49 protein-coding genes and 1 tRNA gene (2 of these 50 cut by a window edge) are annotated in these 57,671 nt (G+C 73.2%); 30 read left to right on the forward strand and 20 right to left on the reverse strand.

Annotation, left to right across the window (positions count from 1 at the left end):
• The 3 genes from B7R87_RS28455 to B7R87_RS28465 form a co-directional block, all read left to right on the forward strand.
• Positions 1-315: the 3' portion of a GNAT family N-acetyltransferase gene (locus tag B7R87_RS28455; protein ID WP_006345564.1), read on the forward strand. The gene continues 162 nt to the left of window position 1, outside the view; only the last 315 of its 477 coding nucleotides appear in the window; its start codon lies off the left edge, out of view; the stop codon is at positions 313-315.
• Positions 316-347: 32 nt separating this feature from the next.
• Positions 348-1,262 carry an arginase family protein gene (locus B7R87_RS28460; protein WP_006345563.1) on the forward strand — a complete coding sequence of 305 codons (915 nt, stop codon included), beginning with the start codon at positions 348-350 and terminating at the stop codon, positions 1,260-1,262.
• 1,058 nt (positions 1,263-2,320) lie between these two features.
• Positions 2,321-4,297 (forward strand): DUF5107 domain-containing protein, encoded by a 1,977-nt coding sequence (locus B7R87_RS28465; protein WP_006345562.1) that lies wholly within the window; start codon positions 2,321-2,323, stop codon positions 4,295-4,297.
• A gap of 165 nt (positions 4,298-4,462) precedes the next feature.
• On the opposite strand, the gene B7R87_RS28470 is transcribed toward B7R87_RS28465, so the two are convergent.
• The 3 genes from B7R87_RS28470 to B7R87_RS28480 all read right to left on the reverse strand — a co-directional run bounded on the left by B7R87_RS28470 (position 4,463) and on the right by B7R87_RS28480 (position 7,345).
• Positions 4,463-4,819: a VOC family protein gene (locus tag B7R87_RS28470; RefSeq protein ID WP_006345561.1), complete on the reverse strand. Its 357-nt coding sequence runs from the start codon at positions 4,817-4,819 to the stop codon at positions 4,463-4,465.
• A gap of 75 nt (positions 4,820-4,894) precedes the next feature.
• Positions 4,895-5,701 (reverse strand): methyltransferase domain-containing protein, encoded by an 807-nt coding sequence (locus tag B7R87_RS28475; protein WP_006345560.1) that lies wholly within the window; start codon positions 5,699-5,701, stop codon positions 4,895-4,897.
• 159 nt (positions 5,702-5,860) lie between these two features.
• On the reverse strand, positions 5,861-7,345 hold the full coding sequence (locus B7R87_RS28480; RefSeq protein WP_130584720.1) for a bifunctional phosphatase PAP2/diacylglycerol kinase family protein: 1,485 nt from the start codon (positions 7,343-7,345) through the stop codon (positions 5,861-5,863).
• Positions 7,346-7,543: 198 nt separating this feature from the next.
• Between B7R87_RS28480 and B7R87_RS28485 the strand changes: the two genes are divergently transcribed.
• Positions 7,544-8,758: an aminotransferase class I/II-fold pyridoxal phosphate-dependent enzyme gene (locus B7R87_RS28485; protein WP_130584721.1), complete on the forward strand. Its 1,215-nt coding sequence runs from the start codon at positions 7,544-7,546 to the stop codon at positions 8,756-8,758.
• 340 nt (positions 8,759-9,098) lie between these two features.
• Here the strand turns inward: B7R87_RS28485 and B7R87_RS28490 are convergent, their stop codons facing one another.
• Positions 9,099-9,767, reverse strand: coding sequence for a DedA family protein (locus tag B7R87_RS28490; RefSeq protein WP_006345557.1), 669 nt, complete (start codon positions 9,765-9,767; stop codon positions 9,099-9,101).
• Positions 9,764-10,534, reverse strand: a complete 771-nt coding sequence (locus tag B7R87_RS28495; RefSeq protein ID WP_006345556.1) for an MBL fold metallo-hydrolase — start codon at positions 10,532-10,534, stop codon at positions 9,764-9,766. The genes B7R87_RS28490 and B7R87_RS28495 overlap by 4 nt, the downstream gene beginning before the upstream one ends.
• A 360-nt stretch (positions 10,535-10,894) precedes the next feature.
• Between B7R87_RS28495 and B7R87_RS28500 the strand changes: the two genes are divergently transcribed.
• From B7R87_RS28500 to B7R87_RS28515, 4 genes are all read left to right on the forward strand, one after another.
• On the forward strand, positions 10,895-13,051 hold the full coding sequence (locus B7R87_RS28500; RefSeq protein ID WP_130584722.1) for a phage holin family protein: 2,157 nt from the start codon (positions 10,895-10,897) through the stop codon (positions 13,049-13,051).
• A gap of 590 nt (positions 13,052-13,641) precedes the next feature.
• Complete coding sequence (locus B7R87_RS28505; protein ID WP_157997811.1) at positions 13,642-14,001, forward strand: hypothetical protein; 360 nt, start codon at positions 13,642-13,644, stop codon at positions 13,999-14,001.
• A gap of 118 nt (positions 14,002-14,119) precedes the next feature.
• Positions 14,120-14,314 carry a hypothetical protein gene (locus tag B7R87_RS28510; protein WP_130584724.1) on the forward strand — a complete coding sequence of 65 codons (195 nt, stop codon included), beginning with the start codon at positions 14,120-14,122 and terminating at the stop codon, positions 14,312-14,314.
• A gap of 214 nt (positions 14,315-14,528) precedes the next feature.
• Positions 14,529-14,954, forward strand: coding sequence for a hypothetical protein (locus B7R87_RS28515; RefSeq protein ID WP_006345552.1), 426 nt, complete (start codon positions 14,529-14,531; stop codon positions 14,952-14,954).
• 81 nt (positions 14,955-15,035) lie between these two features.
• Here the strand turns inward: B7R87_RS28515 and B7R87_RS28520 are convergent, their stop codons facing one another.
• Positions 15,036-15,842, reverse strand: a complete 807-nt coding sequence (locus B7R87_RS28520; RefSeq protein WP_040913376.1) for a helix-turn-helix domain-containing protein — start codon at positions 15,840-15,842, stop codon at positions 15,036-15,038.
• A gap of 76 nt (positions 15,843-15,918) precedes the next feature.
• Entirely contained in the window at positions 15,919-16,527 is a 609-nt protein-coding gene (locus B7R87_RS28525; protein WP_040913379.1) for a hypothetical protein, read from the reverse strand.
• Between the two features lie 385 nt (positions 16,528-16,912).
• Between B7R87_RS28525 and B7R87_RS28530 the strand changes: the two genes are divergently transcribed.
• Positions 16,913-18,475: an ATP-dependent DNA ligase gene (locus B7R87_RS28530; protein ID WP_130584725.1), complete on the forward strand. Its 1,563-nt coding sequence runs from the start codon at positions 16,913-16,915 to the stop codon at positions 18,473-18,475.
• Between the two features lie 16 nt (positions 18,476-18,491).
• Here the strand turns inward: B7R87_RS28530 and B7R87_RS28535 are convergent, their stop codons facing one another.
• Entirely contained in the window at positions 18,492-19,406 is a 915-nt protein-coding gene (locus B7R87_RS28535; RefSeq protein ID WP_006345547.1) for a Rossmann-fold NAD(P)-binding domain-containing protein, read from the reverse strand.
• Positions 19,407-19,487: 81 nt separating this feature from the next.
• Between B7R87_RS28535 and B7R87_RS28540 the strand changes: the two genes are divergently transcribed.
• A complete protein-coding gene (locus tag B7R87_RS28540) occupies positions 19,488-20,516 on the forward strand; it encodes an AraC family transcriptional regulator (RefSeq protein WP_006345546.1) in 1,029 nt (342 codons plus the stop codon).
• 26 nt (positions 20,517-20,542) lie between these two features.
• The gene (locus B7R87_RS28545) at positions 20,543-21,451 is read left to right on the forward strand and encodes a class I SAM-dependent methyltransferase (RefSeq protein ID WP_040913368.1); all 909 of its coding nucleotides are present in this window, start codon (positions 20,543-20,545) and stop codon (positions 21,449-21,451) included.
• A gap of 48 nt (positions 21,452-21,499) precedes the next feature.
• On the opposite strand, the gene B7R87_RS28550 is transcribed toward B7R87_RS28545, so the two are convergent.
• From B7R87_RS28550 to fdhD, 5 genes are all read right to left on the reverse strand, one after another.
• A complete protein-coding gene (locus B7R87_RS28550) occupies positions 21,500-21,955 on the reverse strand; it encodes an RICIN domain-containing protein (protein WP_006345544.1) in 456 nt (151 codons plus the stop codon).
• Between the two features lie 156 nt (positions 21,956-22,111).
• Positions 22,112-22,939 carry an aldo/keto reductase gene (locus tag B7R87_RS28555; protein ID WP_006345543.1) on the reverse strand — a complete coding sequence of 276 codons (828 nt, stop codon included), beginning with the start codon at positions 22,937-22,939 and terminating at the stop codon, positions 22,112-22,114.
• A gap of 167 nt (positions 22,940-23,106) precedes the next feature.
• The gene (locus B7R87_RS28560; RefSeq protein WP_040913362.1) at positions 23,107-24,156 is read right to left on the reverse strand and encodes an LLM class flavin-dependent oxidoreductase; all 1,050 of its coding nucleotides are present in this window, start codon (positions 24,154-24,156) and stop codon (positions 23,107-23,109) included.
• Positions 24,157-24,246: 90 nt separating this feature from the next.
• Complete coding sequence (locus tag B7R87_RS28565; protein ID WP_006345541.1) at positions 24,247-26,070, reverse strand: AMP-dependent synthetase/ligase; 1,824 nt, start codon at positions 26,068-26,070, stop codon at positions 24,247-24,249.
• Between the two features lie 343 nt (positions 26,071-26,413).
• Positions 26,414-27,298 (reverse strand): formate dehydrogenase accessory sulfurtransferase FdhD, encoded by an 885-nt coding sequence (gene fdhD, locus B7R87_RS28570; protein WP_006345540.1) that lies wholly within the window; start codon positions 27,296-27,298, stop codon positions 26,414-26,416.
• A 339-nt stretch (positions 27,299-27,637) separates the two neighbouring features.
• Between fdhD and B7R87_RS28575 the strand changes: the two genes are divergently transcribed.
• From B7R87_RS28575 to B7R87_RS28665, 19 genes are all read left to right on the forward strand, one after another.
• Complete coding sequence (locus tag B7R87_RS28575) at positions 27,638-28,600, forward strand: beta-ketoacyl-ACP synthase III (protein WP_006345539.1); 963 nt, start codon at positions 27,638-27,640, stop codon at positions 28,598-28,600.
• 74 nt (positions 28,601-28,674) lie between these two features.
• Positions 28,675-29,157, forward strand: a complete 483-nt coding sequence (locus tag B7R87_RS28580) for an NUDIX domain-containing protein (RefSeq protein ID WP_006345538.1) — start codon at positions 28,675-28,677, stop codon at positions 29,155-29,157.
• Between the two features lie 205 nt (positions 29,158-29,362).
• Positions 29,363-30,544, forward strand: a complete 1,182-nt coding sequence (locus B7R87_RS28585; protein WP_006345537.1) for an ROK family transcriptional regulator — start codon at positions 29,363-29,365, stop codon at positions 30,542-30,544.
• A 534-nt stretch (positions 30,545-31,078) separates the two neighbouring features.
• Complete coding sequence (locus tag B7R87_RS28590) at positions 31,079-32,602, forward strand: sugar ABC transporter ATP-binding protein (RefSeq protein ID WP_040913358.1); 1,524 nt, start codon at positions 31,079-31,081, stop codon at positions 32,600-32,602.
• Entirely contained in the window at positions 32,599-33,639 is a 1,041-nt protein-coding gene (locus tag B7R87_RS28595) for an ABC transporter permease (RefSeq protein WP_006345535.1), read from the forward strand. The genes B7R87_RS28590 and B7R87_RS28595 overlap by 4 nt, the downstream gene beginning before the upstream one ends.
• Positions 33,640-33,716: 77 nt before the next feature.
• On the forward strand, positions 33,717-34,766 hold the full coding sequence (locus B7R87_RS28600) for a substrate-binding domain-containing protein (RefSeq protein WP_006345534.1): 1,050 nt from the start codon (positions 33,717-33,719) through the stop codon (positions 34,764-34,766).
• Positions 34,767-34,812: 46 nt separating this feature from the next.
• Positions 34,813-36,015 (forward strand): Gfo/Idh/MocA family protein, encoded by a 1,203-nt coding sequence (locus B7R87_RS28605; RefSeq protein ID WP_006345533.1) that lies wholly within the window; start codon positions 34,813-34,815, stop codon positions 36,013-36,015.
• 176 nt (positions 36,016-36,191) lie between these two features.
• Positions 36,192-37,196 (forward strand): sugar phosphate isomerase/epimerase family protein, encoded by a 1,005-nt coding sequence (locus tag B7R87_RS28610; RefSeq protein ID WP_006345532.1) that lies wholly within the window; start codon positions 36,192-36,194, stop codon positions 37,194-37,196.
• Between the two features lie 338 nt (positions 37,197-37,534).
• Entirely contained in the window at positions 37,535-41,257 is a 3,723-nt protein-coding gene (locus B7R87_RS28615; protein WP_006345531.1) for a ThuA domain-containing protein, read from the forward strand.
• Positions 41,258-41,577: 320 nt separating this feature from the next.
• Positions 41,578-42,780, forward strand: a complete 1,203-nt coding sequence (locus tag B7R87_RS28620) for an inositol-3-phosphate synthase (RefSeq protein WP_006345530.1) — start codon at positions 41,578-41,580, stop codon at positions 42,778-42,780.
• Positions 42,777-44,159 carry a UbiA family prenyltransferase gene (locus B7R87_RS28625; protein WP_408647324.1) on the forward strand — a complete coding sequence of 461 codons (1,383 nt, stop codon included), beginning with the start codon at positions 42,777-42,779 and terminating at the stop codon, positions 44,157-44,159. The genes B7R87_RS28620 and B7R87_RS28625 overlap by 4 nt, the downstream gene beginning before the upstream one ends.
• Before the next feature lie 234 nt (positions 44,160-44,393).
• Entirely contained in the window at positions 44,394-45,251 is an 858-nt protein-coding gene (locus B7R87_RS28630) for a sugar phosphate isomerase/epimerase family protein (RefSeq protein WP_006345529.1), read from the forward strand.
• A complete protein-coding gene (locus B7R87_RS28635) occupies positions 45,245-45,922 on the forward strand; it encodes an EboA domain-containing protein (protein WP_130584726.1) in 678 nt (225 codons plus the stop codon). The genes B7R87_RS28630 and B7R87_RS28635 overlap by 7 nt, the downstream gene beginning before the upstream one ends.
• A gap of 4 nt (positions 45,923-45,926) precedes the next feature.
• The gene (locus tag B7R87_RS28640; protein ID WP_006345527.1) at positions 45,927-46,775 is read left to right on the forward strand and encodes a TatD family hydrolase; all 849 of its coding nucleotides are present in this window, start codon (positions 45,927-45,929) and stop codon (positions 46,773-46,775) included.
• Positions 46,776-46,793: 18 nt separating this feature from the next.
• The gene (gene eboE / locus B7R87_RS28645) at positions 46,794-47,966 is read left to right on the forward strand and encodes a metabolite traffic protein EboE (protein ID WP_006345526.1); all 1,173 of its coding nucleotides are present in this window, start codon (positions 46,794-46,796) and stop codon (positions 47,964-47,966) included.
• Positions 47,963-49,378, forward strand: coding sequence for an alkaline phosphatase family protein (locus B7R87_RS28650; protein ID WP_006345525.1), 1,416 nt, complete (start codon positions 47,963-47,965; stop codon positions 49,376-49,378). The genes eboE and B7R87_RS28650 overlap by 4 nt, the downstream gene beginning before the upstream one ends.
• A 2-nt stretch (positions 49,379-49,380) precedes the next feature.
• Positions 49,381-50,544 carry a sugar phosphate isomerase/epimerase family protein gene (locus tag B7R87_RS28655; protein WP_040913340.1) on the forward strand — a complete coding sequence of 388 codons (1,164 nt, stop codon included), beginning with the start codon at positions 49,381-49,383 and terminating at the stop codon, positions 50,542-50,544.
• Positions 50,545-50,771: 227 nt separating this feature from the next.
• Positions 50,772-50,859, forward strand: a tRNA-Leu gene (locus tag B7R87_RS28660).
• Between the two features lie 199 nt (positions 50,860-51,058).
• Entirely contained in the window at positions 51,059-51,409 is a 351-nt protein-coding gene (locus B7R87_RS28665) for a hypothetical protein (RefSeq protein WP_040913338.1), read from the forward strand.
• A 125-nt stretch (positions 51,410-51,534) separates the two neighbouring features.
• On the opposite strand, the gene B7R87_RS28670 is transcribed toward B7R87_RS28665, so the two are convergent.
• The 7 genes from B7R87_RS28670 to B7R87_RS28700 form a co-directional block, all read right to left on the reverse strand.
• Positions 51,535-51,972, reverse strand: coding sequence for a hypothetical protein (locus tag B7R87_RS28670; RefSeq protein ID WP_006345522.1), 438 nt, complete (start codon positions 51,970-51,972; stop codon positions 51,535-51,537).
• Positions 51,973-52,281: 309 nt separating this feature from the next.
• Entirely contained in the window at positions 52,282-52,770 is a 489-nt protein-coding gene (locus B7R87_RS28675; RefSeq protein WP_052704596.1) for a hypothetical protein, read from the reverse strand.
• Between the two features lie 156 nt (positions 52,771-52,926).
• Positions 52,927-54,057 (reverse strand): glycosyltransferase family 4 protein, encoded by a 1,131-nt coding sequence (locus B7R87_RS28680; RefSeq protein ID WP_006345520.1) that lies wholly within the window; start codon positions 54,055-54,057, stop codon positions 52,927-52,929.
• A 68-nt stretch (positions 54,058-54,125) separates the two neighbouring features.
• Positions 54,126-55,196 (reverse strand): fatty acid desaturase family protein, encoded by a 1,071-nt coding sequence (locus B7R87_RS28685; protein WP_006345519.1) that lies wholly within the window; start codon positions 55,194-55,196, stop codon positions 54,126-54,128.
• A 231-nt stretch (positions 55,197-55,427) separates the two neighbouring features.
• Entirely contained in the window at positions 55,428-56,033 is a 606-nt protein-coding gene (locus tag B7R87_RS28690) for a choice-of-anchor C family protein (protein WP_006345518.1), read from the reverse strand.
• A 311-nt stretch (positions 56,034-56,344) separates the two neighbouring features.
• Complete coding sequence (locus tag B7R87_RS34190) at positions 56,345-57,391, reverse strand: hypothetical protein (protein ID WP_153227287.1); 1,047 nt, start codon at positions 57,389-57,391, stop codon at positions 56,345-56,347.
• Positions 57,392-57,600: 209 nt separating this feature from the next.
• Positions 57,601-57,671, reverse strand: the 3' portion of a protein-coding gene (locus B7R87_RS28700) for a zinc-binding dehydrogenase (protein ID WP_040913331.1). It continues 898 nt past the right edge of the window; 71 of the gene's 969 nt are visible here — the last part of the coding sequence; its start codon lies off the right edge, out of view; its stop codon occupies positions 57,601-57,603.

The following is a 57,671-nucleotide window of genomic DNA, read 5'->3' on the forward strand; positions in this document are numbered from 1 at the left end:
GACCAGGAGCCCGGTCCGGCCGGATTCCTGGTCTGCGGTCTCGCCGACGGCGGCCGGATCGCCGGGTTCGTCGCGGTCAACAACATCGTCCACGGAGCCTTCCGCAGTGCCGCCCTCGGTTACGGAGCCTTCGCGCACGCGGCCGGGCGCGGACTGATGGGGGAGGGGCTCGGACTGGTCATCGGCCACGCCTTCGGCCCGGCGATGGGCCTGCACCGGCTGGAGGGCTACTCGCCCCGCTTCCTGTACGTCGACGGGGACTGGCGCGACCACGAACGCTGGGCGATCACGGCCGAGGAGCGGCCGGCCCGTTGAGCGCCGCGCCCCTGCCGGTGAGGATGGGCCGCATGCACGAGATCGTGATCATCGACGCACCGTCCAATCTGGGGCTGCGACCGCCCGCCCCCGGCACGGTGCCCGGCTGCTACAAGCTCGCCGGGGCGCTGCGGGACCGCGGGATCCTCGACCGGCTCGGAGCCCGCGAGGGCGGAGTCGTCGTACCGCCGCGCTACGACCTCGGCGACTGGCGTCCCGGAGACGGGGTCTTCAACGCAGCCGCCGTCGCCGCGTACACGCCCCGGCTCGCGGACCGCATCGAGCCGCACCTGCGCGCCGGGCGGTTCCCGCTGGTGCTCGGCGGCGACTGCTCCATCCAACTCGGCGCGTCCCTCGCGATGCGCAGGATCGGACGGTACGGGCTGGTCGCCGTCGACGCATCGGCCGACTTCCGGCACACCGGGAACACGCCCGCCACGGGCATCGGCGCCTCCGGCGGCGAGGAGGTGGCCATCGCCACCGGCCGCGGCCAGGACGCGCTGAGCGATCTGGAGGGGCTCAAACCCTATCTCCGCGACGAGGACGTCCGGTTCATCGGCATCCGGGACGGCGACGAGGACCTCGTCGAGTTCGCCGCGCTGCGCATCCCGGCCCTGACCGTCGGCGAACTGCGCCGCCTCGGGCCCGCCGACGCCGCGGCCGCCGTGGCGCTGAGCCCGGGGACGGAGGCAACCCGCGGATTCTGGCTGCACCTCGACGCCGATGTGCTCGACCCGGCCGTGATGCCCGCCGTCGACAGCCCCGATCCGGACGGGCTGCTCCCCGGCGAACTGGCCGGGGTACTGGGGGCCCTGCTGTCCTCGCCGCACTGCGTCGGCATGAACGTGACGATCTACGACCCGGATCGTGATCCCGGCGGCAGCGCGGGGGATCTGCTGACGGATCTGGTGGTCGACGCGTTCGGCGCTGCGCGCGGGCAGGGGTAGCGGCCCCGCCGCTGCGGAGAGCGGCTTCCTCGGGCGGGCCCTTCCGGGCCGTGTCCACAAGGTCCTGCCCGGCCCGCGATATCCGGGACGCACGCCGTGCCGGGAGCGCGGCGAGGTCCCCGGAGCGGGCGGAGCCGCCGCCCGCGGGGTGCCCTTCGGGTACCGATGGGGGTCCGCCCTCCGGGCGGCCGCCCGGCGGGGAGCCCGGGGGGAGCGCCCCCGGCGTTCTCGGGATGTCCCGAGTACTCCCCGGCAGAGCTTCGGGCGCTGGGACCCCTGCCCGGCCGCAGGCCCGTCCTCCGGAGGCGCTGTTCTGCGGATACGGCCCAGGCCGCCCGGCCGGGCGCCGCACCGGTGGCGCGGGCCCCGGGCAGGAAGGCGCCGACCCACCGCAGTGCGCCCGGGCGCGGTCGGGGCCGCGAATCGTCCGCGGGGGCGGCGTGCGACGGCATCGGGGCCGCATGCGGGCCGGTCGGCGCAGGGTGGACGCGGCGGGGCAGCGGGTACGGAACCAGCGGCGGCCGCGCCCCGGCGCACGGGCACGGTAGCGGGCCCGGGGGGCGGTCGGGGTGGCCAAGCGCAGTCGGCCCGCGGCCGCGCGCCCTTCCCGCTCCGGTGCCGCCCGCAAGCCCCGGCCCCGGCGAACGGGCACCGCACCGGGCCCGGGGGGTGGTCGGGCGGCGATGTGCCTGCGCCTCGGTGCACGGCGCAGTGCGGTCGGGGCGGCGAAGGGTACGCGACGCGGCGTATGTCGGCCCGGGGCCGGGGAGCCCTTCCCGCTTCCGTGGTTCCCGCTGGCCCCGGCGAACGGGCACCGCACCGGGCCCGGGGCGCGGTCGGGCGGCGATGTGCCCGCGCCCCGGCGCACGGCGCAGCCCGAGGGACGGGCACCCCTACCCCCTGAGGCGCCGCCCGCAGGGCCCCGCGGCCTTTGCCGAAGACTGGTGCCGCGGCCCTGGCAGCCGGGCGCATCAGGCTGTTCCATGGTCGTCGGGGGCGCCGGAGAGCCGGAGGTGTCCCCGAGCACGTGTGAACGACTCGGACGAAACGAGGATGCCTTGGCCACGACCGTGCGGCGCACCGTACTGACCCTGCCCGCGGCCCCCGTGGGTCCCCCGAACCCGCTGCCCGCGCTCCGCCCCCTCGACCAGCTGCACACGGTCGACGAGCGCACCCACCGCGAACTGCCGCGCGACATGGCCCGGCAGATCGGGTACGGAGCGCTGCGGACCGTACTGCCGGTCCGGTTGCTGGACGGCTACGGCCGCGAGCGGACACCCACCGGCCTCGACGCCGTCGTCATCGAGAACGACCGGCTGCGGGTGACCGTGCTGCCCGGTCTCGGCGGCCGGATCCACTCCCTGCACCACAAGCCGTCCGGCCGGGAACTCCTCTACCGCAACCCCGTCCTCCAGCCCGCCGCCTTCGCCCTCAACGGCGCCTGGTTCTCCGGCGGCGTCGAGTGGAACATCGGCGCCACCGGCCACACCACCCTGTCGTGCGCGCCGCTGCACGCCGCGGTCGTGCCCGCGCCCGACGGCGGCGAGATGGTCCGGCTGTGGGAGTGGGAGCGCCTGCGCGATCTGCCGTTCCAGGTCGACCTCTGGCTGCCCGCCGACTCCGACTTCCTCCGGGTCGGCGTCCGTATCCGCAATCCGCACGAACGCGCCGTACCCGTCTACTGGTGGTCCAACATCGCCGTCGAGGAGCATCCGCGGACCCGGGTCCTCGCCCCCGCCGACGAGGCCTGGCACTACGGCTACGAGCGGTCGCTGCGGCGGATCCCGGTCCCCGACTACCGCGACGCCGACCGTACGTACCCCCTGCGCGGCGAGCACCCCGCCGACTACTTCTACGAGGTTCCGGCGGCCGCCCGGAAGTGGATCACGTCGCTCGACGAGCACGGGCGGGGACTCGTCCAGACGTCCACCGACGCCCTGCGCGGACGGAAGCTGTTCGTCTGGGGCGCGGGGCGCGGCGGCCGCCGCTGGCAGCAGTGGCTCACCGAGCCCGGCACGGCCGGATACGCCGAGATCCAGGCCGGTCTCGCCCGGACCCAGCTGGAGCACGTCAAGCTGGAGGCAGGCGCCGAGCTGAGCTGGCTGGAGGCGTACGGGCCGCTGGCCGCCGACGCGGGGACCGTGCACGGCGACAACTGGGCCGCGGCGCTGGCGGAGGTCGAGGGGAGGCTGGAGCGGGCCCTGCCCAGGGCCGAGGTCGACGCCGCGTACGAGGAGTGGCTGACGGCCGCCGACACCGAACCGGTCCGCGAACTGGCCACCGGTTCGGGCTGGGGTGCGCTGGAAGTGCTGCGCAGCGGGGTGAAGCTGCCCGGGACGCCCTTCACCGAATCGACCCTGGGGGAGGAGCAGGCGCCCTGGCGCGAACTCCTCACCACCGGCGCGCTGCCCCGCCCCCGCCGGGTCGTCCCACCCGGCCCCTCCCTGACCGCCCCGGCCTGGCGCGACATGCTGGAGACCGCGCCCGCCGATCCGCTGACGGAATATCACCTCGGGGTCGCGCAGTGGCAGGCGGACGACCGGGCGCAGGCGGTACGGAGCTGGGAGCGCGGCCTCGCCCTCGCGCCGTCGCGCTGGCCGCTGCTGCGCTGCCTCGCGGTCGCGGACCAGGAGGGCGGCCATCCGGAGCGCGCCGCCGAACGGTGGCTGGAGGCCTTCGCCGACCTCTGCCAGGAGCGCCGTGACGACGGCGACAGCTGGACGGCGGCGACCGCCGCGCTGGGCCGGGAGGCGGTGGAGGCGCTGCTCGCCGTGGGCCGTACCGCGGATGCCCGTACCGTCTGGGCCGGACTGCTTCCGGCGGTGCAGCGGCGCGGGCGCTTCCAACTGCTCCACGCCAGGCTGCTGCTTGCCGAGGGGAACCGGGACGAGGCCCGGGCGGTCTTCGGCCGGGGGTTCGAGGTGGCGGATCTGCGGGAGGGTTCGGAGATCCTCGGTGAGGTGTGGGCGGAGCTGAGCGACGAGCCGCTGCCGGACGCGTACGAGTACCGGATGCGGCCGCCCGCCGAACGGTAGATTCCGGGGCATCGGCTACCGGCTTGACCGGGTTTGACCGGGCCTGATCGGGCCTCCCGGTCGGGCCGGACGCACCGGGCCGGGACCGCCGTCACGACATGGCACGGCACGGCATGTCGTGGTGTCCGTTCCGGTGTGCCCCGGTGCGTCCGGCTTGACCGTGATTCAGTCGGCCGTCGTCCTGCGGTCCGCGTACTCGAAGATCGACCCGTCGGGGTGGACGGCCAGCAGATTGCGGCCGATCGGGGTGGCCACCGGCCCCGCGACGACCTTCGCCCCGACCTCGGAGAGCGTGGCGTACGTGCGGTCCACATCGTCCACCGCGATGGTCGCCGTCACCTTCCGCAGCACTTCCAGCTCCCGCTCCGGGCCGCTCATCAGCAGGAAGCAGCCGACCGCGGCCGCCGACACGCCACCGCGGTCGAAACGCTGCGGGGTGGCGCCCGTCAGCTTCGCGTAGAAGTCGGTGGCGGTGTCGAGGTCGTCGACGCAGATGCGGAGGGTCGTTCCCAGAATTTCCATACCCGGGAGGGTAGTTCGGGTCCGGTCGCCGCGGGAACCGGACGAACCGGCCGGAGCCGGGGAGCATGCGGCTGGTCAGGCGCGGCAGAGCAGTTCGCCGTGGGGCACGGTGAACCAGGCGTCCTCGTGCGCGCCCCAGTCGCGCCAGCCGCGCCCGATCTCCGCGAGGCGCTCGTGCGTCGTATGGCCGCCGTCCACGGCGATCCCGGCGTACGAGGACGAGACCGTACGGTCGGCCCAGAGCCCGCTCCACCAGGCGCGGTCCTCCGGGGTGGCGAAGCACCAGATGCCGGCGCCGGGCGTGAGGTCGGTGAAACCCGCTTCGCGGGCCCAGGACAGCAGGCGGCGGCCCGCGTCGGGCTCGCCCCCGTTGGCGCGGGCGACCTTGCGGTAGAGCGACTGCCATGCGTCGAGCGCCGGTACGGCCGGGAACCAGGTGAATGCGCCGTAGTCGCTGTCGCGGACGGCGACCAGACCGCCGGGGCGGCAGACCCGGCGCATCTCGCGCAGTGCGCCGACCGGGTCGCCGAGGTGCTGGAGCACCTGATGGGCGTGGACGACGTCGAACGCATCGTCCTCGTAGGCCAGGGCGTTGACGTCCGCGACGGCGAACTCGGTGTTGACCAGCCCTCTTTCGGCGGCGTGCCCGCGCGCCCGGTCGACGACCTCCGGGGCCAGGTCGACGCCGGTGACCCGGCCCTCCGGGACCAGGGCCGCCAGATCGGCCGTGATGGTCCCGGGGCCGCAGCCGATGTCCAGGATCCGCATGGCGGGCCGGAGTTCGCCCAGGAGGTAGGCGGCGGAGTTGGCGGCCGTGCGCCAGGTGTGGGAGCGCAGGACGGACTCGTGGTGGCCATGGGTGTAGACGGCGGTTTCGCGCACGGGGAACCTCCCGGGAGAGCTGCTGTCGGTCCCTCCAGCCTAGAGCGTGCGTATCGCATGTCGGGATACCCGTCTTGGAATGTGGACCGGCTTCGGGCGTGGAAGGGCACGGACCGGACAGGGACCGGCTCTGCGGCTCCGGCGCCGGACCGCCCGGCGTCAGAGCAGGGTGCGGGGCCGGTAGACCGTGAGGATCTGCGTCACCTTGTCGACCAGCAGCTCCGGCGGCGCGGCCGTGATCTCGCCGTCGTACGCCATCGGGGTGCCCTCCGCGATGCCCGCGATACGGACCCGGCGCCGCTCCTGCGCCGCATGGACCGGGGACCGGCTGAGCGGGCCCGCGAGGGCCGCGGCGACCAGGCGCAGCCCCGGATTGGCGCCGCCGTGCACGATCCGCACGTCCAGCAGACCGTCCGCCAGGTTCTGCCGGTTGCCCGGCGCGGGACCCGGCCGCTGGTAGATCCCGTTGCCCGCGAAGAGCAGCCACAGCGGCCGCCGGCTGCCCTCGACCTCCGCCTCCAGCGGCCTGCCGTGCCGCAGCACCTTGCCCGCGGCCAGGACCTGCGCGGTCCAGCCACCGATCCGGGGCGACCAGCGCTCCCGGAACGTCACCAGCTCCGGATACACCCCGAGGCTGAACGTGTTGACGAAGTACCCCCAGGGCGCGCGCTCGCCCGAGGCGGTGACCGGGCCGGGCGTGAAGCGGCCCAGGTCCACCTTGACCGCCTCCCCGGTCGCCAGCGCGCGGCAGGTGTCGTCGACGGACTCGATGCCCAGATCGTGCGCGAAGTGGTTGAGCGTGCCGCCGGGGAACACGGCGAGCGGAATGCCCTGGGCGACCGCGATCGTGGCGGCGGCGTTGACCGTCCCGTCCCCGCCGTACACCCCGAGCACCCGCGCCCGGTCGGCCGCCTTCGCCAGCTCCACGGCGACCTCGGCGGGCTCGCACTCCACGACCTCGGCGTGCGGCAGCGCGGCGCGGACCAGTCCCGTCAGGGCGGCCGAGCCGGAGCGGCGGTTGGCCACCACGACCAGGCCCGCGCCGTCCGGCAGGGCGGGCGGATCCACCGGCCGGGCCACGGGCGGTGCGAGCTGCGACCGTGCCGGAACGATTCCGCGCACGGCGAGGGCGGCGCCGATGCCGAGGGCCGCCCCGGCCACCACATCGGCCGGATAGTGGACCCCCGTATAGACACGGGAGAAGGCAACCGATACGGCGACCGGCGCGACGACGGCACCCCAGCCCCTGGACTCCATCGCCACCCCCGCCGTGAAGGCCGCGGCCGAAGCGGCGTGCCCCGAGGGGAACGAGGTGGTGAACGGCTGGCGCCGCAGCCGGCGGACCGGGGGCACGGCGTCCAGCAGGGGACGGTTGCGGCGGACGCTCCGCTTGCCGACCGTGTTGATGACCGCGGAGGCGACGGCGAGTGAGGCCACGCCGCGGACGGCCGCCCGCCGGGTCCGGGCGCTGCGCCCCGCGGCGGCTATTCCGGCGGCGATCCCGAACCAGAGGACCCCGTGGTCCGCGGCCCGGCTCAGTCGCGGCAGCACCGGCTCGGCGGCGGGCCAGGCACGTTCGGCGACATGGTGGAACACGCGCCGGTCCCATCGGCTGAACCAGGACTTTCGTACGGCATCCGTCATTCCCCCCGGTTACCCCGGCACCGCTCCCGTCACGCCTCCCCCGCGCCCATTCGGCGGTCACCGGGGCCGGGACGGCGGACCGCGGACACGGCCGAAGACGCGGTCTTCGGGCACTTGAAGAGCGGTGACCGGATGCGGGCGGGTACCCGGCTCCGTATAACGGAGGGGGAGTGCGCGACGAGAAGAGGTACCGCGGACATGGACCGCAGCCCACCGGACGACGACCCCGGCACCGTACGGCACGCCCCGCCCGCCCCCGAGAGCGGGCTGCCCGTCCTCCCCGAGCTGAGGGCCGTCGCCGCGGCCGCCGCGGACCGCGCGATGGCCGGTCCCCCGGGCGGACCGCCCGAGCTGCGGGCTGCCGCCGCGGGCTACTGGACGCGGCGGGGGCTCCGTACCAACGCGACCGACTCCGTCGCGGCCCACGGCACCCCCGCCCTGCTCTGCGCCCTGATCGCGGCGCACGACGGCGACGTTCTCATGCCCCGCCCCAGCCCCGCCTGGTGGACCCCGCAGGCGCGGCTGCTGCGGCGGGCGGCGTACCACGTCCCGGCCTCCGAGGAGTCCGGCGGTGTGCCCGATCCGTACGCCCTGCTGGAGGCCGTGCGCAGGGTGCGCGCCGAGGGCGGTGCGCCGAAGCTGCTGCTGCTCTCCGTCGCCGACGATCCGACGGCGGCGGTTGCCCCGCCCGAACTGGTACGGGAGGCGTGCGAGGCGGCCGTCGCCGAGGGCCTGCACATCGTCAGCGACGAGACCTGGCGGGACACGCTCCACGATCCGCATCAATCGGTGCTGGTGAGCCCGGCGGAGATGTGCCCGGACCAGGTCACGGTGGTGGCCGATCTCGCGGGGGCGCTGCTGCCGTCGGCGTGGCCCGCCGCGATCGCCCGCTTCCCGGCGGCGGAACGCGCCCGGCGGGAACGGGTGCTCGACGTGCTCACCGTGCTGGGCGCAGGCATTGCGGAACCCGTCGCCGCTGCCGCGGCGACCGCACTGGACGAACCGCCGCCGGTCGTCGAGCGTGCCGAGCGTGCCGCGGCGCTCCACGGACAGCTGGCCCAGGCCGCCCATCTGGCGGTCACCGCGTCCGGGGCGCGGGCCCGGCCGCCGCAGGCGGGGCGCCATCTCTATGTGGACCTGGGGCCGCTGCGCGCCGGGCTCGCCGCGCGGGGGGTGAACGACTCCATGGAGCTGGAGGAGTATCTGACGGCCCGGCTCGGCACCCCCGTACCCGGCGGTCATCGCTTCGGAGACGAACTCGGTGCCCTGCGCGCCCGGCTGCCGACGGCACCGCTGGCCGGGCCGGGCACGAAGGAGCGGGAGGAGTCGCTGACCTCGCCCGCGCCCCTGGAACTGCCGCATGTCGCGGCGGCCCTGTCGGCGCTGGGCACGGCCTTCGACGAACTGCGCTGAGGCGTGCGTGATGTGCGCCGATGCGCCTGGCTGCGGAGGGCCGTGCCCGCGGGGGCTTGTGCCCGGGACGACCATCGCCCGGTGCGGCGGCTTGTGCTCGGGAGGGCCTGAGCCTGGGACGGTGGCTCGCGCCCGGGGGCCCGCTGGGCTACCGCCCAAGCGACCGCCACCGCGCCCGGAGGGCTGCGGGGAGTACTCCCGTGGTCCGGCAACGCGGCATGGGGGCACCCCCTGGGGTCCGCCCGGGGGTGACCCCCGGGCCCCGGGCCCAGGGGGTGCCGCGCCGGGCGTCGTGGGCCGGGAACCTTTCCGGTCACCGCACTTGTCCGCCCCCGGCGGACTACGCGGTTCCGCCCGCCGAGTCCGGCCTGCCGTGCCGCAGCCTGCGCCAGAGCGCCGGTGCCCCGCTGACCACGATCGTCAGCCCCACCGCGAGCACCACGCCCTGCCAGGGCTCGTCGAAGAGGGAACCGCCGAGGATGCCGATGAGCCCGTACGTCGCCGCCCAGGCCAGACACGCCGGAACATCGCCGCGGACGAAGGACCGCAGCGGCATCCGCGCCAGCAGACACGCCAGCATCACCGGGATCCGGCCCGCGGGCACCAGCCGGGACAGCACCAGGACCGCCACACCGTGCTCGTCCAGCTTCTCCTGGGCCAGGGCGAGGCGCTCCGGCGCCGCCCGGGACTGCAGCTCGGCCAGCCAGCGCGAACCGTTGCGGGAACGCACCCCGCGCTGCCCCAGCCAGTACAGCGAGACATCACCGAGAAACGCGGCCAGCGACGCCACCGCGAAGACGTACAGCAGGGCCAGCGGATCGGTCTGGTGGAAGGCGACGACCGCCGCCGAGCTGACCACCGCACCCGTCGGCACCACGGGCACCAGCGCGCCCAGGGTCACCAGCAGAAACAGGGACGGATAGCCGACGGCCTGCTGGGTGGACTCGGGAGGCAGCTGCGCCAACGCGTCCGAAACCGGCCCGAACAGCTCCGACAGGAGTGAACTCACTGCCCGGCCCCCGGTCTGAACCGCTCACCGTGGCCGAGCGTGCGCACCGAGACGGCGGGCGCGAGCCGGGCCGCGTGACGGACGAACTCGTCCCCGGGGGAGTGGAACTCGTGCGGACGGACGTGGTCGAGGCCGATCGGCCAGTACGTGCCGTAGTGGACGGGCACGGCGGCGCGCGGGCCGAGCACGGCCAGCGCCTGGGCGGCACGGCCCGCGTCGAGGTGGCCGTGGCCGAGGAACGGCCCCCAGCCGCCGACCGGCAGCAGGGCGACGTCGACCGGCCCGACCTCCTCGGCCATGGTGTCGAAGAGCCCGGTATCGCCCGCGAAGTAGGTGCGCGCGGCGCCCTCGACGACGAAACCGAGCGCGGGGGAGCGGCGCGGGCCGACGGGCAGCCGGCGGCCGTCGTGGAGCGCCGGAACGGCCCGTACGGTCAGATCGCCGACGGTCGTCTCGTCACCGGGGACGACCTCCGTGATCCGCAGCCCGAGACGGGTGAGCGCGGGAACGGCCCGGGTCGCTCCGTACGGCACCACCAGCAGGGTGCCGGGTGCCAGCCGGGCCAGGGAGGGCAGGTGGAGGTGGTCGGAGTGCAGGTGCGAGACGAGGACGGCGTCCGCGACGGCGGCCTCGGGCGGCGGTACGGCTCCGCGCCGGCGGCGCAGATGCGCGAGCCGGCGTACGAACAGGGGATCGGTCAGCACCCGCGTACCGGAATCCTCGACGGTGCAGGTGGCATGGCCCCACCAGGTGACCTCGACCGCCACACGCCCCCTCCTTCCCGGCCCTGCCGGCCGAACCGAGGCTCCCGGGCCCGCCCGCTCCGTGCGTTCTGTGCGTTCTGCCTGCGCCCGGCGGCGCATCGGCTGCCCGGCCGCCCTGCTACCGGGCCTCGGCGCCCACATTACTGCCGTTGTACGGGTGTCCGGCGCGGGTGTCCGGTGTGATCTTCTGCCCGCCCGGCCGGTTATCCACAGGGTGGACGGGGCCGGGCCCGGGGCTGTGCCAGTCTGGAGACCCGGCGCGGGAGCCGGTGCGGGGCCGGACGTCCGCCGGATGCGGACGTTCCCTCGCCGGGATCTACGGACAGCACAGCACAGCACGTACGAGTACGGGGTGAGCAGGGCGTGACCGAAGGCCGATGGCACAGGGCGGGCGGCGCTCTGCTGAGGGTGATCGTGGTGTGGGCGGTGTCCACGCTGACGATGCTGGCGCTCGCCGGGGCGCTGCCCGACTTCCGGCTCCAGTCGCCGGACGGCGACAGCCTGACCCGGACGGCGCTCACCGCCGCCTGGGGCGCGGGCGCCTTCGGGCTGCTGTCGGCGCTGGTGTGGCCGCTGCTGGTGCGGGCGCTGCTGCTGGTCCCGGCGCTCGTCCTCGGTCTGCTGGTCTTCTTCCTCAACGGATCACTGCTGCTGCTCGCACTGCGGTTCGTCCCGGACGGCCGGGGCGCGCTGGGCCCGGAGACCGCCGTCGTCGTCGCCGCGGTGATGTCCGCCGTCGCGTCGGCGACGTCCACCGCCCTCGCCGTCCGCGACGACAACGCCTACCGCCGACGGCTGTCCCGGCTGGCGACCCGTCGCAGACGCCGCGGCGGAGACGTCTGCGACGACTGCCACGGCACGGTGTTCCTCCAGCTCGACGGAGTCGGCCACGAGGTGCTGCTGCGCGCCGCCAAGGACGGGCTGATGCCGACGGTCGCGAGCTGGCTCGGCAGCAGCCACCGGATCACCCCCTGGCGCACCGACTGGTCCAGCCAGACCGGCGCCAGCCAGCTCGGCATCCTCCACGGCTCCACCTTCGACGTCCCCGCCTTCCGCTGGTACGAGAAGGACACCGGCCGGCTGATGGTGAGCAACCGCCCCGCCGGTGCGGTCGAGCTCCAGCGCCGCGCCGTCGAGCGGACCGGCGACGCCGGGCTGCTGGTCCGGGACGGCGCGAGCCGGGGCAATCTCTTCAGCGGCGGTGCGGACCAGGTCGCCCTGGTGCTCTCCGTCGCCGTGCGGCGCGGCCGGGCCAACCGCTCCCGCGCCGGGTACTTCGCCTACTTCTCCGACCCGGCGAACGCCGTGCGCACCGCCGTGTCGTTCGTCGCCGAGGTCGGCCGGGAGCTCGGCCAGTCCGTCCGGGCCCGACTGCGGGACGATGGTCCGCGGGTGCGGCGCGGCGGCCTCTACCCCCTGATCCGCGCCTTCGCCACGGTCGTGGAGCGGGACGTGGTGGTCGCGGCGGTCATCGGCGACATGCTCGCCGGACGGACCGCGGTCTACGCCGATCTCGTCGCCTACGACGAGGTGGCCCACCACTCGGGGCCGCACAGCCGGGACGCGGCGCAGGTGCTGGAGCGGCTCGACCGCTCCCTGGCGCTGATCGCCAAGGCCGCCGAGCACGCCCCCCGGCCGTACCACCTCGTCCTGCTCTCGGACCACGGCCAGAGCCCGGGTGAAACCTTCGAAGGGGCCTACGGGCTCACGCTGAAGGACCTGGTGCGGGCCGGATGCGGGCTGCCCGTGCCGCGGAAGGCCGAGCGGTCCAGCAGCGGGGCCGAGGCCCGGGAGGCGGCCCGGCTGGCACTGCTCACCGCGCTGCACCGCGACCCGGCGGACGGCCCGGAGGAGCCGCCCGCGCCGGGCGCCGAGCCGATGGTCCTGGCCTCGGGGAATCTGGGGCTGGTCTCCTTCTGCGATCTGCCGGAGCGGCTCAGCAAGGAGCAGATCGACGCCCGTCACCCGGCGCTGCTGAGCACCCTCGCCAACCATCCGGGCATCGGGTTCCTGCTGGTACGCAGCGAGGAGCACGGCTCGGTCGTCCTCGGCCCGGCCGGGGCGGAGATCCCGGTCGCCGAACTCACCGACGACGGCCCGCTGGCGCCGTTCGGGCGGGGCGCCGCCGACGCCGTGCGGCGTACGGACACCTTCCCGCACGTCGCCGACATCATGATCAACTCCATGTGCGACAGCGGCACCGGCCGGGTGCACGCCTTCGAGGAGCAGATCGGTTCCCACGGCGGGCTCGGGGGAGAGCAGTCCCAGCCGTTCCTGCTGTCGCCGCTGGAGCTGTCGCCGCCCGTGGCGGACGGCACCGAACTGGTGGGGGCGGAGCGGGTGCACCGGGTGCTTCGCCGATGGCTGCGGGAGTGCGAGAGGCCGCGGATACCGGCGGCCGAGGAAGCGGCCCCGGGCGCGGCGAACCGGGACCGGACCGCCGAGGGCACGCCGGGGGCGCCGGAGGTCCTGGGCGCCCAGGACGCCCCGGGCGACACCGGCGCGGCGGCCCGCGGCTAGGGAGTTTCTTTCGGATCGGGCCGGATCGGTGAGTGGGGGCACGCCCCTGGGCTACCGCCCGGGGGACCCCCACCCACGCCGCCAGGCGTAGGGGGAGGGTCTGGTGCGTTCGATCGCAAGGCGGAGGATGAGGGTCCCCCGGGCTGCGGGCCCAGGGGGGGGCGAGTCCACGCGGTGGGGGTACGCCCCCTGGGCTTCGCCGGGGGTGCCCTCACCCGGGCCGCCGGGCCCAGGGGGCCGTCGGCGACCGACGGCAACGCGGCGTGGGGGAACGCCCCCTGGGCTACCGCCCGGGAGAACCCCCACCCGTGCCCGAAGGGCACAGGGGGAGGGCGTGGCCGGGGGCACCCCCCAGCGGTAGCCGGGGGAGGCGTGCGAGCCCGGCAAGATCCGAAAGAGACGACCTGGGTTCCGCTGTCGTACCTTGCGGGCTCGTGTGCCCCCCTGGTTACCGCCGGGGGCTCCTGGGCATCGCGCTCGCAGGGGGAATCGGGCTAATCCGCGTCCCCCGGGAGAGGGGATCCTGACGGGCTGCTGCCGTGTCGGGGCGGATTGCGGGGACTGGATGCATGTCCAGGAGGTCGCGCCCCATGAACCAGCCGCCGGTCGCCCCGCACCGCCGTTCCGGCCGTGCCCCCGTCCGGCGAGGGCTGCTGGCCGTAGTGGCGCTCCTCGCGCTGGTGGGGCTCTCCCTGGGCGCGGGCGCCCAGCCGGCCGAGGCCGCGGAGGTACGCACCCCGGTCTCCTTCACGGGAGACGCCGCGCCGGAGGGGCAGTTCGAAGAGGCCGTCGGGGCGACCGCCCCGGTCTCCCGTGCCCGGTCCGCCGCCCGGCCGCCCGGCCGTTGCCCCGCGACACCCGCGACAGGGCAGGCCCCGGCCCCGGGGAGGGCACTGCCCCCGGCCCCCCGGCCGCCCGCCGTACTCCGGTGCGTGGTGCTGCGCTGCTGACGGTGCCGCGCGGCCAGGCCCGGTGGGTCCGGCCGCGTCAGCGGACCGCAGACCGCCGCTCCGGCCCCCACCGAAGGGCCGCGGCGCGTCCCCCTTCCCACACCCGAGGTGCACCGTCATGCCCATCGACCCCTTCGCCGCCCTGAACGCCATGCTGCGCGCCGACGCCGCGCGGGCCGCCGACTTCGCCGAGAAGCGGGCCGGCTCGCAGAAGCAGCAGCCCGCCGACGACAGCGGCAAGCGCGACGAACCGGAACCCCGGTCCGAACCCGGCCCCGCCCTGGCCCGCGGCCGCGACAACGGTAGGTCCTGACCCCGGGGCCGGCCGGGGCCCGCCCCCGGCCGGCCCGCGGCGGCCCGGACACGACCCGGCGACCACCCCGGTGGCATTACCTCCTGCGTAATCGACCCGGTCGGGCCCCCGGCGGCAGTCTTCTCCTACCGGAACCGGGCGGCGCACTCCGCCCGGGCGCCGGGAGAAGAAACCCGGCCCGATGGCCGTCCGCCGCTGATGGAGGCTGATCCCCATGACCGCAACCGCTCTGCTCGCCGGCCTCGCCCGCACCGAGAACACCACCGCAATGCTCCGCCGGTTCCTCGCCGCCGACGCCGTCGTCACCGGCGCCAACGGGCTGGTCTACGTGGCTGCTTCGGGCCCGGTGGGGCGGCTGCTCGGCGTCGACAGCGGCCTGCTGCTGGGGCTCGGCATCTTCCTCGTCGCCTATGCCGTCGGCGTCGCGCTCATCGGCTCCCGGCCGCAGCCCGCCCCGGCCGCCGTGAAGGCCGTCGTCGACGCCAACATCGTCTGGGCCGTCGTCAGCCTGCTCTCGGTCGTCCTCTGGTTCGACCCCACCGCCGCCGGAGCCGTGTGGATCCCGATGCAGGCCATGACGGTCGCCGGGTTCGCCGCCGTCCAGTGGTCCGCCCTCCGGTCCGGCGTCGCCCACCGCTGAAGTACCGGCCCCCGGGCCGCCGTTCCACCCCCCACCCCCCGCTGCCCGGTTCCGGATCAGGAACCGGGCAGCGGCGCGTGCTCAGACCAGCGACCGGAGGTAGGCGACCGTCTCCGGATCGGCCGGAAGGAACGTTTCGATCGCCAGCTCCGACACGGTCACGTCCATGGGCGTGTTGAACGTGGAGATCGACGAGACCAGGGACAGGACATGCCCCTCGTGCTCGATGACCATCGGCAGCGCGAAGTACGGGTACGGGGGCTGCTCCTCGGCCTCCGCCCCGTCCCCCGGGCCCTCGGGCACCGGATAGGCGGACACCTCCTCGTACAGCTTCCGCAGTTCCTCCGAGCGGACCAGCGCGAGCTGCCGCTCCATCTGGTGGCGCAGATGGTGCCGCCACTCCCGCAGATTGCGGATCCGCGGCGCGAGCCCCTCCGGATGCAGGGTGATGCGCATCCCGTTCAGCGGCGGTGCCAGCAGATGGGGCGCGATCCCTTCGAGCAGCCGGGTCATGCCGAGATTCGCCGCGACGACGTTGTACAGACCGTCGACGACCACCGCCGGATAGGGGTCGTAGCCGTGCAGAAGCTGCTGGATGCCCTCCATCAGCGCCCCCATCGACGGATCGTCGAGGGACGTCTCCGGGAAGCGGGGCGCGTAGCCGCCCGCCAGCAGCAGCGCGTTCTGTTCCCTGACGGGGACGTCGAGGTGCTCGGCGAGCCGGAGGATCATCTCCTCGCTGGGGCGGGAGCGCCCGGTCTCGATGAAGCTGATGTGACGGGCCGAGGAATCGGCGCGCAGGGCCAGGTCGAGCTGGCTCACCCCGCGGCGCTCACGCCATCCGCGGAGCAGCGGACCGACACCCGGGGCAGTCACGAGAGTTGTCATAGCCGAGACGGTAATACGCCTCGCGGGGCGGGCGCCGCCGCACCTGGGGCGGGAGGCCCGAGGCCGACCGGCCGGGTCAGTGGGGCCGATGGTGTCCGAGGGAGGTCCGGATCCGTTCGGCAAGGCCGGTACCCGGGGCCGCCGGACGTGTTCCGTCCAGCCATCCGCGCAGATGGGAGCCGAGTTCCAGACCGAAGGTCTCCGCCTCGGACTCCTCCCGCTGCCGGAAGTCGGTCCGCGCGGCCAGACTCTGCACGGCGGAGTGCGCGACGCCCGCGCCCGCCGGGACGTCAGCGGTCACCGGAAGGCGGGCGGGAACGGTGACCACCCCTCCGGCCCGCACCTGCGGCCTGCCGGGATCCGGATCCGGATCCCGGAGCGGTCCGGACGCAGGTTCGGCCGGATGCCGCACACCGTGCCCGGCCATCATGTGCCAGACCTCGTGACCGAATATCACCAGCTGATGAAGCGGATGGGTGTTCGTCTGGACGCAGATGACGTCCCGGTCGCCCAGGTCGAGATAGAGCCCGCTCGCCGTACCCGGCGGGAACTCCACCAGCCGCAGCACCACCGGCCGTCCCCGGCGCTCGCCCAGCCGGTCGCAGAGGGCGTCGAACAGCTCCTCGGCCCCTTCGGGGCGGGCCCGTTCGAGGGTACGGGCCAGATCGTCACGGAGCTCACGCATCGCACTCCGGGTGCTCTTGCTGCCCACGGGGCTCCCTCCGCTCGACGACCGTGGCGATCGGCGGCGGCCCTCGGCGCGGTCCGCCGGGTCCGCCGGGGTTCCGGCAGCACACCGTACCCACGGTTTCGCACACACGTACCGGATCCCGGGCGGGTTGCAAATTTTTTGGACAAGGTTCTTGCACAATCTGCCAGGTCAACACCGGAGAGTCGGCCGGGGAAACGGATCGTGGCCCACAGCCCACAGCCCACAGCCCACAGCCCACAGCCCGCAGCCCGCAGCCCGCGCCCGCCGCACCCGGCGGACCGGACGCATCCCCACCGCAGTCCACCCACAGGAGTCGGCCCCGGGTGCGCGCCCGCCCGCCCCGGGGCACGATGACCGCATGCTGCTGGCACGGCTCGCCGAAGCGTCTCGGGCGGTGGCCGACGCCTCCGCGCGGTCACGGAAGACCGCCCTGCTCGCCGAGGTGTTCGCGGAGACCGAACCCGCCGAGGCCGCCCTGGTCATCGCCTATCTGTCCGGACGGCTGCCCCAGGGCCGGATCGGAGTCGGCTGGAACGCCCTCAAGGCCCCGCCGCCGCCCGCCGCGGCCCCGGCTCTGACGGTCACGGCCACCGACCGGGCACTGACCGCGCTCGCCGCCGTCGCCGGACCCGGTTCGCGGGCCGCCCGCGCCCGGGCCCTCGACGCCCTGCTGGGCGCCGCGACCGCCGCCGAACAGGCCTTCCTGACCGGGCTGCTCCTCGGGGAGGTCCGGCAGGGCGCGCTGGACGCGATCGCCCTGGAGGCGGTCGCCCGGACCACCGGGGCCGAGCCCGGCGCCGTCCGCCGGGCCGTGATGCTCGACGGCTCGCTGCCGCGGGTCGCCGCCGCGCTGCTCTCCGACGGACCCGCCGCGCTGGGCCGGTTCGGGCTGCGCGTCGGCCGTCCGGTACTGCCGATGCTGGCGCACACCGCCGCCTCCGTGACCGAGGCCGTGACCGCCCTCGGCGCCCCCTGCGCGGTCGAGGAGAAGCTCGACGGCATCCGCGTCCAGGTGCACCGCGACGGCGACACGGTACGGGTCTTCACCCGCTCCCTGGACGACATCACCGACCGGCTGCCCGAGGTCGTCGCCGTGGCCCGGGCCGCGTCCGGCGACCGGTTCGTCCTCGACGGCGAAGTCATCGCCGTGGACGGGACCGGCCGCCCCGTGTCCTTCCAGCGGATCGCCTCCCGGGTCGGCTCCCGCGCCGATGTGACCGCGGCCCGGGCCGCGCTGCCGGTCACCCCGGTCTTCTTCGACGTCCTCGCCGCGGACGGCGAGGAGACCCTCGACCTCCCCGGGGCCGAACGCCACGCCGTACTCGCCGGGCTGCTCGCCGAACCGCTGCGGGTACGCCGCCTGGTGCTCCCCGACCCCGCCGACCCCGGCGGGCTCGCCGCCGCCGAGTCGTTCCTCGCGGACACGCTGGCCCGCGGCCACGAGGGCGTCCTGGTGAAGGCGCTCGACGCACCGTACGCCGCCGGACGGCGCGGCCGCTCCTGGCTCAAGGTGAAACCGGTCCACACCCTCGACCTGGTGGTCCTGGCGGCCGAACGGGGCCACGGCCGCCGCACCGGGCTGCTCTCCAACCTCCACCTCGGCGCCCGGGCCGACGACGGCACCTTCGTGATGCTCGGCAAGACCTTCAAGGGCCTCAGCGACGAAGTGCTGCGCCGGCAGACCCGGGAGCTCGGCGCCCTGGCGGTCGCGGACGACGGATTCACCGTACGGGTCAGGCCCGAGCTGGTCGTGGAGATCGCGTACGACGGCGTCCAGCGTTCGCCGCGCTACCCGGCCGGGGTCACGCTGCGGTTCGCCCGGGTCGTCCGCTACCGGCCCGACAAAACCGCGGCCGAAGCCGATACGGTCGCCCGGGTCCTCGACGAGTACCGCTCACGGAACCCCGGCGACACCCCCTGACCGGCCGCCGCCCCGCTCAGTTTCCGCCGCCCCACTCCCGCCGGGCGAACGCGGCGAAATCGCGCGGCTCCCGGCCCAGGACCTCCCGGACACCGTCCGTCGTGCTCGCGTTGTGCCCGTCCAGCAGCGTCCCGAACAGCTCGGTCAGCCAGGCCGCCTCCGCCGGCGGGAGTCCCGACGCCTCAAGACCCGCCCGGTACTCGTCCCCCGACACCGGGATATAGCGGATCTCGCGCCCGGCCGCCCGGGAGATCTCCGCGGCCGCCTCGGCGAAGGTGACCACCCGCGGACCGGTGATCTCGTAGGTGCGGCCCGCGTGCCGCTCGTCGGTGAGCGTGGCGACCAGCACGTCCGCGAGGTCCTCGGCGTCCACGAAGGGTTCCCCGGTGTCCCCGGCCGGGAAGGCGATCTCGCCCTGTTCCAGCCCCTCCCCGAGCCACCCCTCGCTGAAGTTCTGCGCGAAGAACGCCCCGCGGACCACCGTGACCGGTACGCCCGCGTCGGCGAGCGCGCCCTCCGAGAAGACCGCCTCCGGCTCGCCGCGTCCGGAGAGCAGCACCAGCCTGCGGACCCCGGCCGCGGCGGCCTCCCGTCCGAAGGCGCGCATCGCCGCGATCGCGCCGGGCGCCGCGAGATCGGGGAAGTAGTTCACATAGGCCAGGTCGGCGCCCTTGAGCGCGGGGGCCCAGGTGTCCGGGGCCTCCCAGTCGAAGACGGTCTCCCCGGTGCGCGAGCCCGCCCGGACCCGCAGGCCCGCCGCGGTCAGCCGCTCCACGACCCGCCGTCCGGTCTTCCCGGTCGCCGCCGTCACCAGCACGGTCACCGGCCCGGACCCCGCCGCGTGCTCGGCATCTGTTACGTCCTTCGTGTCCTTCGTGTCCTTCGTGTTCGCCGTGCCGGTCCGGTGTTCTGTCGCGTTCTGTTCCGTCATGCCTCAAGGTTCACAGCAGGGCGCTGGACTCTCCATGCGCCACAGGCTCAGCCCCATACGCGGTCGTCTACGCTGCACCGTATGGATGTACTCGGCGGTCTGCTCGACGGCCCCCGTGCCCGGGGCGCGTTCCTGCTGCGCATGGTGATGGAGCCGCCGTGGTCCGTCCGGGTCGAGGACCGGGCGCCCCTGTCCCTGATGTGCATGACCGAGGGCGAAGCGTGGCTCGTTCCCGACCGGGGGGAGCCGGTGCTGATGCGGCCCGGCGACGTCGCCATCGCCCGCGGCCCCGACCCGTACACCATCGCCGACGATCCCGGGAGCCCGCCGCAGGCACTGGTCGCCCCCGGCGGGATCTGCCGCACGCTGAACGGCGAACCGCTCGGGCAGTCGCTGCTCCACGGGGTACGGACCTGGGGCAACGACCCCGAGGGCTCGGTCGTGATGCAGGTCGGCACCTATCTGATGGAGGGCGAGGTCAGCGGGCGGCTGCTGGACGCACTCCCGCCGCTGGTGCACCTCCGCGCCGGGGAGTGGGCCTGCCCCCTGCTCCCGGTGCTGGAGGACGAGATCGCCAAGGACGAGCCGGGGCAGAGCGTGATGCTCGACCGCATCCTGGACCTGGTGCTGGTGGTGGCACTGCGCTCCTGGTTCTCCCGGCCCGAGTCCAGCGCCCCGGCCTGGTACCGGGCCATGGGCGATCCCGTCACCGGCCCCGTGCTCCGGCTGATGCAGGACGAACCCGCCCGCCCCTGGACCGTGGCGTCCCTCGCCGCCGGGGCGGGGGTGTCCCGCGCCGCGCTGGCCCGGCGCTTCCACGATCTGGTGGGGGAGCCCCCGATGGCGTACCTCACCCGCTGGCGGCTGGACCTCGCGGCCGATCTGCTCCGGGAGACGGACGCGACGGTCGAGTCGATCGCCCGCAGGGTCGGCTACAGCGGCGGTTTCGCGCTGAGCGCCGCCTTCAAACGCGTCCGGGGCATCAGCCCGCAGGAGCACCGCACCCGACGCGGCTACGAAGCCGACGCCCTCGCGGATACCGCCGGCGGTGCCGGTGCCGGTGCCGGTGCGCTCGCCGTTTTGCCGGAGCCGCAAGAAATCTCGCACTGACGGCCCCGCCGGGTCACCCTGTGGCCATGACCCGTCACCATGATCACCACGCTGCCCCCGCCGACCGTACCCACTCCCACTCCCACGGCGGCCACGAGATGGACTGGGAGCAGATGGCGCCCCTGCTGGAGCGCGGCGCCGAACTCCACAGCACCCTCTACCGCGACGCCGCGCACTGGCTCGCCGCGCAGATCCCGGCCGCCGCGGTCCGCCGGGTCCTGGACGTCGGCAGCGGCCCCGGAGTGCTCACGGTCCTGCTGGCCGAGGTGTTCCCGTACGCCGAAGTGGTCGCCGTCGACGCCACCCCCGAACTGCTCGACCGGGCCGCCGACCGGGCCGCTCGTGCGGGCCTCGGCGACCGGTTCCGGGCCGTGCGCGCCGAACTCCCCGGCGACCTCGGCGCCCTGGGCACCGCCGATCTGATCTGGGCGGGCGATGCGGTCCACCACATCGGAGACCAGCGCGCGATGCTCGACGGTCTGGCGGGGCTGCTGCGGCCCGGCGGGCTGCTCGCGCTCGTCGAGGGCGGACTGCCCACCCGCCATCTGCCGCGCGACATCGGCATCGGGCGGCCCGGTCTGGAAGCCCGTATCGACGCCGTGCAGAGCGACTGGTTCAGCCGGATGCGGGCCGAGCTGCCCGGCGCCAAGGAGGAGGTCGAGGACTGGCGGGCGCTGCTCACCGCGGCCGGACTGGCCGACACCGCCACCCGTTCGTTCCTCCTGGACCTGCCCGCTCCGCTGCCGGAAGCCGCCCGGGAGCATGTGACGGCGGTCTTCACCCGGCGCCGGGAGTCCGCCGACGGGCTGCTCGCGGACGACGACATCGCCGCACTCGACCGCCTCCTCGACCCGGCGGACCCGCAGTCGCTGGCCCGCCGCCCGGACCTCCATCTGCTCACCGCGCGCACCGTGCACACCGGCCGCCGCGCCTGAGCACCTCCCGGCCGGTCCGGCTCCGCCGGACCGGCCGGGACGGGCGCCTCAGCCGCAGGGCTCCAGCCGCCACTGCTGATGCGCCCCGTCCGTGTCCTCCCACTGCTGGACCCGGGCCCCCGGCTCCTTGCTGCCGTCGGCCACCTCCAGCAGCAGCCCGCTGACAAAGCTGACCACGGCATACGTACCGGGCGCGTCCACCAGCGATTCGATGACCCACTCCTGGGCGCCGAAGTTGTTGGGCCGCCACTGCTGGATACGGGCGCCGTTCTCGGTGGAGGCGTCGGCGACGTCCAGCCGTTTGCCGCTGGAGACGCTCACGAAGTGGTAGAGCCCGCTGCCGTTCGGCACCGGTTCGATCTGCCACTGCTGGACCGCCTCACCGGTCTCCCGCGCCTGCTGTACGACCGCGCCGCTGCTCTTGACGCCGCCGTACACCTCCAGGACCAGCCCACTGGCGATATTGCGCACCAGATAGCGGCCCGGTGTGAAAGCCCCGCTCACCGTTCCGTACTCCCCGTTCTCCTCGTACGCGGCGACGTTATCGGATCTCGAAGATCTCGAAGATCTCGTCGTCTGCGTCGCCTGTGTCGTCTGCGATCCGATGAACGATCGTACGAGAAGCCGGGCGCCCCGCCGGGCGCGCGCCCAGGGACCCCTTCAGCCGAAGTCCGCCGGGTCCGGGCCCAGCCGCCGCCCCTCGTCCAGCGCCGCGAAGGCCGCCAGATCGTCGGAGTCCAGTGCGAAGTCGAAGACGTCGATGTTCTCCCGGATCCGGGAGGGCGTCACGGACTTCGGGATGACGACGTTCCCCGACTGCAGATGCCAGCGGAGGACCACCTGCGCGGGCGTACGGTCGTGCTTGCGGGCCACCGCGGCCACCGTGGGCACCTCCAGCAGCCCCCGGCCCTGGCCCAGCGGGGACCAGGCCTCGGTGACGATGCCGTGCCGCCGGTGCGCGGCCCGCGACTCCGCCTGCTGGAACTGGGGGTGCAGTTCGATCTGGTTGACCGCGGGAACGACGGAAGTCTCCGCGGTGAGCCGGTCCAGATGCCCCGGCAGGAAGTTCGACACGCCGACGGCGCGGGCCCGGCCGTCGGACAGGATCTTCTCGAAGGCGCGCCAGGTGTCGACGTACAGGTCCCGCCGCGGTACGGGCCAGTGCATCAGATACAGGTCGACGTAGTCCGTGCCGAGGCGGGCGAGTGAGGCGTCGAAGGCGCGCAGCGCCTTGTCGTACCCGTGGTCGCTGTTCCACAGCTTGGTGGTGAGGAACAGCTCCTCGCGGGGGATGCCCGATGCGGCGACGGCCCGGCCGGTGCCGGTCTCGTTCTCGTACGCGGCGGCGGTGTCGATGCTGCGGTAGCCGGCCTCCAGGGCCGTGGAGACCGCCTGTACCGCCTCGTCGTCGGAGACCTGCCAGACGCCGAAGCCGAGCTGCGGCATGGCGACGCCGTTGTTGAGGGTGAGGGAGGGGACCTTGCTCACGGGGGATGCGTCCTTCTGTTCGGCAGCTGTACGGGGGCAGGCACCCGGGACGGCTCCCCGGTGCGCCGGGGCGCCGTCGGACGGACGCCTGCCTCCATGAAAAGCCGTCGGAACCGATCGGGCATCCCCGACCCCCCCGTGGCCGGGTCCGGCCCAAGACCCGCCGGTCAGGCGAACGCGGGCATGATCCTGTCGTGGATCAGCCGCAGCTGCTCCTGCGCCCCCGGCACCTGCGGCAGGTCCCGCTCGGTGAAGGCCTTCACCAGGGTCCGGTCCGTCACCCCGCAGATCAGGTGGTTGACCCCGGCCACCGCGATCTCGTCACGGATCTTCTCGACGCACTCCTCGGGCGTCCCCGACACCGACAGCCGCTCGGTGACCTCGGGCGTCGTCAGCTCGATGCCCCGGGCCAGATCGCCCGCCCGGACGGCGTCCACGACCGGCTTCACCTCCGCCGGGTCCACCCCGTTGCGCAGCAGCTGCTCGTCGGACATCGACGACGCGTAGATCCCGACCATGCTGCGGGCCGCCTCCCGGGCCGCAGCCGAGTCCTCCGCCGTGGCCAAGACCACCCAGGCCCCGATGTCCAGCGACTCCACGTCCTTGCCCGCCCGCTCGGCACCGATCCGCAGATGCCGGACCATGTACTCGTACGCCTCCCGCGTATAGCTCAGCGCATGGTGGCAGCCGTCCGAGAACTCCCCGGCCGCCTCGAAGGTGCGCGGCCCGCGCATCCCCCCGAGCTTCAGCGGCACCCGCTCCTGCACCGGCTTGGCGAAGGTGAACAGCCCGTCGTACGTGTAGAACTCGCCGTCGAAGGTGATGGCCCCCTCGTCCAGGAGGGTCCGCACCACATGCAGGGCCTCCTTGGTGCGGGAGAGCGGCTTCATCCCCGCGGGGTTGATCCGGTACTGCTCCAGCAGGCCCGTGTTCCCGCTGGACAGCACGGCTTCGGCCCGTCCGCCCGATACCTCGTCCAGGGTGGCCAGCGCCTGCGCCACATGCGTCGGCTCGCGCAGCAGCACCGGGGAGACGCTGGGGCCCAGCCTGATCGACCGGGTCCGGCTCGCCGCCGCGGCGAACAGCACCCACAGATCCTTGTGCCAGGTCTCGTCCGCCGCGTAACAGGCGTAGAACCCCAGCTCGTCCGCGAGTTCGATGGTCTCGATGGTCTCCGCGACAGGGTGGTCGGGGAGTAACGCGTAACTGAATTTCATGCGGGCATTGTGGGGCACAGGGGTCCCGCTGCCGCCCGCCACGGCGATTTCAGGACGGATTTCCCACCTGTCTCACCCGGCGCCCGGGCCTCACCGGTACAGCGCCTCCACCTCCGCCGCATAAGCCTCTTCGATCGCCCGCCGCTTCAGCTTCAGGGACGGGGTGAGCAGCCCGTGCTCCTCCGTGAAGGGATGCGCCAGTATCCGGAACGTACGGATCGACTCCGCCTGCGACACCTGCGCGTTCGCCTGCACCACCGCCCGCCGGATCTCCGTCTCCAGCTCCGGGTCGCGCACCAGCTCACCGGGTGCCAGCGCGGGCCGGCGGAGCATCGCCAGCCAGTGGTCCACCGCCTCCTGGTCCACGGTGACCAGAGCCGCCACGAACGGCCGGTCGTCGCCGACCACCAGACACTGCGCCACCAGCGGATGCGAACACACCCGCTGCTCCAGCGGCACCGGCGAGACGCTCTTTCCGCCGGAGGTCACCAGGACCTCCTTCTTCCGCCCCACGATGGTGAGATAGCCGTCCTCGTCCAGCGCGCCGAGATCGCCCGTGGCCAGCCAGCCGTCGTGGAGGACATCGGCGGTGGCCGCCGGGTCGGAGTGGTATCCGGCGAAGACCTGCGGTCCGTGCAGCCAGACCTCGCCGTCCTCCGCGATATGGACGGTCGTTCCCGGTACGGGCGGTCCGACCGTGCCGAACTTGGTCCGGCCGGGCGGATTACCGGTCGCCGCGCCCGCGGTCTCGGTCAGCCCGTACCCCTCCATGACGGTGATGCCCGCGCCCTCGAAGAAGAGCCCGAGCCGCCGGTCCATGGCCGAGCCGCCGGACATGGCGTGCCGCATCCGGCCCCCGAACAGCTCCCGTACCCGCGAGTAGACCGTCCGGTCGAACAACTGGTGCTGCACCCGCATCGCCGCCGACGGGCCCGGCCCCCGGCCGAACGCCCGCTGCTCCACCGCCTCCGCGTACCGTACGGCCGCCTCCGCCGCCTTCTCGAAGCTCCCCGCCTTGCCGTCCCGCTCCGCCGTCCGCCGCACCTCGGCGTAGATCTTCTCGAAGACGTACGGCACGGCCAGGACGAACGTGGGCCGGAAGGACGCCAGATCCGCCAGCAGCTCATCGCCCGCGACCGCGGGCTGGTGGGCGAGCCGCACCCCGCTCCGGACCGCCGCGATCTGCACCATCCGCCCGTACACATGCGCCAGCGGCAGGAACAGCAGTGTCGAAGCGTCCTCGCCGGGCCGGCCGCGCAGCGCCGCCTCCCAGTGCTCGTTCAGCGTGTCGCACTCGAACATCAGATGGGCATGGGTCAGGACGCAGCCCCGGGGGCGGCCCGAAGTGCCCGAGGTGTAGACGACGGTCGCCGTGGAATCGGGGGTCACGGCGCGCCGGTGCCGGTGCACCACCTCGTCGTCGATGCGCTCACCGGCCGCCATCAGACCGTCGACCGCGCCCGCGTCGAGCTGCCACAGGCGTTTGAGCAGCGGCAGCCCGCCGATCAGCGAGCCCACGGTCATGGCGTGGTCCTCGTGCTCCACCAGAGCGGCGGACACCTCGGCGTCCTGGAGCATCCAGAACACCTGCTCCCGCGAGGACGTCGGGTACACCGGGACGGAGTGGGCGCCGACCGTCCACAGGGCGAAGTCGAAGAGGGTCCACTCGTAGCGGGTACGGCACATCAGCGCGACCCGGTCGCCGAACCGGACCCCGTCGGCTATCAGGCCCTTGGCGAGGGCGAGGACCTCGTCCCGGAAGCGTGCCGAGGTCACCTCCTCCCAGTCGCCGCTCGCGCCTCTGCGGCTGAGGGCGACCCGTTCCGGGAACCGTCCGGCGCGGTGGAACACCGCGTCGGCCAGTCCGCCGACGAGAGGGGGCGCGTCCAGCGGGGGGACAGTGAACTCGCGCAATGGCCTGCTCCTTGTGGCGCTCCGCACAGCGCGCGCGACGCTACCCCACGGGGAAGCCCCGCGGGACACCGTTGCCGAACAATTGGAGGAATGGCCACGCAGGGCGATGAACAGCATCGCCACAGGTCAGAGGCGCCGAGGGGAGGAAATGCGGAGGCCGGCCCCCGGAACCGGGGCAGGGCGGGGGGCCCGTGGAGTCGGATCTCCATGAAATCCGACCCGTCAGGACACTTCTGTTTTGCCGAACTTTACCTCCCGTTGGGGCGCACAACGGCATATAAGACGGCGCGTGGAGCGGCGCGCACGCCCGGCGCGGGGGCGCTTCCGAGCGGAGTCCGTGGCCTCAGGCGTCCGCGCCGTCCGGCGCCGCGCTCTCGGCGACCGCGACCGGGAGCGCGCCCGCGACGGCGATGCGCTCCGCGCCCGCGTACACGTTCATGTTCGGGCCGCGCAGAAAACCCACCAGCGTCAGCCCCGACTCCGCCGCCAGGTCCACGGCGAGCGACGACGGCGCCGACACCGCCGCCAGCACCGGAATCCCCGCCATCACGGCCTTCTGGACCAGCTCGAAGGAGGCCCGGCCGGAGACCAGGAGCACGGCACGCGACAGCGGCAGACCGCCGTTCTGCACCGCCCGGCCGATCAGCTTGTCGACCGCGTTGTGCCGCCCCACGTCCTCCCGTACGTCCAGCAGCTCACCGCTCTCCGAGAAGAGGGCCGCCGCATGCAGTCCGCCGGTACGGTCGAACACCCGCTGCGCGGCCCGCAGCCGGTCCGGGAGCCCGGCGAGCAGCTCGGGCGTCAGCCGCAGCCCGGGGGAGTCGGCGACGGGGAAGCGGGTCCGGGTGCGTACGGCGTCCAGGCTGGCCTTGCCGCACAGCCCGCACGAGGACGTGGTGTACACCTTGCGCCGCAGATCGGTCTCGGGCTCGGGAACGCCCGGCGCGAGCTTCACATCGACCACGTTGTAGGTGTTCACGCCCTCGGCGGTCGCCCCCGCGCAGTACAGGATCTGCCGGATGTCGTCGGCCGCCCCGATCACTCCCTCGCTGACCAGGAAACCGGTGGCGAGGGCGAAGTCGTCGCCCGGGGTGCGCATGGTGATCGCCAGCGGTTCGCCGTTGAGCCGGATCTCCAGCGGTTCCTCGACGACCAGGGTGTCCGGGCGGTCGGACACCGCGCCGTCCCTGATCCGGAGGGTGCGGCGGCGCTCGGTCACCCGTCCCATCGGTGATCACATCCCGTTCTTCGGCTGCGCCGCCCGGTGGCGTACGGCCCGGTCGGGCCGTACGGCGGCGGACCCATTCTCCGGCACCGCCGACGGCTCGCCGTGCCGTTCCCCGCGCCCGTTCCGAGCCCGTTCCACGGCCGCCGGGAGGGCGTCGGAAGGGCGTCGGGAGGGCGTCCCACGCCTTCCCGGCGTACCCCCATGCCACACCGGCCCCCTCGGCTCCACCGGAAAGCTACAGAAAACAGGGGGCGAATCCTGTTGGGTCACCCGCCGTCGTACCAGGTGGTAGCCGCGAACACTGGGGAGTTCGTACGTCCGCGGAAAGGGAACCCGGCCATGATCGGATCGCGTATCACGTCACTGGGGCACTACCAGCCGGCGTCCGTCCTGACCAATGCGGACCTCGAAGCCCTGGTGGACACCAGCGACGAGTGGATCCGCTCCCGGGTCGGCATCCGTACCCGGCACCGGGCCGCCGCCGACGAGCCGGTGGACGAGCTGGCGGCGCACGCCGCGGCGAAGGCCCTCGCCGGAGCCGGGCTGACCCCCGGCGATATCGACCTCGTCCTGGTCGCGACCTCCACGGCGATCGACCGCTCCCCGAACACCGCGGCCCGGGTCGCGGCCCGGCTCGGCATGGGCTCGCCCGCCGTGATGGACCTCAATGTGGTCTGCGCCGGTTTCACCCACGCCCTGGCCACCGCCGACCACGCGGTCCGCGCCGGCTCGGCCCGCCGGGCCCTGGTCATCGGCGCCGACGAGATGACCGCGATCACGGACTGGACCGACCGCACGACCTGCGTGCTCACCGGCGACGGCGCGGGCGCGGCGGTCGTCGAGGCGGCCGAGTACGAGGGCCACGACGAGGCGTCGGCTCCCGGTATCGGGCCGGTGGTCTGGGGCTCGGTGCCCGAGATGGGCCATGCCGTACGGATCGAAGGCACGCCGCCCCGATTCGCCCAGGAGGGGCAGACCGTCTACCGCTGGGCCACCACCCAGCTCCCGCCCATCGCCCGCTCGGTCTGCGAGCGCGGCGGCGTGGACCCGGCCGATCTCGCGGCGGTCGTCCTCCACCAGGCCAATCTGCGGATCATCGAACCCCTGGCCCGGCGGATCGGCGCGGTGAACGCGGTGATCGCCCAGGACGTCGTCGAATCGGGCAACACCTCGGCCGCGTCGATCCCGATGGCGTTCTCCAAGCTCGTCGAGCGCGGCGAGATCCCGAAGGGCGCCCCGGTCCTCCTCTTCGGCTTCGGCGGCAACCTCTCGTACGCGGGCCAGATCGTCCGCTGCCCCTGAGCACGGGCCCGGCCCCCCGGGGCCGATTCGCCGGAGCGCATGCCGGACCCGGCCGGGCCCGGCACACTGGGCGCATGGCGGCGATTCGGAGCGCGGGGCTGGTGCTGTACCGCGAGCGCGACGGCGGGACCGAGGTCCTCATCGGGCATATGGGCGGTCCGCTCTGGGCGGGCAAGGACGAACACGCCTGGTCGTTCCCGAAGGGGCAGTACGGCGACGACGAGACGCCCGAGGCCGCGGCCAGGCGCGAGTTCGAGGAGGAGCTGGGGCTCGCCCCGCCGGAGGGGCCGTGGCAGCCCCTGGGCGAGGAGCGCCAGCCGAACGGGAAGCTCGTCACGCTCTGGGCACTCGCGGGTGATCTCGACCCCGGTCTGGTGGTCCCGGGGCTCTTCCGGATGGAGTGGCCCCCGCGCTCGGGCCGGATCCAGGAGTTCCCGGAAATCGACCGGGTGGCCTGGACGGACCTGCCGACGGCCCGACGGCTGCTGGTCAAGGGGCAGGTCGTATTCCTCGACAAGCTGGCCGCACTGACGGCCGACGGCGCGGACCGCACATAGGCCCGGTCACGGGCGGATCCCCTTCTTGTCGGCGATCGTCCTCGCACCACCCCATCTTTGTCCAGACTGTGGAAGAAGTTGTCATAGAACTCTGCGCAAGTTCTTCCCCCTCGGGGAAAGCGCTGCTACGTTCCCCTCGAAAGCCTGATCAGACACGAGGTGTCCCCACGCCGACGGCCGGGGGAGGGGAGGGGAAATGAGACGCATGACCGCTCGACCCGCGAACGCGCACCAGGCGCGGCTGCTCAAGCTGCTGCGTGACGGGGGACCCAGCTCCCGGGCCCAGCTCGGCGATCTCGTGGACCTCTCCCGTTCCAAACTGGCCGTCGAGGTCGACAAACTGCTGGAGACCGGGCTGGTCGTCGCGGACGGTCTGGCCGCGTCCCGCGGCGGGCGGCGCTCCCACAACATCCGGCTCGCCCCCGAACTCCGCTTCCTCGGCGTCGACATCGGCGCCACCTCCGTCGACGTCGCGGTCACCAACGCCGAACTGGAAGTGCTCGGACACCTCAACCACCCGATGGACGTCCGCGAAGGACCCGTCGCGGTCTTCGAGCAGGTCCTCGCGATGGCCGCCAAGCTGAAGGCGACCGGACTCGCCGAGGGCTTCGACGGCGCGGGCATCGGCGTCCCGGGCCCGGTCCGCTATCCCGAGGGCGTCCCGGTCGCCCCGCCGATCATGCCCGGCTGGGACGGCTTCCCGGTCCGGGAGGCGCTCAGCCAGGACCTCGGCTGTCCCGTCATGGTCGACAACGACGTGAATCTGATGGCCATGGGCGAACAGCACGCCGGAGTGGCCCGTTCGGTCGCGGACTTCCTCTGCGTCAAGATCGGTACGGGTATCGGCTGCGGCATCGTCGTCGGCAGCCAGGTCTACCGCGGTACGACCGGCAGCGCCGGGGACATCGGCCATATCCAGGTCGACCCCTACGGCCGGGCCTGCGCCTGCGGCAACAAGGGCTGTCTTGAGGCCCACTTCAGCGGGGCGGCACTGGCCCGTGACGCCGAGGAGGCGGCCCGGTCCGGACGCTCGCCCGAACTGGCCGAACGGCTCGCGGCGGCAGGCAGACTGACCGCCGCGGACGTCTCGGCCGCCGCGTCCGCCGGGGACACCGCCGCACTGGAACTGATCCGCGAAGGCGGAAACCGCGTCGGCCAGGTCGTCGCCGGTCTCGTCAGCTTCTTCAATCCGGGTCTGGTGGTGATCGGCGGCGGGGTCACCGGCCTCGGTCATACGCTGCTGGCCGCCGTCCGGACCCAGGTCTACCGCCAGTCGCTCCCGCTGGCCACCGGAAACCTGCCCATCGTCCTGGGCGAACTGGGCGCGGTCGCCGGGGTCATCGGCGCCGCCCGGCTCATCAGCGACCACCTGTTCTCGCCGGCCTGACAGAGCCGGCGGCACCACCGCACCACCGCACGCACCACCGAGCACCACCGCACCACTCGTAACAAGAAGACACGGCCGCACTGCCGAGTACCACCGGCACCATCCGGTACGAGGCAGGGCCGTACCGCCCGGCACCAACCGCACCAACCGCACCATCCGGCACGACGCACGACGCACGACGCACCGTTCCGTCACCCTCACCCACTCACCCTCACCCTCACCCACCGATCCGCCACACACCCCGCGCGCACCACCGGAACGCTCCGGCCGTGCCGTAGGTAACACGTGCCACCATGCGTACCACCACACGTGTCACCAGCCTTTCGACGCCCGGCACGGACCGCCGCGCGCCCCGTCTTCCGGCGCCGCGCCCACCCCGTTCACCAGCAGCACACCAGCAGCGCACACCATCAGCTCCCCCCACCCGTCACAGACGCCTGCCGTACCGCACCGCGCCTCCGCGCGCCCGCGGCCGAGTCCGCGGGCCCCGTCCGGCGTGCCGCCGGACGGCCGCACCCGCCGAGGGGAACAGCCATGGCACCAGAACCTCCCTTGCTCACCATGTCCGGCATCACCAAGTCGTTCCCCGGGGTCCGCGCGCTCGACGGCGTGGACCTGGAGGTCGCGGCCGGTGAGGTCCACTGCCTCCTCGGCCAGAACGGCGCGGGCAAGTCCACCCTGATCAAAGTGCTCGCCGGGGCCCACCAGCCCGACGACGGCACCATCACCTGGCGCGGCGAACCCGTCGCGCTGCGCTCTCCGATCGCCGCCATGCGGCTCGGTATCGCCACCATCTACCAGGAACTCGACCTGGTGGAGGGCCTGTCGGTGGCCGAGAACGTCCATCTCGGACACGAGCCCACCACCGCCGGGTTCGTCGTCCGCGCCGCCGCGGCCCGGTCCGCCACCGCCGCGCTGCTGCGGCGGCTCGGCCACCCCGAGATCGACCCGGCCCGGGCGGTCGGTGAACTCTCCGCCGCCCAGCAGCAGATCGTCTCCATGGCCCGGGCCCTCTCCCACGACGTACGGCTGATCGTGATGGACGAACCGTCGGCCGCCCTCGACCCGGACGAGGTCGACAACCTCTTCCGGATCGTCGCCGATCTGACCGGGGACGGGGTCGCCGTCGTCTATATCTCGCACCGGCTGGAGGAGATCCGCCGGATCGGGGACCGGGTCACCGTACTCAAGGACGGCCGGGCCGTGGCCCGCGGACTGCCCGCCGAGTCGACCCCGACGAACGAGGTCGTCTCCCTGATGACCGGCCGGAAGGTCGAGTACGTCTTCCCCGAGCGGCCCGCCGAACCCGCCCCGGCGTCCGGCGAACCGGTCCTGCGGGTGGAAGGGCTCACCCGCGCGGGCGAGTTCGCCCCCGTCGATCTGGAACTCCGCCCCGGGGAGATCGTCGGCCTCGCCGGGCTCGTCGGCTCCGGCCGCTCCGAGATCCTGGAGACGGTCTACGGGGCCCGCCGCCCCGACTCCGGCCGGGTGCTGGTCGAGGGCCGCCCGCTGCGGCCCGGCAGCGTCCGCGCCGCGGTCGCCGCCGGCATCGGGCTCGCCCCCGAGGAGCGCAAGGCGCAGGGCCTGCTGCTGACCGAATCCGTCACCCGTAACGTCTCGGTCTCCACGCTCTCCCGCTTCGCCCGCCTGGGCTGGATCGACCGGTCCGCCGAGCGCGCCGCGGCCCGCGCCGCGACCCGGGAGCTGTCCCTGCGCCCCGACAACCCAGACGCCGCCGTACGCACCCTCTCCGGCGGCAACCAGCAGAAGGCGGTCCTCGCCCGCTGGCTGCTGCGCGGCTGCAAGGTGCTGCTCCTGGACGAGCCCACCCGGGGCGTGGACGTCGGGGCCCGCGCGGAGCTGTACGCCGTGATCCGGCGGCTCGCCGACGAGGGGCTGGCCGTGCTCCTCGTCTCCAGTGAGGTGCCCGAGGTGCTGGGCCTCGCGGACCGGGTGCTGGTGCTGCGCGAGGGCAGCGTCGTGCACACGGCCGACGCCCGCGACCTCGACGAGCACCGCGTCCTCGACCTTGTGATGGAAGGGAACCCGACGGCATGACGCAGCCCGCATCCGCGGCGCGCCAGGACGCGCCCGGCCTGGTGAAGACACCGCCGCAGAAGGAACCGAAGGGGGCGGGCCCCGCCTTCGGGATGCGGCTCGACCTCCGCAATCTGTCGCTGCTCGGGGTGCTCGCCGCCCTGATCGTGGTCGGCGGCTTCACCAAACCGGACGAGTTCCTCGCCGTCAGCAATCTCCAGCTGGTCCTCACCCAGGCGTCGATCATCGGGGTCGTCACCGTCGGCATGACGTTCGTCATCACCAGCGGCGGTATCGACCTGTCGGTCGGCGCGATGGTGGCCCTGGCGTCCGTCTGGGCCACCACCCTCGCCACCCAGGAGTACGGCTTCGCGGGCATCCTCTTCACCGCGATCGTCGTCGGCGTCGGCTGCGGACTGGTCAACGGGGTGCTGATCGCCTACGGCGGACTCGTCCCCTTCATCGCGACCATCGCGATGCTCGCCTCCGCCCGCGGTCTCGCCCTCCAGATCACCGACGGCAAGACCCAGATCGTCACCGTCGACTCCGTCCTCGACCTCGGAGTCAAGGACGCCTACGTCCTGGGCATCCCCCCGCTGGTGCTGATCTTCGCCGCGGTCGTCGTCATCGGCTGGCTGGTGCTGAACCGCACCACCTTCGGCCGCCGCACCTTCGCCGTCGGCGGCAACCCGGAGGCGGCCCGGCTCGCCGGGATCGACGTCCGCCGCCAGCGCCTCTACCTCTACGTCCTCTCCGGACTCTGCTGCGGTATCGCCGCCTTCATGCTGGTCGTGCTCTCCGGCTCCGGCCAGAACACCAACGGCAATCTGTACGAGCTGGACGCGATCGCCGCTGCCATCATCGGCGGCACCCTGCTCAGCGGGGGCCGCGGCACCATCGTCGGCTCCGTCCTCGGAGTCCTGATCTTCACCACGATCACCAATATCTTCGCCCTCAACAACCTGGAGACCGCGGTCCAGCAGATCGCCAAGGGCGCGATCATCGTCGTCGCGGTCCTGGTGCAGCACCACACGCTGCGCCGCCGCGGGGAGACCTGACCGGCCCCGCCCGGCCCCGTAACCACCGACCCGCCCGTCCACCCTCACCACCCGCCGAGCCGAAGGGTCCGATCGTCATGCCCGAAATCTCATCGACCTCCCGCAGAGGCCTCCTCCTCGGAACAGCAGCCCTCTCCGCCGGAGCCCTGATCACCGGCTGCACCAGCAACGAGCCCGAGAAGAAGGACTCCGCAGCCCCCGCCAACGCCCCCGTCGCCGACGGTGCCCCCGGCAAGGCCGTCACCATCGGCTTCGCCGGACCGCAGGCCGACCACGGCTGGCTCAACGCCATCAACGACAACGCCAAGCAGCGGGCGAAGAAGTACTCCGACGTCACCCTGGAGATCACCGAGGGGTCCAATGACACCGCCGCCCAGATCGGGCAGGTGCAGACCCTGATCAACAAGAAGGTCGACGTCCTCGTCATCCTCCCCGCCGACGGGAAGGCGCTGACCCAGGTCGGCCTCCAGGCCATGAAGGCCGGTATCCCGGTGATCAACCTGGACCGGATCTTCGCATCGCCGCAGGCCTACCGCTGCTGGATCGGCGGCGACAACTACGGCATGGGTCTGAACGCCGGGAACTACATCGGCGAACAGCTGAAGGACAAGCCGAACGCCAAGGTGATCGAACTGGCCGGGGTGGACAACCTCGAACTGACCAAACAGCGCACCCAGGGCTTCGACGACGCCCTGAAGAACTACCCCAACATCCGGAAGGTCGCCCGCCAGGCCGCCGACTTCACCGTCGAGTCCGGCCAGGCCAAGATGGCCCAGCTGCTCCAGGCCCAGTCGGAGTTCGACGCCCTCTGGAACCACGACGACGACCAGGGCGTCGGCGCCCTGCGGGCCATCGCCCAGGCGGGCCGCAAGGACTTCATCATGGTCGGCGGCGCAGGAGCCAAATCCGCCATGGACGCCATCAAGGCCGACAACAGCGTGCTGAAGGCGACCGTCCTCTACCCGCCGACGATGGCCGCGTCCGCCATCGACATCGCGCGCGCCGTAGCCCAGGGCAAGGGCGTGGGCGGGATGGCCGAGATGGAGATCCCCGCGTCGATCACCCTCTACTCGGCCGTCGTCACCAAGGACAACGTCGACCAGTACCTGCCCACCGGCTTCATCTGACCGGCACGCCCGCCCCCACCGAGCAGACCGACGAGGAGGATTCCGCATGGCACAGCAGGAAAGTGAGGCCGCAGCGCCGACGCTCGGCGTCGGCATGGTCGGATACGCGTTCATGGGCGCCGCCCACTCCCAGGGGTGGCGCAATGTGAGCCGTGTCTTCGACCTGCCGGTCCGGCCGGTGCTCGCCGCGATCGCCGGACGCGATCCGTCAGCGGTGAGAGCCGCTGCGGACCGCCACGGCTGGGCGGCGGCCGAGACCGACTGGCGCGACCTCATCGCCCGGGACGACGTACAGCTCGTCGATATCTGCACCCCGGGCGACTCCCATGCGGAGATCGCGATGGCCGCCCTGGAGGCGGGCAAGCACGTGCTCTGCGAGAAGCCGCTGGCGAACACGGTGGCGGAGGCGGAGGCCATGGCGGCGGCCGCGGAGGCGGCCGCCGCCCGCGGCCAGCTGGCCATGGTGGGCTTCAACTACCGCCGGGTCCCGGCCGTCGCCCACGCCCGGGAGCTGATCGCCGCCGGCCGCCTCGGCACCCTGCGGCATCTGCGCTTCACCTATCTCCAGGACTGGCTGGTCGACCCCGCGTTCCCGCTGACCTGGCGGCTGCTGAAGGAGCACGCGGGCTCCGGCGCGCTCGGTGATCTCGGCGCCCATATCGTCGACCTCGCCCAGTATCTGGCGGGGGAGCGGCTGCTCGGGGTCTCGGCCCTGGCGCAGACCTTCGTCACGGAGCGTCCGCTGCTCGCGGGCGCGTCCGCCGGGCTCTCGGGCGGTGGGTCCGGCGGCGGGCAGCCGGAGTACGGCCGGGTCACGGTCGACGACGCGGCCCTGTTCAACGGGCGGCTGCCGTCCGGGGCGCTGGCGTCCTTCGAGGCGACCCGGATGGCCGCGGGCCGCAAGAACGCCCTGCGGTTCGAGATCAACGGCGAACTCGGCTCCCTCGCCTTCGATCTGGAACGGCTCAACGAACTCTCCTTCCACGACCACACCGAGCCCGCGTCGTCCTCCGGTTTCAAGCGGATCCTGGTCACCGAGGCCGACCACCCCTATCTGGCGGCCTGGTGGCCGCCGGGCCATGCCCTCGGCTACGAGCACACCTTCACCCACCAGGCCAGGGACCTGGTCGAGGCGCTGGCCGCCGGTGCCCCGGCCTCGCCGTCCTTCGCCGACGGACTCCAGGTGCAGCGGGTGCTTTCGGCCGTGGAACGGAGCGCCGCGCAGGACGCGGTCTACACCCCGGTGTAACCGGCAAGAAGTTTCAGAAGGACCCCCGGCCGGACCCGTCCGCCACCGACGTCACCGATGCCACCGACGCCGCGGCCGCCGCGGCCGCCCCGGGCGGCCCGTCCCGCACCCCGTACCCCGTACCCCCGACCCCGCTCGCTGATCAGGACAGCACAGGAAAGGTCAGGAGAGACGCCATGCCACGTCCGTTCACGCTCTTCACCGGCCAGTGGGCCGATCTGCCGCTGGAGGAGGTGTGCCGGCACGCCCGCGACTTCGGCTACGACGGGCTGGAGCTCGCCTGCTGGGGCGACCACTTCGAGGTGGACAAGGCGCTGGCGGACCCCTCGTACGTCGAGGGCCGCCACGCCCTGCTGGAGAAGTACGGCCTCAGGTGCTGGGCGATCTCGAACCATCTGGTCGGCCAGGCCGTCTGCGACCACCCCATCGACGAGCGGCACCGCGCCATCGTCCCGGCCAGGATCTGGGGCGACGGCGAGCCCGAGGGCGTACGGCAGCGGGCCGCGGCCGAGCTGAAGGACACCGCCCGGGCCGCGGCCGCGTTCGGTGTCGACACCGTCGTCGGCTTCACCGGCTCGTCGATCTGGTACCTGAACGCGATGTTCCCGCCCGCCCCCGCAGCGATGATCGACCGGGGCTACGAGGACTTCGCCGAACGCTGGAACCCGATCCTCGACGTCTTCGACGCGGAGGGCGTCCGCTTCGCCCACGAGGTCCACCCCAGCGAGATCGCGTACGACTACTGGACCACACGGCGGGCGCTCGAAGCCGTGGACCACCGCCCGGCCTTCGGGCTCAACTTCGACCCCAGCCACTTCGTCTGGCAGGACCTGGACCCGGTGGGCTTCCTCTACGACTTCCGGGACCGGATCTACCACGTCGACTGCAAGGACGCCCGTAAACGGCTCGACGGCCGCAACGGCCGGCTCGGCTCCCATCTGCCCTGGGGCGACCCGCGGCGCGGCTGGGACTTCGTGTCGGCCGGACACGGCGACGTGCCGTGGGAGGACGTCTTCCGGATGCTCCGGTCCATCGGCTACGACGGCCCGGTGTCGGTGGAGTGGGAGGACGCCGGGATGGACCGGCTCACCGGCGCGCCGCAAGCGCTTGCCACCCTGAAGCAGTACGACTTCGAGCCGCCCGCCGCCTCCTTCGACGCGGCCTTCGGCAGCGGCGACTGACCCCAGCGGGGCGGCAGAGCCGCAGGTGGGAACGGTCTTGTCGGTCCGGTGGCGATCGGTGCCGACGAGCCGGTCGAACCTGCCCTCAACCGGCTTTGTCCCGTCCCGGGGGAAAGTTCAACTTCCTTTCTGCACAAGGGCTTTCCGTTCTGGACGAACGCAACTACCGTCCCAGATGTGTACAGCCCACGGGAGCTCCCGGGGCCCCGGGTCCGGACCAGTGCCGGACCGGGAGCCACCGGAAGCGACCCAGGTGGTCCCCGGTGTGACGGCGCACTCCGGTTCCCCCGCCGCTACGGCGTCCCGCCCGTTCGACCGGTCCCTACCGGAGGAGATTCGTGCACCCGAACCGAAGCAGACCACGAGCGCGCAGAGCCCTCGCGCTTCTGACCGGCGCCCTGCTCGCCGCCACCTCGTTCACCCTCGGCGCCCCGCAGTCCGCCACCGCGGCCGGATCCGCGCAGGCCCGGCAGTCGGCCGCGGAACCGGCCGCCGACTCCTTCCAGCAGATCACCCTCGCCAAGGGCGCCGCCGAAACCGGCGAGCCGATGTCCATGGCGGTCCTGCCGGACCGCAGCGTGCTGCACACCTCCCGCAACGGCGAACTGCGGATGACCGACTTCACCGGCGCCACCCGGATCGTCGGCCGGATCCCCGTCTACTCGCACGACGAGGAGGGGCTCCAGGGCATCGGCCTGGACCCGAAGTTCGCCCAGAACCGTTACGTCTACCTGTACTACGCACCCCCGATGAGCACCCCCGCGGGCGACGCGCCCAACGAGGGCACCGCGGAGGAGTTCGCCAAATGGGAGGGCGTCAACCGGCTCTCCCGGTTCGTCCTGAAGGCGGACGGCACCCTCGACAACACCAGCGAGAAGAAGATCCTCGACGTCCCCGCCACCCGCGGAATCTGCTGCCACGTCGGCGGTGACATCGACTTCGACGCGCAGGGCAACCTCTATCTGTCGACCGGCGACGACTCCAACCCCTTCGCCTCCGACGGCTACACCCCGGTCGACGACCGGCCGGGCCGCAACCCCGCCTACGACGCCCGCCGCACCTCGGGCAACACCAACGACCTGCGCGGCAAGCTGCTCCGCATCAAGGTCAACGACGACGGCTCGTACTCGGTGCCCGAGGGCAACCTGTTCGCGCCCGGCACCCCGAAGACCCGCCCCGAGATCTACGCGATGGGCTTCCGGAACCCGTTCCGGTTCAGCGTCGACCAGAAGACCGGTACCGCGTACGTCGGCGACTACGGGCCCGACGCGGCCACCGCCGACCCCAAGCGGGGCCCCGCCGGAGCCGTCGGCTTCGTCAAGGTCGACAAGCCGGGGAACTTCGGCTGGCCGTACTGCAACACCTTCAAGCAGCCGTACGTGGACTGGGACTTCGCCACCAAGCAGCCCGGCGCCACCTTCGACTGCAACGCCCCGAAGAACGAGTCCCCGCACAACACCGGACTCGTCGACCTGCCGCCCGCGCAGAAGGCGTGGATCCCCTACGACGGCGGCTCGGTGCCCGAGTTCGGCACCGGCGGCGAATCCCCGATGGGCGGCCCGGTCTACCGCTACGACCCGGACAACCCGTCCCCGGTGAAGTTCCCCGAGGCGTACGACGGCGACTACTTCGCCGGTGAGTTCGGCCGCCGCTGGATCAAGCGGGTCGAGCAGAACGCCGACGGCACCGTCGCCAAGATCAACCCGTTCCCGTGGAGCGGCACCCAGGTGATGGACATGCAGTTCGGTCCGGACGGCGCCCTGTACGTCCTCGACTACGGCACCGCCTGGTTCGGCGGCAACGAGCACTCCGCGCTCTACCGCATCGAGAACGCCACCGGCGGCCGGTCGCCCTCCGCGGAGGCCAAGGCCAACCGGACCTCCGGCAAGGCCCCGCTGCGGGTCGCCTTCTCCTCGGCCGGCACCACCGACCCCGACGGCGACGCCCTCACCTACTCCTGGGCCTTCGGTGACGGCGGCACCTCCACCGAGCCGAACCCCACCCACACCTACCGCAAGAACGGCACCTACACCGCCACCCTCACGGTGAAGGACCCCACCGGCCGCGTCGGCGGCGCCAGCGTCCGCGTCGTGGTCGGCAACACCGCCCCCAAGGTCGTCCTGGAGGCGCCCGCCGACGGAACCCTGTTCGCCTTCGGGGACGAGGTCCCCTTCAAGGTGAAGGTCACCGACCCCGAGGACGACGCCGCGGGCGGCGTCGACTGCTCCAAGGTCGAGGTGAGCTACTTCCTCGGCCACGACAGCCACGCCCACAAGCTGACCAGCGCCAAGGGCTGCTCCGGCACCATCAAGACCCCCGGTGAGGGCGGCCACGACCCCAACGCCAACATCTACGGCGTCCTCGTCGCGGAGTACACCGACCAGGGCGGCGGCGGCCAGGAGGCCCTGCCCGCCAAGGACGAGCTGATGCTCCAGCCGCGCCACCGGCAGGCCGAGCACTTCAGCGCCCAGTCCGGTATCCGTACCTACGACAAGCCCGCCGCCAACGGCGGCAAGACCGTCGGCGACATCGACAACGACGACTGGATCTCCTTCAAGCCCTACAACCTCGCCGGGTCCACCAAGCTCACCGCCCGGATCTCCTCCGGCGGCGCGGGCGGCTTCCTGGAGGTCCGCACCGGCTCCCCCACGGGCAAGATCCTCGGCTCCGGGCCGATCCCCGTGACCGGCGGCTGGGAGGTCTTCCAGGACGTGGACATCCCGCTGCGGGGCGTCCCGAAGAAGTCCACCGAACTGTTCCTCGTCTTCAAGGGCGGCGCCGGAGCGCTCTACGACATCGACGACTTCGAGCTCTCCAGCAGCCCGCCGGACCGTACCGCCAAGCGGGTCCTGGTCTTCTCCAAGACGGCCGGCTTCCGGCACGACTCCGTCGCCGCCGGTACCGCCGCCCTGAAGGAACTCGGCAAGGGCAGCAACATGACCGTCGACTCCACCGAGTCCGCGGCCCAGTTCACCACCAGCAACCTCGCCCGCTACGACGCCGTCGTCTTCCTCTCCACCACCGGCGACGTCCTCAACGCCGAACAGCAGCAGGCCTTCGAGAACTACATCCGCACCGGCGGCGGCTACATGGGCGTCCACGCGGCCGCCGACACCGAGTACGACTGGCCGTTCTACGGCGAACTCGTCGGCGCCTACTTCTCCGGCCACCCGCAGATCCAGTCCGCGACCGTCCGCACCGAGGACCGCACCCACCCCGCGACCAAGCACCTCGGCGCGGAGTGGACCCGGACCGACGAGTGGTACAACTACCGCACCAACCCGCGTGACAAGGCCCGGGTCCTCGCCACCCTCGACGAGACCACCTTCCAGGGCGGCACCATGAAGGGCGACCACCCGATCGCCTGGTGCCGGACCTACGAGGGCGGACGCTCCTTCTACACCGGCGGCGGCCACACCAAGGAGTCGTACGCCGAGCCCGCCTTCCGCGAGCACCTCCTCGGCGGACTGCGGACCGCGGCCGGCCAGGTCAAGGCCGACTGCACCCCGCAGAAGGGCGAGCGCCCGATCTTCAACGGCAAGACCCTCGACGGCTGGAAGCAGGCCGGACCGGGCAAGTTCAACGTCACCGACGGCGAGCTGCGCACCGAGGGCGGCATGGGCCTCCTCTGGTACCAGGCCAAGGAGCTGTCCTCGTACTCCCTGAAGCTGGACTGGAAGCTCACGGGCGACGACAACTCCGGGATCTTCGTGGGCTTCCCCGCCTCCGACGACCCCTGGTCGGCCGTGAACAAGGGCTACGAGATCCAGATCGACGCCACCGACGTCCCGGCGCGGACGACCGGCTCGGTCTACGGCTCCAAGTCCGCCGACCTCAAGGCCCGGGACCGGGTCCTGCGGCCGCCCGGCCAGTGGAACAGCTACGAAATCAAGGTCCAGGGGGAGCGGCTCCAGATCTTCCTCAACGGCGCCAAGATCAACGACTTCACCAACACCAACCCGGCCCGCAGCCTGAAGGACGGCTACATCGGGCTCCAGAACCACGGCCCGCAGGACAAGGTGTCCTTCCGGAACATCACCCTCAAGGAACTGCCGCAGTAGCCGTACGGCAGCCATGAACGGCGGCGGGCGGGGAGGCGCCGTACCCCCGCCCGCCGTCCCCCACGGGGCCGGGCGCCCGCGCACCGGACGGCCTCCGCCGTCCCGGGCGGGCCCCGGCGCCACCGCACCGACCGGGCCGTCCCGGCGCCACCGGCCCGGACACCCACCCCTCCCTCCCCTCCGCGCCCGGCGGCGCGGAGACAACCAGGCCGTGCCCGGACAAGCAGCGCGCCGTCCGCCCGAAGCGCGTCGCGGGCCGGGCGGGACTTCCCGGACCCGACCCGGCACCCGGCACCAGGAACGACGCAAGGAGGCAGCCCGTGCCGCAGGAATCCGCCCCGCACGCATCCCCTTCGACCGACCCCCTCGCGACCGGTTCCCCCGCCCCCGGCGACCCGGGCCACGGACCCCACCACCCGGAGCGCACCGGCGTCTGGTTCATCGGCGCCCGCGGCTCCGTCGCCACGACCGCCGTCGCGGGCTGCGCGGCGATCACCGCAGGACTGCACCCGCCGACCGGCATGGTCACCGAGACCCCGCCGTTCGCCGCCGCCGGACTCCCCGCCCCCGGGGCCCTGGTCTTCGGCGGCCACGACATCGCCTGCGTACCCCTGCCCAAACGGGCCGAGGAGCTGACCACGGCCGGAGTGCTCCCGCCGGGCCTCGCCCGCGCCGTCCGCGCCGATCTGACCGCAGCCGACGCCGAGATCCGCCCCGGCGGCCCCCAGTCCGGCGACACCCGCGGCGACGAGGAACTCATCGCCGCCTTCGCCGCCGACATCGTTGCCTTCCGCGACCGGCACCGGCTCGCCCGGGTCGTCGTCGTCAATGTCTCCTCCACCGAACCGCTGCCCGCCCCCGGCGCCGCCCGGCTCGCCCCCAGTTCCCTCTACGCCACCGCCGCGATCCGCGCCGGCTGCCCCTTCGTGAACTTCACCCCCTCCACCGGGCTGAACACCCCCGGGCTCCTGGCCGCCGTCGCGGCCCGCGGACTTCCTCACGCGGGCCGCGACGGCAAAACCGGCCAGACGCTGCTGCGGTCGGTGCTCGCCCCCATGTTCGTCCAGCGCGCCCTGACCGTACGGGCGTGGTCGGGGACGAATCTGCTGGGCGGCGGGGACGGGGCGGCCCTGGCCGATCCGGCGGCGGCCGCGGCGAAGAACGCGGGCAAGGAGCGCGTCCTCGCCGACGTCCTCGGTACGGCACCCGAGGGCGAGGTCCACATCGACGACGTGCCCGCACTCGGCGACTGGAAGACGGCCTGGGACCATATCGCCTTCGACGGCTTCCTCGGCTCCCGGATGATCCTCCAGACGATCTGGCAGGGTTGCGATTCGGCGCTCGCCGCACCGCTGGTGCTGGACCTGGCCCGACTGGTGGCCCGCGCCCACGAACGCGGCCTGTCCGGGCCGCTGCCCCAGCTCGGCTTCTACTTCAAGGACCCGGACGGCGGCTCGTCCGCGCTGGCCGAGCAGTTCACGGAGCTGCTGTCCTTCGCGGACACGCTGCGGGACCCGCGGTGACCCCGGTGACCCTGCTGGGCCGGGCCGGGGAACCGGCCGGACGGCCGGTCCTGCGCGCCCTGTTCGCACCGGGCCTGCGGGTCACGGCCGGGCTCCGCCGCCTGCTGCCTGCCGCACCGCACGGCCCGGCGACACCGGTGGCCCCCGCGGCCGTCGCCGTACGCACGAACCGCCCGGCGCGAGGTGCCGCCCCGTCCCCCGACCCCGGCCGCCCTGCGGCCGGTGGCCCCGTCCCGGGGGCGCGGTCGGCGCGCTCCCGGGACGGGCGGCCGTCCACCCGGGCGCAGCTGCGGGCCTGGGCGGAACTGCTGCGCGTCTCCGCCGTCCTCTCCGTCCCCGGCGACGCCCTCGCGGGCGCGGCCGCCCGCGGACTGCGCCCCAACCGCGGCACCCTGCTCGCCATCGGCACTTCGGTCTGTCTGTACGAGGCGGGGATGGCGCTCAACGACTGGGCCGACCGCGACGAGGACGCCGCCGAACGCCCGCACCGCCCGATCCCTTCGGGCCGGATCAGCCCCGCCGCCGCCCTGACCGCGGCCGGTCTGCTGACCGCGACCGGCCTCGCCCTCGCCGCCCGCGCGGGCCGCCCGGCGCTCGCGGTCGCCGTGCCGCTCGCGGCCACGGTGTGGGCGTACGACCTCCGGCTGAAGCACACGCGCCTGGGCCCGGCGGCGATGGCCACGGCCCGCGCGCTGGACCTCACCCTGGGCGCGACGGCGACGGCGACGGCGACGGCGACGGCGACAGCCACGGCGACGCGCGCCGGATCGGAAGCCGGGCATTCCCCCCGGCAGTCACCGGCACCGGCACCGGCTCGCGGTCCTCGGCACCCGGCCGTACCGGATCCCGGGCGCCTCCCGGGGCCTCTCCCGGCGGGACGCGCCGCGGGCCCGGTGACCGGGGCCCTCCGGCGGTCGGCGCTGACGCCCCGTACACCGCACTCCGCAGTGGCCTGCGGGGGAGTGCCGCCGGGCCCCGCCCGGGTGGTGCGGGCCGCCGCCGTGCTCGGGGCGCACACCTACGCGGTCACCGCCGTCTCCCGGCACGAGGTGCACGGCGGCTCCGTACGCGCCCCGCTCGGCGCCCTCGGCCTCACCGCGGCGGTCGGCGGGGCGGCCGTACGGGACGGGCGGGCCCTGACGACCGTGCTGGGCGGCTCGTACCTCCGTACCGCCGCCGTCCCCTTCGCCCACGCCGCGCTCAACCCGTCCCCGCCGCTCACCGAGCGCGCCGTGGGCGGCGGGATCCGGGCCGTCATCCCGCTCCAGGCGCTGATCGCCGCCCGCGCCGGGCACCCCGCGGGAACCGCGACCGGACTCGCGCTCACGACCCTCGTCCCGCTCGCCCGCTCTCTCGCCCGGAAGGTGAGCCCGACATGACACCGGCCCCGACATGACACCGGCCCCGGCCTGCCCCGGCTTTGTGGCTGTGCGCCCGGCCCTCGCCTGCCCCGGTCTCGGGGCCTCGCGTCCTGCCACGGCCCGCCTGGGCCTCGCGGCGGTGCGCACCGCCCCCGCCCCTGCCCGCCCCGGCCCCACAGCCTCGCGCCCCGGCCCCGTCCGCCCCGGTACCCCGGCGGCGGCGACCGCCCCCGTACGGAAGGCGAGCACCGCATGACCCGGCTGAACTTCGGATACGGCACCAACGGGCTGACCGACCTCCGTCTCCCGGACGCCCTCGCCCTCCTCGCCGACCTCGGCTACGACGGCGTCGGGCTGACGCTCGACCATATGCACCTCGACCCGCTCGGCCCCCGGCTGGCCGCGCGGACCGGGGAGACCGCCGCGCTCCTCGGGCGGCACGGGCTCGGCGTCGCCGTGGAAACCGGCGGACGGTACGTCCTCGACCCGCGCCGCAAGCACGGCCCTTCACTCGTCGACCCCGAGCCCGAGGGCCGGGCCGCCCGCAGCGAACTGCTGGTCACCGCGGTCCGGATCGCCGCCGACCTCGGGGCGACGGCCGTGCACTGCTTCAGCGGCATCACCCCGCCCGGTACCGACCCCGGGACCGCATGGCGGCGGCTCACCGACTCCCTCGCGCCCGTCGTCGACGCCGCCGGTGCCGCGGGGATCCCGCTCGCCGTCGAACCGGAGCCGGGCCATCTGCTGGCCACTCTGGCCGACTTCCACCACCTCAGGGCCCTCCTCGGCGACCCGGAGCCGCTCGGGCTCACGCTCGACATCGGGCACTGCCGTTGTCTGGAGGACCGGAGCCCGGCGGAGTGCGTAACGGACGCGGGGCCGTGGCTCCGCCACGTACAGATCGAAGACATGCGCCGCGGTGTCCACGAGCATCTGCCGTTCGGGGAGGGCGAGATCGACTTCCCGCCCGTGCTCGACGCCCTCGCCGCCACCGGCTACGAAGGCCTGACGGTCGTCGAACTGCCCCGCCACTCCCACGCGGGCCCCGAGCAGGCCCGCAAGTCCCTGGAGTTCCTGCGTACCGCGATCCGGGAGGCGGCGGCATGCTGAGATCCCACCAGAACCAGGGGCAGCAGGAGGCCGCCCTCGCCGCCGCGCTCGACACGACGGCAGGCACCTGGCTGAAGACGGCCCTCGCACGGGCCCGGTCCGCCGCGGCCGCCGTCCCCGCGACCGCCCCCGACTCCGCCCCCGGCCGCCGCCCCCGCCCCGTCGCCTCCTGGGAGCTCGCCTTCTCCGCCGCCGGACGGCACCTCGGCCCCGAGAACGCCGACACCGGCCGCGTCCTGCTCCTCCTCGCCGCGGCCGCCGACCTCCCCACCCTCACCCGGCTCTACCACCGCGGCACCGCCGACGAGCGGCGCGCCGTCCTCCTCGCCCTGCCCCGTCTCGACCCCCCGGAGCCCGCCACCGCCCTGCCGCTCGTCGAGGACGCCCTCCGTACCAACGACACCCGGCTCGTCGCCGCCGCCCTCGGCCCCTACGCCGCCGCGCACCTCACCCCGCACGCCTGGCGGCACGCCGTACTGAAATGCCTGTTCACCGGGGTCCCCCTGGCCGCCGTCGACGGGCTGGCCCGCCGCGCCCACGGCGACGCCGAACTCGCCCGGATGCTCGACGACTACGCCGCCGAGCGGACCGCCGCGGGCCGCCCCGTACCCCCCGACCTGACGCACGCGCTCGCCCTGACCGGCGTCGCCGTGCCGTCGAAGGAGGTCTGACCGCATGCGCATCTTCGACCCCCACATCCATATGACCTCCCGCACCACCGACGACTACGAGGCGATGTACGAGGCCGGGGTCCGGGGCCTCGTCGAGCCCGCGTTCTGGCTGGGCCAGCCACGCACCTCGCCCGACAGCTTCTACGACTACTTCGACGCGCTCCTCGGCTGGGAGCCGTACCGCGCCGCCCAGTACGGCATCGCCCACCACTGCACGATCGCCCTCAACCCCAAAGAGGCCAACGACCCGCGCTGCACCCCCGTCCTGGACGAGCTGCCGCGCTATCTCGTCAAGGACGGCGTCGTCGCCGTCGGCGAGATCGGCTACGACGCCATGACCCCCGCCGAGGACACCGCGCTCGCCGCCCAGCTCCAGCTCGCCGCCGAACACGGACTGCCCGCGCTGGTCCACACCCCGCACCGGGACAAACTCACCGGACTGCGCCGCACGATCGACGTCGTCCGGGAGTCGGACCTGCCGCCCGGCCGGGTCCTGCTCGACCACCTCAACGAGACCACCGTCGAGGAGGCCCTGGACAGCGGCTGCTGGCTGGGTTTCTCCGTCTACCCCGATACCAAGATGGACGAGGACCGGATGGTCGCGATCCTCACCACGTACGGCACCGACCGGATGCTGGTGAACTCCGCCGCCGACTGGGGGAAGAGCGACCCGCTCAAAACCCGCCGGGTGGGGGAGGCGATGCTCGCGGCCGGATTCTCCGCCGCCGACGTCGACCAGGTGCTGTGGCGCAACCCCGTCGCCTTCTACGGACTCAGCGGCCGGCTCCGGCTGAACGTCCCCGCGCCGGGCGCCCTCCACGAGGGAAACTCCGTCCTGCGCGGCGGGGAATAGGGAAGGGGGCCGACGCACGTGCGCTTCCGCCATCCCGACGGCTCCACCGTCCACCTCGCCTACTGCACCAACGTCCACCCCGCCGAAACCCTCGACGGCGTCGTCGCCCAGCTCCGCGACCACTGCGAACCGGTCCGCCGGCGCCTCGGCCGGGACCGGCTCGGCATCGGCCTCTGGCTGGCGAAGGACGCCGCCCGGGCCCTGGTCACCGACCCCGCCGCGCTGCGCGCACTCCGCGCGGAGCTGGACCGGCGGGGGCTTGAGGTCGTCACCCTCAACGGCTTCCCCTACGAGGGCTTCGGCGCCGAGGAGGTGAAGTACCGCGTCTACCGGCCCGACTGGACCGACCCCGAGCGCCTGGCCCACACCACCGACCTCGCCCGGCTGCTGGCCGCGCTGCTGCCGGACGATGTCACCGAGGGCACGATCTCCACCCTGCCCCTCGCCTGGCGCACCGGCTTCGACACCGCCGCCGCCGACACCGCCCACCGGGCTCTCGGCACTCTCGCGGAGCGGCTCGACGCGCTGGAGGAGCTGACCGGCAAGGCGATCCGGATCGCCCTCGAACCCGAGCCCGGCTGCACCGTGGAGACCACCGCCGACGCCATCGCCCCGCTCGCCGCGATCGGCTCCCCCCGGATCGGCCTCTGTGTGGACACGTGTCATCTCGCCACGTCCTTCGAGGATCCGGCGACCGCGTTCGCCGCGCTCGCCGCCGCCGGGATCACCGTCCCCAAGGCCCAGCTCTCCGCCGCCCTGCACGCCGAATCACCCCACCTCCCCGGTGTCCGGGAGGCCCTGGCCGCCTTCGCGGAACCGCGCTTCCTCCACCAGACCCGCACCCGCACCCCCGACGGTCTGCTGCACGGAACCGACGACCTCGACGAGGCGGTACGGCCCGGCGGCCCGCTGCCCTCGTCCGGACCCTGGCGCTCCCATTTCCACGTCCCGCTGCACAGCCCGCCCGCACCCCCGCTCGCCTCCACCCTGCCGGTCCTGCGCGAGGCACTCGGCCACCTCGTGGGCGCCGAGCCCCTCACCCGCCATCTGGAGGTCGAGACGTACACCTGGCAGGCGCTCCCGCCCGAACTGCGCCCCCGCAGCCGTGCCCAGCTCGCCGAGGGCATCGCCGCCGAACTCGTCCTCGCCCGCGACCTCCTCACCGACCTCGGCCTGAAGGAGCTGCCGTGACCGGCCCGCAGCCCACCCCGCTCCTCGTCCTGGACGTCGTCGGCCTCACCCCGCGCCTGCTGGAGCACATGCCCCACCTGCGCAGACTGGCCGAGAACGGCTCCCGGGCGCCCCTGTCGACGGTCCTGCCCGCCGTCACCTGCGCCGCCCAGTCCACCTTCCTCACCGGAGCGCTCCCCGCCGAGCACGGCATCGTCGGCAACGGCTGGTACTTCCGCGAACTGGGCGATGTCCTGCTCTGGCGCCAGCACAACGGGCTGGTGGCCGGGGACAAGCTCTGGGACGCGGCCCGCCGCGCCCACCCCGGCTACACGGTCGCCAATATCTGCTGGTGGTATGCGATGGGCGCCGACACGGATTTCACGGTCACCCCGCGCCCGGTCTACTACGCGGACGGCCGCAAGGAGCCCGACTGCTACACCCGCCCGCCCGGCCTCCACGCCGAGCTGACCTCGAAGCTGGGCACCTTCCCCCTGTTCCGCTTCTGGGGCCCGGGCGCGGATCTGGTCTCCAGCCAGTGGATCATCGACGCCACCCGGCACATCATGGCCACCCGCCGCCCCGACCTCACCCTGGCCTACCTCCCGCATCTCGACTACGACCTCCAGAGGTACGGCCCCGACGACCCCCGCTCCCACCGCGCCGCCGGCGAACTGGACACGGCGCTCGCCCCGCTCCTCGACGACGCCCGCCGCGAGGGCCGGACCGTGGTCGCGCTCTCCGAGTACGGCATCAACCGTGTCTCCCGGCCCGTCGACATCAACCGCGCCCTGCGCCGCGCCGGGCTTCTGGAGGTCCACACCCAGGACGGTATGGAGTACCTCGACCCGATGGCCTCCCGCGCCTTCGCCGTCGCGGACCACCAGATCGCGCATGTCTATGTGAAGCGGCCCGAAGACCTTCCGGCGGTACGGGAGGCCCTCGCCGGGCTCGCCGGGCTCGAACGCCTCCTGGACGACGAGGGCAAGAAGGAACACGGTCTCGACCACCCGCGCTCCGGCGAGCTGGTCGCGATCGCCGAACCGGACGCCTGGTTCACGTACTACTACTGGCTGGACGACGCCCGCGCCCCCGACTTCGCGCAGCTCGTCGAGATCCACCGCAAGCCCGGCTACGACCCGGTCGAACTCTTCATGGACCCGCACGATCCGTATGTACGCCTCCGGGCGGCGGGCGCGCTGGCCCGCAAGAAGCTCGGCATGCGCTACCGGATGGCGGTCGTCCCCCTCGACCCGTCCCCGGTCCGGGGCAGCCACGGCCGCCTCCCCGCGAGCGACGACGAAGGTCCGCTCCTCCTGTGCTCCACCCCCCGCGCCGTCGGTGACCGGATCGCGGCCACCGATGTGAAGTCCCTGCTGCTGCGGCTCGCCGGCCTGCCCGCCGACGACCGCACCCCGCCCGAAAGCGAGTAACCGTGTCCTTCTTCAGATCATCCGGATCCGACGATTCCGTGCGCCGCGCCCTCGGCGTCGAGCGCCGCCGCTTCCTCTCGACGTGTACGGCGGTGGGCGCCGCGGCGATAGCCGCACCCGTCTTCGGCGCGTCCCCCGCCCTGGCCCACGGCCGTGGCCGGGACGACGACCACGACCACGGGCACGGCCGCAAGGAGCTGGTCCCGTCCCACAAGCGGGGCCTGATCCTGTACACCGTCCGCGACGCCATCGGCCGCGACCCGGGCGCGAGCGACCTGCCCTCCGGCTTCCGTGAGGTCTTCCGTACCCTCTCCCGCTACGGCTACCGCCAGGTCGAGTTCGCGGGCTACGGCCAGCACGCCAACGCCCCCGGCGGCGCCAACCTGGACACCGTGGCCGGCGCCCGACTGCTCCGCTGCTGGCTGGACGACTACGGCCTGCGGGCCCAGGGCAGCCACGGCTTCATCCCGGCCTCCTGGCCGCTGAGCACCCCCGACCTGGACCGCTTCAAGCACGCCCTGGAGGTCGCGAACATCCTCGGCATGGACCATATGGGCACCGGCGGCGACCCGACCTGGGGCTCCACCAAGGCCGAATGGGACGCGGCGGCCGACAAGTGGAACGCGATGGGCGCGATCGCCCGCCGCGCGGGCATCAAGCTCTACACCCACAACCACGACACGGCCTACGACTTCCTCCTGGACGGCGGCCCCGCGGACGCCCAGGGCCGCCCGACCCGCAGCTCCGGCATCCGCAAGCTGGAGTACTTCCTCAAGCGCACGGACCCGAAGAACGTCTGGCTGGAGATGGACGTGTTCTGGGCCCATGTGGCCCGCTACAAGTTCCACACCTACACCGCCCACGACGGCACCCCGGTCCGCAGCGTCTTCGACCCGGCCCGTCTGGTGTCCCGCAACAGCAAGCGGTACCCGCTGTTCCACGCCAAGGACGGCGTGGTGAACACCAACAGCGGCCTCGGCTACGACATGGTCCCCTTCGGCACGGGCGATATCGACTACCGCACCTTCTTCACCCGGGTCGGCAACCGGAACTACTACAACCCGATGGTCGAACAGGACAATGCCCCGAGCGGTACGTCCCCCGGCCAGTCCCTGGACTACGCCCGCACCGGCTACACCAACCTCGCGGCCCTCCGCCGCCGCTGATGCCCGCGCGCTTACCCCCGCCCCACCGCGTGCGGGCGCCCGGCCGTACCGGCCGCCCGCACGCGCACGATCACCGACGGTTACGACCCCTGAGCGCGAGGTGCCGACACCCCCTTCCCCTGCCCTCGCACCCCACTGACCACGGGAAACGCAGTCGATGAGCACCTCAAACCCCTGGTATTGTTGTCTCTGTCGCCGCGGGGAAAACCCCCGGGGTGATCACCTGAGTCCGGGTGGCGGAATGGCAGACGCGCTAGCTTGAGGTGCTAGTGCCCTTTATCGGGCGTGGGGGTTCAAGTCCCCCCTCGGACACCAGCGAAAACCCCAGTTGATCTGGGGTTTTTCTGTTTTTCCGGCTGTGGTGCGACCAAGGCGCCGGACGGCGTCGCATCCGGCCCGCACGCTCAATACACTCCGTTGACTCTTCACGTACGTAGAGTGGTGTCTCCTCGCGCTCCCGGCACCTGCGGTCGGCGTGCGCCGGGCCGGGGTCCGAACCGCCTTTGGAGTGCTGATGCGCCGTACCTTGTCCGTCCTCGCGGTCATCGCCGCAGCGGTAGCCGCCGCCGTGCTGCCCGCTGCCGCGGCCTCCCCGACGCCGGTACGGGCGCCGATGAGCTGTCAGAACCCCCACTTCTGCATCTCCCTCGAAGACATCATCGAGTATCTGGAGGACGGCTGGACCCCCGCGCAGATCGAAGCGCTCAACAGGCCGCGTCTTACCCAGCAACTGATCAACGTCTGCCTCAAAGCCGGTTCCTACCGCCCCCTGCACATCCTCCACGGCCATGAATGGGATCCCAAGGGAGCGCTCGGCCTCTACCTCCACCGCGAGGGCTGCACCACCCCCATCCCCTGGCCCTGAGTCACCCGGCACGGTGGGAGGTATCGAAGGCCACCATGCGATTGCGGCGTGGATGAGCCGGAGTGCCGGCCGGAACGCTCAACCGTTGCCGGACACGTCCTGGGGGTCCGGCCCATGGCTCCGGGTCAGGTCCGCTTGCGGCTCGCGATCTCGTCGGAGAGCTGTTGCACGTGGGCGGGGTCCGCGTCCCGGGCGAGGGCGACGTAGTGGTCCATGACGGCCGGCCGGTAGCGCACGGGCAACGTCTGCCCCGGGGCGAGCCGGGTGAGCTCGGTGATCGTGAGGTCTTCGTCCGCGATACCGCGGAACGAGATGCCGCCGGCGGTCTCCACGTCAAGCATCAGGACCACGCGTGGATTGCTGTTGACCTCCCGCCAGTCGACGAGAACGCCGAGCGCAAGCGCCCCCGTGCGCAGTTCCGCATTGCGCTTCCGGGCATCACTGCTCAGGAACGGGTTCGGGGCGACGCCCGGGAAGTCGGGCCCGACGCCCAGTGATTCCCGACTCAGGTCCGGCCTCAGCTGCGCCATCAGATCGTCGAGCTTCTTCTTCGAACCGAACATCCTGACCCCTCCCTCACACCGGTGCCGAGATCATCGGCCTGGCCTTCCCCTCGCTGCGATTGTACGTAGCGGCCCTTCCGGGCCTCCGTTGCATCGCACCGTCCCGATGGGGTCGCCGTCTGCGGTCGCGGACGGGCTCGTCCGGTGCACCTGTCCGTCGGACGAGCCGCGTCCGCACGCCGACAGGAGGACCGAGGCAGGGACAGGCGGCCTTGGGTCGTCGGCAGGCCGTCCCGTACGGGCGGCGGGGGACCCTGCGCGGCCGTGCCCTTCCCCCGCCTGCCCCGGCCGTTCTTGGCAGGTGCGCTGTCAGGAGCAGGATGCGACGTTGATCGTCTGGGTCTGGGAGGTGTCTCCCGAGCCGCCGGCAGCGGTGTTGAGGGTGTGCGTGGACTGCTGTTCGTAGGTCCAGTCACCGACAGCGCACTTGTGGGTCGTGGTGCCGTAGATATCGAAGTAGTACCCCGTGCCGTCCGGGAGCCTGCCGTTGTAGACGCTCCCGTCGGGGGAGGTGAGGCGGTAGTTCAGGTTGCCGGCGGTGCACTCCTTGCGCACCCAGCCGAGCAGTGAGTCGTTCTGCTTGCATTCGCTGCTGAGGCTGGGCGTGAGCTGGCCGAGGCTCTCTCCCAGGCAGACCATCGCGCTGACCTCGAAGTGGGAGGCGGGGTAGTGCCATCCCCAAGGGGCGCATGACCAGGTGGTCGAGGCCGCGACGGCAGGCGCTGCGGGGAGCCAGCCGATCGCCGAGAACGCGAGGGCGATAGTGGGTAGCAGGGCGATCTTGAGGGGCCTTCGCATAGATTTGTTCCTTGCCGAGTGACTGATGGTAGTCGAGTGGGCGCTCAAAGTAGCAGCCGTCGAGGTCGTGACGCACTGACACGGAAGCGACTGGTGCCGTTCCGCACTCAAGCAGCGGAGCGGAAACGTTGAGACGCGGACAGGGACGCCGACTTGCTACCGCGAGGGCCCGGGCGTCTCCGCGATGGCGAGCCGGTAGTGGTCGATGAGCCGGTCGCCGACCGCCTCCCAGCTGCGTTCCGCCACCGCGGCGCGGCCCGCCCGGCCCAACTCCGTCCGTAGGTCCCGGTCCCGGGCGAGTCTTTCCACCGCGTCCCGGAATCCTCCGGGCGCACCGGGCGGGACCAGGAATCCGGTGCGCGCCGGGCGGACGAGGTCCAGCGGGCCGCCCGCCGCGGGGGCGACGACGGGCAGGCCGCTCGCCATGGCCTCCTGGATGGTCTGGCCGAAGGTCTCGAACGGCCCCGCGTGGACGAACACGTCGAACGAGGCGTAGATGCGCGCGAGTTGCTGCCCGGTCCGGATGCCCAGGAAGACCGCGTCCGGCAGTGCGGCCTCCAGCCGGGAGCGGCAGGGCCCTTCTCCGACGATCACCAGCCGTACGCCAGGGATCCGGGACACCTCGGCCAGCCGGTCGATCTGCTTCTCCGCCGCCAGCCGCCCGACGTATCCCACCAGGACCTCGCCGTGCGGGCCGAGGCTTCGGCGCAGGGGTTCGTCGCGGTGGCGGGGGTGGAACCGTACGCAGTCCACGCCGCGCGGCCAGAGGTGGACCCGGGACACGCCCTGTGCCTCCAGGGCGTGGAGCGACGCCCGGGAGGGTGCCAGCGTCCGGGTCGCCGCGTGGACGCGCCGCAGCTGCCACCAGGCCAGCCGGGCTCCGGCATTGCGCGCCAGCGGCAGATAGGTCCTGGCGTAGGCGGCCAGGTCCGTCTGGAACACCGCCACGACGGGGATTCCCGCCCGCCCGGCCGCGGCACCGCCGGTGGCCCCGAGCACGAACGGGGCGGCCAGGTGCACCACATGGGGACGGTGCCGTGCGATGGCATCGGCCACCTGCCGGCCGGGAAGCGCGATCCGTACCTCCGGATATCCGGGCAGCGGTACGGACGGAATACGGACCACGTCGTAGCCGGACACCTCTTCGGGGCGCACACCCCGGTGGCGCCGGGCGGCCGGAGCGACCACGAGCGGGACATGGCCGCGCGCCACGAGGTGTTCGGCAGCCCGGAGCACACTGTGGGCGACCCCGTTGACCTGCGGCGCGAAGGACTCGGCGACGATCACGACCCGAAGCGCACTCCCGGGTGCCGGGACCCCGGGGGCATGCCCCGCCGCTCCGGGCAGCGCCTGGGTCACCGGGCGCTCCCGGTTTCGGGGGTGGCCGGGCGGGCCGGGTCCAGGTCGATCGACCTGCCGACGGCGCGCAGATCCCGGAGGATCTCCTGGAACGAATCGGCCGGGCCGGCTTCGCAGTACTCCACGCCGATCTCCGCGCAGTAGTCGCGCACGATGCGCGAGGCGGGACGCAGGGCCACCACCGGCATGGACGGGAAGAGGTGGTGTTCGATCTGGTAGCCGAGGCCGCCGAACACGAAGTGGACGAAGCGGCCGGCCCGCAGATTCCGCGAGGGCAGTACCTGCCGACGCAGGAAGTCCGCGGGCTCCTCGTCCGGGCCGGTCATCGGCATGCCCTTGTGATTGGGTGCGAAGACGCACCCCAGGTACACGCCCAGCACGGCTCCGCACACGACGGCGAACGCCAGGGCCTGGAGTGGTGACAGGACGACGATCAGCAGCACCGCCGCCAGGAGGTAGTGCAGTACGGCGAGCGTCCGCTCCAGTACGGGATACCGCACCGACCCCCGGGTCAGGGTCAGCCAGGTGGCGACGGCCAGCCCCAGCGCCTGCAGGGTCAGCAGCGGGAAGAACAACTCCGCCTGGTACCTGGCGACGAGGCGCCGCACCCCCTTGGTCCGGTTCGCCTGCTCGGCGGTCCGGACGAAGAGGATGGAGTCGGCGGCCGGGTCGTGCCCCTCACGGTTGGGATGCGCATGGTGCCGGTTGTGGTCGCTCACCCACCATCCGTAGCTCATCCCCACGACGAGGTTCCCGAGGAAGATGCCCGCCAGGTCTCCCGTACGCCGGTCGGTGAACACCGCGCGATGGGCGACATCATGGCCGAGGAGCGCCCACTGGCCGAGCAGGATCGCGAACAGGGGCGCCAGACAGAGCTGCCACCAACTCGCACCCAGCACCACGAAACCGGCCAGCAGCGCGACCAGGGCGACCAGCAGCCCCGTAGCCCGGCACGCGTAGTACAGCGGACGCCTCCGCAGCAGGCCGGCGTCGGAAACCCGCCGGTGGAGCTCGGTGAAATCGCTGTGCCGAGTGGTATCGGCGCCGACGATGTCCTGACCGGCCATGCCACCATCCCCCTCTGGGTCCTGTGGACTGCTCCGGTGGACGGCGACCGCCGGAACCGCGAAACCTGGAACGAATAGCTCTACTTTTGCTCATGAGTAAGCATTCGCCCCTGCGCCACTCGGAGCCCGTGCGGGAAACGACTCAGTACCGTATCGGCAGGTGCTGATGGACCGTCAAGCGTGCGGCGGATGATTGGCGCTGATTCGCCGCACCGGCGTGTGGCGTGTGCGTTATCCGGCGGCGCAGGACGGGCAGGACGACCGGGGTTCGATACAGACGTTGTCGATCACCGGGCCGTTGGCCGCGGTCGGGCCCGTGGTGCTGACGAAGGCGACGGTCGTGGTGGCGGCGTTGGCGACGAAGGTGAACCGGCGGTTCACGTACCCCATGGCGGCGTAGGTCTTGCCCGTGACGTCGAAGGAGAAGCTCTGGAAGTCCTGGCCGTCGACCAGGACTTTGCCCGTTTTCACGGCGGGGTCGGCGTTGGTGGGGTTGCCGGCGAGTGAATAGGTGACCGTGTAGGTGGTGCCGGGCGTCGTGGTGAAGGTCTGGCTCACCGCGCTGACGCCGTTGAGGTCGATGGACTGGTCGCCCTCGGCGGCCTGCCAGGTGCCGGCACCGATCAGGTCGACCGCCCCGAGTGTCACGGACCAGGGGCCGATGTCCTGCCCGGGGAAGTACGGGGTGAAGAGGTTGGCGGGGGCCCTGGGATATTCGAAACTGCCGTCGTGGAAGCGGCTGACGGGCGGTGGCGCCGCGGTGGCGGAACCGGCGCCGAAGCCGGTCAGCAGGGTGATCGCGGCTGTGGCAGCGGTGGCGATACGTAAAGAGAACATGGGGCTCTCCCTGGGAAAGTGGGTGGGATGGCCGGGCTCTCGCGGCCCCCGGGTGGGACGTTCCGCACCGGTCGGGAGCCGACGATTCAGGCTACGGCGGACGTACGGTCCGGGTGGAGACGCCGGGAGCCGTCTCCGGCGGCGCCTATGGGTGCCGGACAGCGCTCGGTTCACCGCCACGCCCCCTGGAGCCACCCCCCTGGAGCCACGCCCGGGCGATCGTTCGGGACGGTCGACCGGTGGTGCCGCACGATCCGGCGCCGTCGGGCCCTCCGTTGGCTCCGGGCGGGCGTCGGCGCCGGTCGGTGCGGTCAGTCCTGCGCCTCCCAGGAGATGACGACCAGCCCCGGGCCGGATGTGCCGCCGTCCGCGCCGGATGTGCCGCCGTCGCCGTCCACGGCGGGGTTCGTCGCGGCGATACCGCCCTCGCCGCCCGTGCCGCCCTGCCCGCCGGAGCCACCGCTTCCGCCGGTACCGGTCCCGGCGGGGACGGTGTAGGACGTTCCGTCGGCGAGGGTGAGGGTCCCAGCCGCCGGGGGAGCGCCGGCACCTCCCGGGCCCGGGCCGCCACCCGCGCTGCCGAAGCGGGTCCTGCCCGGACCGAAGCTGCCGCTGCCGTTCTCGCCGGGGCCGCCCGCGGTACCGGGCGAGGAAGCGAACTCCGTACAGAAGTTGAGCAGATTGGTGGCGGCGGGGCCGCCCGTTCCGGCGGCGGCCGCCGCTCCGCCCCTGGCGGCGACGGCTCCGTCCTCCCAGCCGCCACCTCCGCTGTCGCCCCCTTCGCCGCCCCGGCCGCCGCCCCCGCCAGGTGCGGCGGACAGCAGCTCGAAACCGCGGACGGAGAGACCGGAACTCCGGCCCTCCCCGGCCTGCCCCCAGGCGCCGATACCGCCGGACGAACCGTTCTGGCCGACGGTGCCGCCTCCGCTGTCCCCGCCTGCGCCGCCCGTGCCCCCGGCGCCGCCGGGCCGCGCCGAGCCGACCCCGATATCGACCCCCCTGGTCAGGAGGTCGATACCACCGATCCGGAACAGTTCGAGGACGGTGAACGTGCACCGGGTGAAGGCGCCGCTCCCGCCACCACCGCCCCCGCCTCCTCCACCGCCCCCCGCACCGCCGTAGCCCTCACGCGGCCAGACGATGTTCGATGCCTCCCCGCCGCCCCCGCCGCCCCCTCCGCCTCCGCCACCACCGGAGCCGCCCCCGCCCCATGCGTACACGGTGAACTCCTTCACCCCGTCGGGCGGGAACCAGACGCCATCGCCGGTGAACACCTCATGTCCGCCGGGGACGGCCCTGGGCGCCCCGGTGGCGGGCTGCCCGGGCAGCACGGCCGCCGACATCACTCCCACGGTCACCGCGGCCAGTACCGCACCGCGCCGTCCCCTCCGATACGCCCTCACCGCAGTCCCTGTGCCTCTCACCGGTACGGGCTCCGCACGGCGCACAGCCCTGCACCTGGCGATTCCCCTGACCGGCGGAGCGCAGGCGGTCGCCACCCCGGAACCACCCGGGCGGGTGACAGCATCCGGAGGCGGACCACGCACGCAGCCGGTTCCGTCGTGGCTCAGAGCCGTACGACGAGCTTCCCGGTATGCGCGCCTTCCTCCATATCGCGGTGGGCGTCCCTGATCCGGT

It is taken from the genome of Streptomyces tsukubensis, assembly GCF_003932715.1.
GTDB lineage: Bacteria > Actinomycetota > Actinomycetes > Streptomycetales > Streptomycetaceae > Streptomyces > Streptomyces tsukubensis.

Coding starts and splice junctions, on each gene's coding strand:
- B7R87_RS28460 (WP_006345563.1), top strand. CDS start 348: ATGCACGAGATCGTGATCATCGACGCACCGTCCAATCTGGGGCTGCGA.
- B7R87_RS28470 (WP_006345561.1), bottom strand. CDS start 4,819: ATGGAAATTCTGGGAACGACCCTCCGCATCTGCGTCGACGACCTCGAC.
- B7R87_RS28480 (WP_130584720.1), bottom strand. CDS start 7,345: ATGACGGATGCCGTACGAAAGTCCTGGTTCAGCCGATGGGACCGGCGC.
- B7R87_RS28485 (WP_130584721.1), top strand. CDS start 7,544: ATGGACCGCAGCCCACCGGACGACGACCCCGGCACCGTACGGCACGCC.
- B7R87_RS28505 (WP_157997811.1), top strand. CDS start 13,642: ATGAACCAGCCGCCGGTCGCCCCGCACCGCCGTTCCGGCCGTGCCCCC.
- B7R87_RS28510 (WP_130584724.1), top strand. CDS start 14,120: ATGCCCATCGACCCCTTCGCCGCCCTGAACGCCATGCTGCGCGCCGAC.
- B7R87_RS28515 (WP_006345552.1), top strand. CDS start 14,529: ATGACCGCAACCGCTCTGCTCGCCGGCCTCGCCCGCACCGAGAACACC.
- B7R87_RS28520 (WP_040913376.1), bottom strand. CDS start 15,842: ATGACAACTCTCGTGACTGCCCCGGGTGTCGGTCCGCTGCTCCGCGGA.
- B7R87_RS28525 (WP_040913379.1), bottom strand. CDS start 16,527: ATGCGTGAGCTCCGTGACGATCTGGCCCGTACCCTCGAACGGGCCCGC.
- B7R87_RS28530 (WP_130584725.1), top strand. CDS start 16,913: ATGCTGCTGGCACGGCTCGCCGAAGCGTCTCGGGCGGTGGCCGACGCC.
- B7R87_RS28535 (WP_006345547.1), bottom strand. CDS start 19,406: ATGACGGAACAGAACGCGACAGAACACCGGACCGGCACGGCGAACACG.
- B7R87_RS28540 (WP_006345546.1), top strand. CDS start 19,488: ATGGATGTACTCGGCGGTCTGCTCGACGGCCCCCGTGCCCGGGGCGCG.
- B7R87_RS28545 (WP_040913368.1), top strand. CDS start 20,543: ATGACCCGTCACCATGATCACCACGCTGCCCCCGCCGACCGTACCCAC.
- B7R87_RS28560 (WP_040913362.1), bottom strand. CDS start 24,156: ATGAAATTCAGTTACGCGTTACTCCCCGACCACCCTGTCGCGGAGACC.
- fdhD (WP_006345540.1), bottom strand. CDS start 27,298: ATGGGACGGGTGACCGAGCGCCGCCGCACCCTCCGGATCAGGGACGGC.
- B7R87_RS28575 (WP_006345539.1), top strand. CDS start 27,638: ATGATCGGATCGCGTATCACGTCACTGGGGCACTACCAGCCGGCGTCC.
- B7R87_RS28580 (WP_006345538.1), top strand. CDS start 28,675: ATGGCGGCGATTCGGAGCGCGGGGCTGGTGCTGTACCGCGAGCGCGAC.
- B7R87_RS28585 (WP_006345537.1), top strand. CDS start 29,363: ATGACCGCTCGACCCGCGAACGCGCACCAGGCGCGGCTGCTCAAGCTG.
- B7R87_RS28590 (WP_040913358.1), top strand. CDS start 31,079: ATGGCACCAGAACCTCCCTTGCTCACCATGTCCGGCATCACCAAGTCG.
- B7R87_RS28595 (WP_006345535.1), top strand. CDS start 32,599: ATGACGCAGCCCGCATCCGCGGCGCGCCAGGACGCGCCCGGCCTGGTG.
- B7R87_RS28600 (WP_006345534.1), top strand. CDS start 33,717: ATGCCCGAAATCTCATCGACCTCCCGCAGAGGCCTCCTCCTCGGAACA.
- B7R87_RS28605 (WP_006345533.1), top strand. CDS start 34,813: ATGGCACAGCAGGAAAGTGAGGCCGCAGCGCCGACGCTCGGCGTCGGC.
- B7R87_RS28610 (WP_006345532.1), top strand. CDS start 36,192: ATGCCACGTCCGTTCACGCTCTTCACCGGCCAGTGGGCCGATCTGCCG.
- B7R87_RS28630 (WP_006345529.1), top strand. CDS start 44,394: ATGACCCGGCTGAACTTCGGATACGGCACCAACGGGCTGACCGACCTC.
- B7R87_RS28635 (WP_130584726.1), top strand. CDS start 45,245: ATGCTGAGATCCCACCAGAACCAGGGGCAGCAGGAGGCCGCCCTCGCC.
- B7R87_RS28640 (WP_006345527.1), top strand. CDS start 45,927: ATGCGCATCTTCGACCCCCACATCCATATGACCTCCCGCACCACCGAC.
- B7R87_RS28665 (WP_040913338.1), top strand. CDS start 51,059: ATGCGCCGTACCTTGTCCGTCCTCGCGGTCATCGCCGCAGCGGTAGCC.
- B7R87_RS28670 (WP_006345522.1), bottom strand. CDS start 51,972: ATGTTCGGTTCGAAGAAGAAGCTCGACGATCTGATGGCGCAGCTGAGG.
- B7R87_RS28675 (WP_052704596.1), bottom strand. CDS start 52,770: ATGCGAAGGCCCCTCAAGATCGCCCTGCTACCCACTATCGCCCTCGCG.
- B7R87_RS28685 (WP_006345519.1), bottom strand. CDS start 55,196: ATGGCCGGTCAGGACATCGTCGGCGCCGATACCACTCGGCACAGCGAT.
- B7R87_RS28690 (WP_006345518.1), bottom strand. CDS start 56,033: ATGTTCTCTTTACGTATCGCCACCGCTGCCACAGCCGCGATCACCCTG.